This window comes from Pseudonocardia benzenivorans CB1190, from assembly GCF_000196675.2.
Lineage (GTDB): Bacteria > Actinomycetota > Actinomycetes > Mycobacteriales > Pseudonocardiaceae > Pseudonocardia > Pseudonocardia benzenivorans.
Genome location: NC_015312.1, coordinates 4169625 through 4227295, shown reverse-complemented (window position 1 = coordinate 4227295; position 57671 = coordinate 4169625). Strand labels below are relative to the sequence as shown.

The window sequence follows — 57671 nt, the reverse complement described above, 5'->3', positions numbered from 1 at the left end:
GCCGAACCCGTGATGTTTCGGCGCGACCTGACACAGGTTCGGTCGAACATGTGCGCTTTTGACGGGTGCAGGTTGCTGGAGATGGCCAGGGAGCGGCGTTCGTAGGCGGCATCGACGAGCCGGTAGAACCCTTCCGCGGCGTCCGGGCTGACCGGCAGGAGCCCGATGTCGTCGACGATGATCAGGTCCGTGCGGATCAGTCTCGCGAGTGCGCGGGTGATCGAGTCGTCGGCGCGGTGACGACGCACGAGGGCGCCGAGGTCTTCGATGGTGAACCAGGCCACGGTCATCCCCGTCTCGACCGCGGCCTGACCGAGGGCTTCGCAGAAGTGGGACTTCCCGGTCCCGGACGGCCCGCAGACGCAGAGGTTCTCCCGCCGGCTGACCCACTCCAGCGAGGTGAGGGCGTCTTGGGTGGGGCGCGGGATGCAGGACGCGCCCGCGTCCCAGTCGTGCAACGTCTTGCCGGCGGGGAACCCAGCTCGTTGGCGGCGGGTGCGCAGGTTCGTCGCGTCGCGGCCGGCGGCTTCCTCGGCCAGCAGCACCCGGACGAGCTCGGCATGGTCCCAGCGTTGTGCTCGCGCGGTGGGCACGAGTTCGACGAGGTGGCGGCGGATGTGGGGCAGCTTCAACCGCCGCGTCAGCGCGACGGCCTCGGCGAGCGGGTCCCCGCCCGATGCCGGCACTGATCCGGTGGCCGCGTTCATGACGGCCCTGCCGGGTCGAGCCCTGCCGGGTCGAGCCCTGACGGGTCGGTTTCGGGTGGTGGGGTGATGCCGAAGCCGGACCAGGCGGAAGTGCCGGGTTGCAAGCTGTGGTCCTCGCTGGCGCGGATGGTGGGCTTGTTGACGTTGCGGCCGGCTTGGTGGGCGAGGATGCGCAGGACGTCGTTCTCGGCGAACCGGCCCGCGACCGCGGCCGTGCCCAGCGCGCGGTCGACCTCGCCGGGTGGGTGCAGCTTCGCCAGCGCGACCGCTTCGGCCATCTTCCGGCGCACCCCGCGCGCACCCGCCCCGGCCGCCTCGACCAGCCAGGACGCTGCGCCCGGGCCGAGCGCCAGGAACTCGGCCTCCGCGGCACTGCCCGCGCGTGGGGTGCGTTCTCCGGCGGCGTTCGCGGCCGTGGTGGGTGGCGGGTAATGCTCGTCGCGGATCGAGGGCGTGCCCGGCGTCGAGCGGGCATGGCGGGCGACCTCTGTGGGGCCGCTGCCGGGTCCGTGCCCCTCCAACGGGGCATCGACGGCGGTGATGACCAGGTCGTCGCCGTGGAACCGGACCCAGACTCGAGTGTCGACCAGCTGATGCGGCACCGAGTAGCGCACCCCGTCGACCGAGACGGTGGCGTCCCAGTTCACCCGCCGGGTCGTGCCGAACGCGACGGTGAACGGCCGATCGGGCAACGGATGCAGCCGGGTGCGTTCCTCGGCCAACGCCTCGACCGGCGGGCGGCGGGTCTCCCGATGCGGCCGCGCGTTGACCTGCTCGCAGAAGCTTCGACACGCCGTCTCAAGCTGAGCGAAGGTGCGGTACTCCTCGAGCAGGTTCGCCGCGGTCGGGACGAGGTCGGCCTTGGAGATCCGCACCGTCGCTTCGGACCCGCCCTTGGACTGCGGGTCCGCCGGCACGCAGGTGCGGATCGTCATCCCGTAGTGCCGCCCGACCGCGACGATCTCCGGGTGGCGCACCGCGATCCCCGCGACATGATCGACCGACACGGTGCGTTCGTTGTCGGTCAGCGCGTAGGTCGGCACCCCGCCCAGCCGGCGCAGCGTGGTGTCGATGCAGGCCACGATCGTGGGCAGGGTGCGGTCGAAGACCGCGAGCACGACCCGGAACCGCGACCAGGCCAGCCACGCGCACCACAGATTCGTGCGGCGCCCGGCAACGCGGGGGCCCTCGCCCCAGTCCCACTGCAGCCACAGCCCCGGCTCGACCACCCACGGCCGAAACACCCGCCGCTGCCCGGCCCGCAGCCGGGCCTTCACCTGCGCGACGGTGCGGCGGGTGGTGCGCTCCCCGCCGGTGAAGCCCATCGCGAGCAGCCGCTCGTGCACCACGTCGGCGCGCACCCGCCCGTCGGAGCGCACCACCAGTTCTTCGATCTTGTCCAGGTACTCATCGATCGGTCGTGCCCGGTGCTCGCGAGCGACCGGGGGTTGACCGGCCTCCCGCAGCGCCACATAGCGGGCGACGGTGTGGTGATCACAACCGGCCAACTCCGCGGCGGCGCGGTAACTGCCCGTGAGGTCGAACGCCTCCAGGATCTCCATGATCTCCTCGTCTCGCTTCACCGGCAGACCCTCACCACCGGCATCGGATGCTTGATCACCGGGGAGATATCTGGCCGCCAGCGGGGAGATCGCTGGCCATCAGTGGGGCGGTAAATGGCCGCCTACGGGGAGTTTGGACTGGCCGCTGTCAATCGCCGTGACGGGGACATCGGCGCAACGGGCGGCGCTCAGGTCCCGCGGATCGTGATCATGTTGGGGATCCTCGTGGGTAGGGGATACGGGGAAGCCTTGCGCGCGTATGGCGTCCGCGGGGGAGCACACCTTGATCGTCGGTCCAGGGACGCCGAGGTCGTCTCGAGCACCCCACATCGGCGCAACCGACGGCGCTGCAGTGATCGGGGGCAGGCTGCGTGCGCGGCGGTCCGGCTCGGGGGTTTCATGGCCGAGGGACCCTGTTGATCGCCGTTGCCGGGACATGGGCGCAGTGGGTGGTGCTGAGGTCCCGAGGATGGTGATCTTCGCGGTGGTCGGGGACAGCTGTGGTCGGCGACTGTCCGCGGCGGGCGGGTTTGATGGCTGGGCCGCCCCGTTGATCGCCGTGGCGGGGACATGAGCGCAATACGCAGCGCTGAGGTCCCGGGCATGGCGATCTTCGCCGTGGCCGGGGACAGGCTGCGGTCTGTGGCCGTCCAGCTAGGGAGTTCCACGGTCCCGGACCTCGTTGATCGCCATCGCCGGGACATGGGCGCAATGGGCGGCGCTCAGGTCCCGCGGATCGTGATCATGATTGGGGATCCTCGTGGGTCGAGGACACGGGAGGACGCCTGTGTGCGCGTGTGGCGTCCGCGGCGGAGCGCACTTGATCGTCGATCCAGGGACGCTGAGGTCGAACAGAGCACCGCACGTCCCGCGATCAGTGATCACCAGGTCAGCGGCTCGACGAAGCGGCGGCCGTTGTCGGCGTCCGTCCCTTCGTCCTGGGCAGCGGCAACCTGAGCGGCGGCCCCACCCGGGGCGGCGGGTCACCTGCGCCGCGTCCATCTTCACCGCCCGGCGGCGGGCCGCGGGACGCGCCGGGCGCCCGGCGGCGGTCCTGTCGGGGGTGGCGAATACCGTTCGCGGCGATGCGCATCCTGCACACGGCCGACTGGCACGTCGGCAAGACGTTGAAGGGCCACAGCCGGCTCGACGAGCAGCGCGAGGTACTGCGCGAGATCGTCGCGATCGCCCGAGAGCAGGAGGTCGACCTGGTCGTCGTGGCCGGCGACCTGTACGACACCGCCGCGCCCAACGCCGCCGCGCAGCAGCTCGTCGTGCAGGCTCTCACCGCGCTGGCGGGTACGGGGGCGGAGGTCCTCGTCATCGGCGGCAACCACGACCACGGCGCGGCGCTCGACGCGTACCGGCCCTTCGCCGCGGCGGCCGGGATCACCCTGGTCGGGACGGTCCGGACGGCCGAGCAGGGCGGCGTCGTCGACATGGTCACCCGCGGCGGGGAGCGGGCGAGCATCGCGGTGCTGCCGTTCCTGTCGCAGCGCTACGCGGTGCGGGCGGCCGAGCTCGTCGCGCAGCTCCCGGCCCAGCACAACGCGGCCTACGACGAGCAGCTGCGCGGGATCGTGCGCTCGCTCACCGACGGTTTCCGCACCGACTCGGTGAACCTGGTGGCGGCGCACCTCACCGTCCTCAACGGCACGTTCGGGGGAGGGGAGCGGCTCGCCCAGTCGATCTTCGAGTACTCGGTGCCCGCGTCGATCTTCCCGGCCGACACCCACTACGTGGCGCTGGGCCACCTGCACCGCAGGCAGATGCTCGCCGCGCCCGCGCCGGTGCACTACTCGGGCTCGCCGCTCGCGGTCGACTTCGGCGAGCAGGCCAACACGAGCGTCGTCTGCCTGGTCGAGGCCACGGCGACGACGCCCGCCCGGGTCACCGACATCCCCGTCACCGCCGGCCGCGGATTGCGCACGCTGCACGGCACGGTCGACGAGCTGGCCGCGTTGCGCGACACCGTCGGCGACGACTACCTGCGCGTCTTCGTGCGCGAACCCGCGCGGGCGGGGTTGCGCGAGGACGTCACGGCCGTGCTGCCGAACGCGCTGGAGGTGCGGATCGACCCCGAGTTCGCGGCGCCGGTCCGCGGGTCGCGGCCGTCGGAGGGCCGGGGGGCCGAGCGCAGCCCGTCGGAGCTGTTCGGCGAGTACTGCCGCGACCGGGCGGTCGCCGACCCGCGGCTCGACGCGTTGTTCGCCCGGCTGCACGACGCGGTCACCAGTTCCGACACCGGGGGTGCGCGATGAGGCCGGTCCGGCTGGAGATGCAGGGGTTCGCGGCGTTCCGGGAGCCGGCGGTCGTCGACTTCACCGGTGCCGACTACTTCGCGCTCGTCGGGCCGACGGGTGCGGGGAAGTCGACGGTCGTCGACGCGATGTGCTTCGCGCTCTACGGGTCGGTGCCGCGCTGGGACGACCGGCGCGCCGTGCGGCTGGCGCTCGCGCCGAGCGTCGGTCGCGGCGTCGTGCGGCTCGTGTTCGACGTCGGCGGCGAACGCTACGTCGCGGCCCGTGAGCTGCGGCGCTCGGCGCAGGACAAGGTGTCGGTGCGCAGCGCCCGGCTGGAACGGCTCGTCGACGCCGGGGACGCCGAGGGCGACACCCAGGTGCTCGCGGCCGACTCGGGCGTCACGCCCGAGGTGGAGCGGCTGCTGGGGCTGCCCTTCGACCAGTTCTGCCAGTGCGTCGTCCTGCCGCAGGGTGCGTTCGCGGAGTTCCTGCACGCCAAGCCGGCCGACCGGCAGCGGATGCTCGTGCGGCTGCTGGGCCTCGACGTCTACGACGCGATCGCGAAGGAGGCCAACCGCGAGGCCGCGGCGTCCGGCGAGCGGGCCGACGTCCTGGCCGGCCAGCTGTCCTCCTACGACGACGCGAGCGACGACGCCGTGGCCGCCGCGACCGCGCGGGTCGAGGCGCTGGACGCACTCGTCGGCCGGGTCGGGGACGCCACCGAGGAGCTCGCCGCGGCCGCGCGCGCGGTCGCCTCGGCCGAGGCGGCGGTGGCGGCCACCGAGCGGGAGCGCGCGGTGCTCGCCGGGATCACGGTCCCGGCCGGTGCGGCCGATGTCGACGCCCGCCGTCGGAGCGCGGCCGACGCGGCTGCGGCGGCCGCACGGGTGGTCGCCGACGCCGTCGCCGCCGACACCGCGGCGCGCACCGCCCGCGACGCCGCGCCGGCGCGCGGGCCGTTGGAGCGGGCGCGCCGCGACCATGCCGATCTCGCGGCCGCCCGCGCCGAGCGGCCCGCCGCGGCCGGCCGGCTCGACGACGCCGCCGCCGAGGAGACGGCCGCGTCCGCGGCGGTGGTCGAGGCCGCCCGGGCGCTGGAGGCCGCCCGCGCGGACCGCGACGCCGCCGCGGCCGGGCTCGCCGCCGCCGAGCAGGAGCTCGCCCGGCTCGACGCGGAACGCGCGCGGCTCGGCTCGCTGCGCGTCCCCGACGGGCTCGACCGGCTCGACGGGCGACGACGGGCCGCCGACGACGATCTCGCCGCAGCGGTCAAGGCGCTGGACGAGGCGGAGGCGGCCGACGCGGCCGCCCGCGAGGCCAGGGCCGCGACGCCCGCCCGGACCGTCCTGGAGAAGGCACTGGCCGACCACGACGCGCTCGACGCCGCAGCCGGGCGCCGCACGGAGCTGGCGGCCCGGCTCGAGGCGGCCACCGCCGAGCGCTCCGCCGCCGCGACGGCTCTCGACGCGGCCCGCGAGGCCCTCGTCCGCGCCCGTGCGGCGCGCGACGCCGCCGCCCAGGCCGACCGGGCCGCCGCGCTGCGCCCCGCGCTGCACGTCGGGGATCCGTGCCCGGTGTGCGAGCAGACCGTCGCGACGTTGCCGCCGACCGTCGACGCCACCGCGCTCACCGCCGCGGAGGCCGGGGTCGCCGCGGCCGACGCGGAGCTCGACCGGGCGCGCGGCCGCGACGCGGCCGCGGCCTCGGCCGCCGACCGTGCCGCCGCCGACCTCGCCCGGCTCGATACCGAGATCGCCGCACTGCGCGGCGCGGTGGGCGGCGTCGCCGATCCGGCGACCCTGCGGGCCGACCTGCGCCGTCTCGACGACGTCGAGGCCGAACTGACCCGGGCCGACGACGCGCTGCGCCGTGCCAGGTCCGGCCGCGACGCGGCCGCCGGCGCCGTCGAGGCGGTGCGTGCCGAGGTGGGCCGGGCCGCGGCGGGTCTGCGGGCCGCCAGGGACCCGCTCGTGGCGCTCGGCGCGCCCACCGTCGACGACGAGGACCTGCCCGGCGCCTGGGCGGAACTGGCCGCGTGGGCCCGCGCCGCCGCGGCCGATCGGGATGCGGCGGCCGCGCCCGCGCGCGCCGAACGGGCCGCGGCGTCGGCCGCCGCCGAGCGCGCGAGCACCACGTTCGTCGCCGCCGAGGCGGCGCTCGCGGCGGCCCGCGTCCGGGAGACGGCCGCCGCCCGCGCCGAGCAGGCGGCCCGCTCGGCGCTGGCCGCGCTCGACGGCCGGATCGAGGGGCTCGTCGCGGCGCTGGCCGACGCCCCGCCGCCCGACGAGATCGCCCGCCTCCTCGACCGGCTCGACACCCTCGACGCCGACGCCCGTGCCGCCGCGGACGCCCTGCGCGCCGCCCACGCCGCGGCGGCCGAGGCGACCGCGGCGGCGACCGCGGCCGACCGTTCCGCCGCTGTGGCGTGGGACGAGCTGCGCGCCGCACGCGACCCGCTCGTCGTGCTCGGGGCGCCGGCGGTCGCGGGGGACGACCTCGTCGCCGCGTGGGAGACGCTGGCCGGCTGGGCCGCCACCGCCGCACGCGAGCGCGACGCCCGGCTCGTGGCCGAACGTGACGCGGTCACCGCCGCACGGGCCCGCCGCGACCAGCTGACCGCGGACCTGCTCGACGACCTCGGGCGCCACGAGCTCGCCCCGCCCCGGGGCACCGGCTCCGCCGCCGACGAGACCGACCGGTTGGTGCAGCGGGCGGTCTCCGTCGTCGCCACCGAGCACGCCAAGGCGCAGGCGGCACGCGACCGGCTCGCCGAACGCGTCGCGGAGGCGGCCAGGCTGCGTGCCGACCGTGCCGCGGCCGAGGAGAACCAGCAGGTCGCCCGCATGCTCGGGCAGCTGCTGCGCTCGGATCAGTTCCCGCGCTGGCTGGTCGCCTCCGCGCTCGACGTCCTCGTCGCCGACGCCTCCGAGAGCCTCGCGGAGCTGTCCGGGGGCCAGTTCGAGCTGACCCACGACCACGGCGAGTTCGTCGTCGTCGACCATGCCGACGCCGACGCGCACCGCCCGGTGAAGACCCTCTCCGGCGGCGAGACGTTCCAGGCCAGCCTTGCGCTTGCGCTGGCGTTGTCGGCGCAGATGTCCTCGCTCGCCGCCGACGGCGCCGCGCGGCTCGACTCGATCTTCCTCGACGAGGGCTTCGGCACGCTCGACGAGGCGAACCTCGAGATCGTCGCGAGCACGCTGGAGAACCTCGCGGGACGCGGCGACCGGATGGTCGGGGTGATCACGCACGTCGCGGCGCTGGCCGAACGGGTGCCGGTCCGGTTCCAGGTCAGCCGCGACCAGCGCAGCGCGACGGTCGTGCGCGAGGGCCCCTGACCCGGTGCCGGGCCGGGGCCCCCGCGGCGCTCACCCGGTGACCTCCCCGTGCAGGCAGAACGGGGCGCCGAACGGGTCGGCGACGATCCCCATGCGGCCGAACGGTGTGTTCTGCGGAGCCATCATCACCGAACCGCCGTTCGCCTGGACCTGCGCGACCGCCGCGTCGACGTCGGCGGCGCCGAAGTAGGCGATCCAGTGACTGGGCGTGCCGTCGGGCGCACCCATCAGCCCGCCCATGCCGCCCTTGATCTCACCGTCGAGCGCGAACGTCGTGTAGTCCTCCGGAGCGCCGTCGACGGCGTCGTAGGTGTAGCCGAACACCGCCGCGTAGAACGCGCGCGCCGTCTCCGGGTCGGTGAGCCGGGCGTCCTCCCACACCAGCCCGCCCGGTTCGTTGACGACCTCGGCACCGTTCATGCCCAGCGTCTGCCACACCCCGAACACCGCGCCGGCGGTGTCGGTGGCGATCACCATCCGGCCGCTGCCCGGGATGTCCATCGGGCCGGCGATGAGGCTCCCGCCGTTGTCGGTGACGAGCTTGGCGGTCGCGTCGGCATCGTCGCTGGCCAGGTACAGCGTCCAGAACGACGGCTGGCCCTCCTGCATGATCGGCCCGATGCCGGCCGCGGCCCTGCCGTCGACCTGCGCGATCTGGTAGTTGCCGAACTCGGCGCCCGTGTCGACGAACGACCATCCCAGCACCGCGGAGTAGAACGCGGTGGCAGTGGGGACGTCGGGAACGTTGAGGTCGACCCAGCACGGCGTGCCGGCTTTCCACTGCCCCTCGTGAGTGGCCATCTCACACCTCCGTGAGTGTCGGGCCCGGTCGGGCTGTTGCGGTGTGGCCGAGCCTGGCACCCCCCACCGACAGTTCGCGCCCGCGGATCGGTGAACGGCGGGTGGCGGGCCCGTGCGGCAGACGCGACGCGCCGAACCGGGGGTGGTGCACCGCCGCGGCACGCGGATCCGCGACGATCGCCGCAGCCCCCGACGGACGGAGACACGCGTGCCCGACACGGTGACCGCGACGCGGATGCGCTTCACCGTCGATCCCTGGGACCCGTCGTACGGCACCGGGCTCGACGCGGAGTCCGGCGACGAGGGCGCCGTCTCGGAGGCGACGGTCGACGCGACGGTGGAGCTCGCCCCCGACCGCTGGGCGCCCGTCCCGCCCGACCCCGCGGTGCGCCCGCCCGCCGCCACGCTGTTCGTCGACGGCGTGCGCCGCATCGACGCGCAGGCCTGGGTCGAGTCGGGTGACGGGACCGCGGCGGCGCTCTGCGCGTCGTACGCGGCCGGTGTCGTCTGCTGCGCGGGGGAGCGGGCGGAGCCGACGGCCGTCAGGGTGGCGCGCTCGCTGCTGACCACGGCGCCGGAGGCGGTCGACGTCGAGACCCCGGCCGGGCGCTACGACGCGGTCGTCGTGCCGCCGCGGGCCGACCTGGCGCCCGCGCAGACCCTCGGGCTGGCCCTGCAGCACCGCCTCGGCGAGATCGAGGTCGAGGCGGCCACCCGGGCCCGTGAGGCGGGTGGTCTCCCCGAGGACGACCTGCTCGTCGTCGACGGTCCGCTGCGCGGCCGCCAGCACCTGCCCCGGGCGCTGGGCTACATCAAGACCCACCGCACGCGGTACCTGCCGCCCGCGCTGGACCCGGTCGTCGCGGCGCTGGCGCCGGGCGAGCGGACCCCGGTGTTCCTGCTGGGCACGTCGTGGCGGCGCCACACCTGGTACCTGCGGCTGCCCACCGCGCCAGGGTCGCCGTGGGCCGGTGTGGTGCGGCTGGAGTGCAGTGCCGCCCTGGCCGCGGGAGAGGCCGCCGCGATGGCGGCGCTGAGCCAGGCGACGTTGGCGCGCTATGCCTCCCACGGCTACAAGGACTCCCGCGCGCCGCAGAACCTCTACCCGATCGGCGGGCTGGAGCGGCTGCTGCGCCGTCGGCTCGGCGACGCGGGCGTCGTGTACCGGGCGCTGCGCCGCGCGGCCTGGCGCCCCGTCTCCTGACCGGCGGCCGTCCTGACCGGCGGCCGTCCTGACCGGCGGCGCTGCGGGTCAGGGAGGCGGGCCGAACTCCGCGCGCACCCCGAGCAGCCGCACCGGACGCTGCCGGTTCCGCTCCTCGAACAGGTCGAGCACGGCGAGCGCGGCGGCGACGAGGTCGTCAGGGTCGGAGGTCGGGGCCGGCAACGTCGCGCTCCGGCCCCGCGTCGTGAACGGCGCGAACCGCACCTTGACCCCCACCCGCAGCGCAGGCCTGCCCTCGGCCCGGACGTCGTCGGCGACCCGCAGCGCGAGCGCCGCGACCTCCTCGCGCACGGCCGCCCAGCTCTCGAGGTTCTGCTGGAACGTCGTCTCCCGGCTGCGCGAGCGCGCGACGTGCGGCGCGTCGGACACCTCCTCGCGACCGATGCCACGGGCCAGCTGTACGTAGTACGGCCCCATCGCGGGACCGATACGCTCGGCGAGGTCGGAGGGGCGGGCCTCGGCCAGCTCGGTGACGGTCGTGTACCCGAGCTCGGTGAGCCGGCGCGCGGTGCGGGTGCCGATGCCCCACAGCGCGGTCGTCGGCCGGTCGCCCATCGTCGCGAACCAGTTGAAGCGGGTCAGCCGGAACGTCCCCGCCGGCTTGCCGAACTCCGTGGCGATCTTGGCGCGCAGGGTGTTGTCCCCGATCCCGACGGTGCAGGAGAGTCCGGTCCGCTCGGTGACGGCCCGCTGCACGTCGTGGGCGAGCGCCTCGGGGTCGTCGGTGACGGCGCCGAGGAACGCCTCGTCCCATCCCAGCACCTCGACGACGACGGGGAACGAGCGCAGCACGGCCATGACCCGCTCGGACGCCTCCTCGTAGGCGGGGCCGTCCGAGGGCAGGAAGACGGCGTCGGGACACCGCCGGGCCGCGACCCGCAGGGGCATCCCCGAACGCACCCCGAACTCGCGCGCCTCGTAGGACGCGGTGGCGACGACCGCCCGTTCCGAGGGGTCCCCGTTGCCCCCGACGACGACGGGCCGCCCGGCGAGCTCCGGACGGCGCCGCACCTCGACCGCGGCGATGAACTGGTCGAGGTCGACGTGCAGCACCCAGCGGGTCGGCGACACCCGACCAGTGTGGCCGGTCAGACCCCGCCGACCTGCGAACGGTGCCGTGGCCGCGGCGACGGCGCGACCGGCCGGACGACCGGGGTGGCCGCGAGCGCCGAGGCCACCCAGCGCAGGGTCGTCGCGTCGATGCAGGTCGCGAGCATCTCGGCCTGCTCGACCGGGGCGGGGTCGGGTGGCACGGTGACCGCCGCGCGGCGGTGCAGGGTCGCCGCGTCCGGCACCGGTCCGGGCTCACCGGGCAGCGCCTCGGCGGGCACGTCGAAACCCAGCTCGCCGGCGGCGAGTCGCAGCGCACACCACCCGACGACGCGCACGCCCGGCGCGAGGGCGTCCGGCCGGCTGTGCGGGTGCAGCCGGAGGACGCCCCCGTCGAGCACCCCCCAGGCGTCGACGGCGGGTGCGCCGACCTCGCGCGTCGCGACGGCCGGGAGGCCACGACGGACGGCCCAGTCGACGACGGCGCCGCGGTGTGCGGGCGCCACGGCGAACACGCCGGGGCCTTCCCCGGTCGCGTCGAAGGCGTCCGTCCAGTGCACGCGAGCCCCTCCCGCATCCGGGCGCGGAACGGGGGACGTCGATCCCCCCGTGCGCCCCGAGTCGTGACGACCTCCTCCGAACATAGGGCCCTCGGCGTCGGGTCGTCGTGTGCTGACCCGTCCGGACCGCACGATCGCGCAGGCACGCGTGACCCGTCGTCGACGTGCTGTTCACCTGCGGTGATCCGGGCGGTCGGCGCAGCAGCGTCCGATCCGGTGGTCATCGCGCACGGACGGCGGCCTGACATGACGTTCGGTGACCGATAGTCGCCGTGTCACACGAACGAGCGAAGCGGCGGCGCGAGCGCTAACGACACGCCGGGGAATCCGCGATGCTCGGTCAACGGCGATCGGAGGACGACATGGACCGGGACACCGACCGGAACATCGAGGGCGACGCGACCCGCGCGGCGGAGGCCCGCCGCCCGGAGCAGGACGCGGTGGTCGGCGCCCCTGGGTCCTCCGCCGACCGCGCGGGCGGCACCGTCGTCCCGTTCATCCCCGCGCAGGCCGACCGGAGCTCTGACCAGCAGCCCACGGGCGCACCGGCGACGCCGCTCATCCCGGCCCAGCGCAGGCCCGTCCGCGACCCGGCCCGCGCTGCGGTCGTGCTGCGGCACGCGCGGCTGCGTTCCGACGGCGGGCCGCAGTTCTGCCAGCCCAGCCGCGCAGAGCTGTCGGGGGCGGTCGCCAGGCGGCAGGGGACCCGTGGCGACGGGAAGGTCATCTACCCCGACCGCGAGTCGGCGGAGCAGGCCGCTCGCGAGTTCGAGTCGCTGGGCGCGCTGCCGATGCGGTCGTACCGCTGCAACCGCTCCCACCACGGGCACTACCACCTCACCCGCGACACGGCGACCCTGGCCCGCAGGGCCGACCTCGAGGCCCGCATCCCGCGCCCGCGCAGCGCCTGAGCCTGAGCCGCCTCGCCGCCCGGGGGACGTCGCCGACGGACGTCCACGAGCGGACATCGCCGGCGGTCGTCAGTGCCGGGCCGGTACCCGCGGCTCGGGGATCACCCGGTGCGGTCCCTCCGGCCCGCGGCGCTGCCGCCGGGAGGAGCGTTCCTCCAGCCGGCGGGTCACCTCGTGGCCGCCCTCGCCGACCCGGGCCAGTGCGGCGACGACCAGCTCGCGGTGGCGCGGCTCGTCGGTGCGGCGCAGGAACCGCGTCAGCTCGTGGGCGGCCGTGCGGGGGTCGCGCGCGGCGACCCACGCGGCCAGCTCGGCCGCCGCGATCTCCGGACGGCAGTCGGCGACCCGCACGCAGACGTACTCGACGTCCTCGTCGGCCAGCTCGCCGACCAGCGGCGCGTGCACACCCTGCTCCACCAGCAGCTGATGGCAGACCCAGATCCCGATCGGGGTCAGCGACACGACGGTCGGGTCGGGGTCGTCGCGGCAGGCGAGCGTCGCGAGGTGGTCGTGGTCGGTGCTCTCCTCGAGCTCGACGGCGCCGAGCAGCTCCAGCGCGTCGAGCAGCGCGGCGACGTCGCGCCGCCACAGCCGCTGCTCGGTGTCGCCCGCGAGGTCGTCGACGACGCAGCCGAACTGACCGTTCACCGCGGCACGCACGAGCCGGTAGAACTCCTCGACCGGTACCGGCCCGCCCGCGGCGCGGTAGAGCGTCAGCCACAGCACCGGGAAGGCCTCGCCGAGCGACATGCTGAACAGCGACGGGGCCCCGAACACGTCGGTCCCGCCGAAGTGGTCGCCCAGCCTGCCCAGGGCCTCGAAGGCGCGGCGCCACAGCTCGATCGGCCGGTGCAGCAGCGGCCCGGCGCCCTTGACCGGCACCAGCCGCCGGTTGACCACGCGCACCAGCCGCGCCTGCCGGGCCCACGACACCAGCAGTGAGATCTCGGGCAGGTCGTCGCTGGTGCGGGCGGTGTCGCGGTAGAAGCGGTCCAGCCCCAGGGTGTCGGCGAGCAGGAGGGCGTCCGACAGCCACAGCCTGCCGTCGCGGGTGAGGGGGCGGCCGGCGCGCACCCAGTAGGTGACGGCCCGCAGCCGGTCGAGCGCGACCGAGGCCTGGGCCGCCTCGACCAGCGTGGCGGCCGAGGGCAGCAGCACCGGGGGGAGGTCGGGCGTGGTGTCGACCGGTTCGTCGCGCCGGCGGGCTTCCTCGCGGGTGATCGCGGCGAGGGCGTCGCGGTCGATGTCGAGCTCGTCGCGCGCGGCGCGGTCGAGGAACCGCTGCACGGCCAGGACGTCGGCCTTGTCGACGTCGTGGCGCATCATCTGGACGCTCCAGAACTTGCCCAGGTCGTAGTTGCGCTCGTCGGCCATGGCGTCGTAGAGCGCGGGCGTGGAGTCGGCCACCTGCCGGTGCAGGTCCTGCGGGGTGTCCGAGCCGCCGTCGAGGTGGTCCTGCTCGGCGAGTGTCCCGATCAACGCGTCGAGGGCGTTGGGGATCTCCGCCCACTCGGCGTCCGGCACGGCGACGGTGCGGGGGAACCACACCGCGAGCGCGTCGGCGACGTGCCGACGGGTCCACCGCCCGAGCCGCCCGTCGACACCGAGCTTGTAGTCGAGGGCGGCCCCGACCAGGGCGGCGTCGACCTCCCGGCCGAGCCGCCGGGACCGGGCCAGCACCGCGGTCAGCAGCCGGTCGCGGGCGAGGCCGTACTCCTCGTGCTCGTGTGCCGCGAAAACCAGACGCATCGCCGGTCACCCTTCCAGGCCGCGGTCGCGGCGGCGCAGCCGGGGGCGGGTGATCACCGGCAGGTCCGCGACGCCCCAGGTGGTCACGCCGGGTCGCCGCCGGATCGGCAGGAGGGCGGCCGCCGGCGGTCGTCCGACGCGGTCGGGTGACACTGTTCTCACACATAGATGCAAGCTTGTATCTATGACATAGGGTCGCTGCGTGACCCGGCCGACCCGCCCGACCCGCCCGATCCGTCCCGAGCCCGCCGCCGACCGGGCCTACGCCGCGACCAAGGAGCTCGTCCTGTCCGGCGACCTGCCCGGCGGCCACCTGCTCAGCGAGGGCGACATCGCCGAGCGCCTCGGCATGAGCCGCACCCCGGTCCGCGAGGCGTTCCTGCGGCTGCAGGCCGAGGAGCTGCTGCAGCTGATCCCGAAGCGCGGGGCCGTCGTCGTGCCGGTGCCCGCGGGCGAGGCGGACGACGTGCTCGACGCGCGCGAGGCCGTCGAGACCGCGGCCGTGCGCCGGCTGCTGCGCCGCGGGGGCGACGTCCCCGCGACGGTCGACCGGCTGCGTGCCGCGATCGAGCGGCAGCGCGAGCAGGCCGAGGCCGGCGACCTCGCGGGCGTGGCCGACGCCGACGAGGCGTTCCACCGCACGATCGTCGACGCGGGCGGCAACCGGCTGACCGCCCGGTTCTACGCGGGACTGGCCGACCGGCAGCGCCGGATGAGCATGCACGCGCTCGCTCCGCGCCCGCAGCAGGTCGCCGTCGTGCTCGCCGAACACGCCGAGCTCGTCGACGCCATCGAGGCCCGCGACGCCGACCGGTTCGCCGTCCTGCTGCCCGCCCACCTCGACGGCACCCACCGGCCGGGGCGATGAGCGCCGACGCCCTGCCGCGGCGCTGGCCCGTCGTCGCCGCGGCGATGTTCTGCTGCGGCTGGGGCGGCAACCAGTTCACCCCGCTGCTGAGCATGTACCGCGACACGGGCGGCTACTCCGTGGCGGTCGTCGACGCGTTCCTCGGTGCGTACGTCGTCGGGCTGGTGCCGACGCTGCTGCTCGCCGGCCGCGCCGTCGCCCGGTGGGGACGGCGGCCGTCGATGGTCGCCGGGACCGTCGCCTCCCTGGTGGCGAGCGTGCTGCTCGCGGTCGGTGCCGAAGGCCCGGTATGGATCTTCGCCGGCCGCTTCGCCACCGGGACCGCCGTCGCGATCGCGATGGCCGTCGGCTCGACGTGGGTCAAGGAGCTCTCCGAGCCCCCGTACGACGACGCGCCCGCCGGCACCGGCGCCCGGCGCGCCGCGCTCGCCCTCACGCTGGGCTTCGGGCTCGGCGCGGGGGTGGCCGGCGTGCTCGCGCAGTGGGGGCCGTGGCCGATGGAGCTGCCCTACGTCGTGCACGTCGTGCTCACCGCGGCCGTGCTGCCGTTGCTCGTGCGGGTGCCCGAGACCGTGCCGGGCGGGACGCGCCGGCCGGCGCCGATCGCCCGTGCCGTCAGGCACCCGCGGTTCCTGCGGGTCGTCGTCCCGATGGCGCCGTGGATCTTCGGGTCCGCCGGGGTGGCGTACGCGATCATGCCGCAGCTCGTGGGCGACCGGCTCGGCTCGTGGGGGCTCGCCTACTCGACGCTGGTCACCGTCGCGACGCTGGGCACCGGCGCCGCCGTGCAGCCGATCGCCAAGCGCCTCGACCGCACGACCGACGCGCGGGCCGTCGTCGTGTCGATGATCGTGATGTCGGGCGGGCTGGCGCTGAGCGTCGTGGCCGCCGTCGTCCGGTCCCCGTGGGTGGCGCTCGGCGCGGCGGTGGTGCTGGGCGGCGCGTACGGGATCGCGGTCGTCGCGGGGCTCCTGGAGATCCAGCGGCTGGCCCGCCCCGAGGAGCTCGCCGGCCTGACGGGTGTCTACTACGCGCTGGCCTACGTCGGCTTCCTGCTGCCCGCGGTGCTCGCGGTCGTCGCCCACGTCGTGGGATACCCGTGGCTGCTGGGCGCCCTCGTCCTCGTCGCGGTCGCCGGGACCGTGACGATCGCCTCGTCGAGCCGGACCCGCCTGCCGGTGACGGCCGGGGCCGCCCCGGCGAGGATGGGCTGACACGCTCGAAGGGGAGGTGCCCGGGTGCGCTCGGTTCAGGTGGTCCGGCTCGAGGGGCCGTCGGCGGTCGAGGTCGTCGACGTCGCGGAGCCCGTCGCCGCGGACGGTCAGGTGCTCGTCGACGTCCGGGCGGCGGGGGTGAACTTCCCGGACGTGCTGCTCACCCGTGGGCTCTACCAGTACCGGCCCGACCCGCCCTTCGGGCTCGGTTCCGAGCTGGCCGGCGTGGTGCGGGCGGCGCCGGCGGGTTCGGGTCTCGCGGTCGGGGAGCGGGTCGCCGCGTTCTCGAGCTACGGCGCGTTCTCCGAGGTCGCCGCGGTGGCGGCGGACCACGTCGTCCCGCTGCCCGACGAGGTGTCCTTCGCCGCGGGCGCCTGCCTGCCGATGAACTACCTGACCGCCCACTTCACCCTCGCCGTCCGGGGCCGGCTGCGGGCCGGCGACACCGTGCTCGTCCACGGGGCGGCCGGCGGCATCGGCACCGCGGTGACCCAGCTCGCCCGTGCGATGGACGCGCGGGTCGTCGCCGTCGTGTCCAGCGACGCGAAGGCCGACGTCGCGCGGGCCGCGGGAGCGCACGAGACCGTCCTCGTCGACGGGTTCAAGGACGCCGCGCGCGAGCTGACCGGCGGCAAGGGCGTCGACATCGTCGTTGACCCGGTGGGCGGGGACCGGTTCACCGACTCGCTGCGTGCGCTCGCCCCGTTCGGCCGGGTGCTGGTGGTGGGGTTCACCGCGGGCGAGATCCCGACCGTCAAGGTGAACCGGCTCCTGCTCGGCAACACCGAGGTCGTCGGCGTCGCGTGGGGCGGGTACGCGCTCTCGCACGAGGGCTACGTGCACGGGCAGTGGGCGGACCTGCTGCCGCACCTGCGGTCCGGGGCGCTGTCCCCGGTGATCTCGCAGACGTTCCCGCTCGAGCGCGCCGCCGAGGCGCTGGCGACGATCGACGAGCGCCGCGTCACCGGCAAGGTCGTCCTGCAGCCCTGACCGGCCCGAGCGGTCGTGAGCGGGTCAGGACCGGGTCGACGTCGCGTCCGACGCTCGTGAGTGGCGATGGTCGCGCCGGCGACTATCGCCACTCACAGGTGCCGCCCGGGACGGGAGCCGCCGGGTCGTAGGGCGTGCGGGTGAAGACGAACGTGGCCAGGTTCAGCGCCACGGGGTCCAGGCGCAGCGTCTCGCCCGCGAAGTAGCCGTCCATCCCGATCCAGGTGCCGTCGGGGCCCGGGCGGAAGCGGCTCGCCCGGCCGGGACGGCCCAGCCCGCCCAGGTGCAGCAGCCCGCCGGGGATCGCCCGCAGCGCGTACGGCGACGGCCCCCAGTACCAGGGGCCCAGCAGCTCCAGCGGGACCGGCGACGGCGCGGGCGCCCACGCCCCGACGACGGTCGGCTCGGCGGCCTTCACGTCCGCGATCAGGGCGGCCGGCAGGCCCCCGTCGAGACCGGAGGTGGTGTTCGCCAGCGCGAGCGCACCCGTGGCCTCGTCGCGGTCGACCCACAGGCCGGCGAGGAACCCGGGCATCGAGCCGCCGTGCCCGACGAGCGTCGCCCCCTCGACGCGCCGCACCTGCACCCCGAGCCCGTAGGACGACCAGCCGACGGTGTCGCCGCTGTCGACGCCCGAGGGCAGCACCATCTCCTCCAGCGTGGCCGGCGCGAGTACCTCGCCGGTGTCGCCGATCAGGAAGGCGCCGAGCCGGGCGAGGTCGGCGGCCGAGGCCCACAGCTGCCCGGCCGGCGCCATGACGACGGCGTCGTGCTCGGGCTCTGGCTGGCGGACGTCGGCCCACGGGTGCACGGCCCAGCCCTGTGCCGCGGGCGGCACGGGCCGCGGCGTCGTGCGGGTCATGCCCAGCGGCAGCAGCACCTCGTCGCGGGCGACGTCGCTCCACGCCCGGCCACGGACCCGCGCGACGAGCTCGCCGAGCAGGCCGAACCCGAGGTTGGAGTAGTGGAAGCGGCGGGCCGCGGGCAGCACCGCGTCGGCGGGGGAGAGCCCGAGCCCGTCCAACGACGTGCCCGGCGCCCGCTCCCACCACGTCCCCGGGCTCTCCGACGTCGCGCCGGCCATGTGGGACAGCAGCTGGCCGAGCGTGCGGTCGCCCAGCGGGGTGCCGGGGACGTGGTGTTCCAGCGGGTCGCCGAGGTCGAGGAGGCCCTCGTCGCGCAGCCGCAGCACGGTGATCGCGGTGACGGTCTTGGTGATCGACCCCAGCCGGTACTGGACGTCGCGGTGCGGCTCGGCGACGTCGCCGCGGGCCGCCGACCACGCCAGCCCGCCGTCGCGGACGACACCCGCGACGAGCCCGGGGACGCGGCCGTCGCGCTGGGCGCGGGCGGTGCGGGCGTAGAGGGTGCGGGCGGTCGCGGGGAGCACGTCGGTCACGCCCCGCAAACTATCGGGGCACCCCCGACCCCTCCGCGGCGATCCGGCGCAGCAGCGGTTCGACCCGGTAGTCGACGAGCCGGCGCATCACCAGGCCGGTCGTCGTGCGCTCGACGCCGTCGATCGCGAGCAGCTCGCCCGCGACGCGGTAGAGGTCGTCGGCGTCGCGGGCGACGACCTGGACCTGCAGGTCGGACTGTCCCGAGATGCCCAGCACCTCCAGCACCTCCGGCACCTGCCCGAGGGCGGCCCCGACCTCGTCGAGGCGGCGCTGGGTGACCTGCACCGTCACGTAGGCGACGAGCGGGTAGCCCAGCGCGGTGGTGTCGATGCGGCGCTCGAAGCCGCCGAGGACGCCGTGCTGGTCGAGCCGCGCCAGCCGGGCCTGCACGGTGTTGCGTGACATGCCCACCCGCTCGGCGAGCGCGAGCACCGTGGCGCGCGGGCTCTCGGCGAGGGCGAGCAGCAGCCGCGCGTCCACGGCGTCGATCCGGTGCCCGCTCGGGTCGATCCGGGGGTCCTTCCGGAGGTCGGTCGTCGGCTCACTGGGCACGATGCCCCTTTCTCGTGCGGGTGGGAGCGCGGGGACCGGGCAGTCTGCACGGTCTCCGGCCGAGAGCTGGTGCAGACATCGTGTCGGTGGTCGGATGTGCGGGCAACTTGCCGTCCTACAGCCCGGAGAGTGATCGGAATGAGCACCGCCGCACCGGCCGTCCCTGCCGCCGCGACACCTGCGGACCGGTTGGCCGTGCTCACCGACGTCGAGAAGCGGGTGCTCTGGCTCTCGACGGCGATCATCGACCACGCCAACCGGGTGCGGCCCAACCCCACGGGCCTCAAGGTCGGCGGGCACCAGGCGTCGTCGGCCTCGATGGTGACGATCATGACCGCGCTGTGGTTCGAGCACCTGCGGGCCGAGGACCGGGTGTCGGTCAAGCCGCACGCCTCGCCGGTCCTGCACGCGGTGAACTACCTGCTGGGCGAGCTCGACGAGCGCTACCTGACCACGCTGCGCGAGTTCGGCGGCCTGCAGTCCTACCCGAGCCGGTCCAAGGACCCCGACCCGGTCGACTACTCGACGGGGTCGGTCGGCATCGGCGCGACGGCCCCGATCTGGGGTGCGCTGGCCCGTCGCTACGTGGAGTCCAAGGGCGGCGGCGCGGGCACCGGCCGGCAGTACTCGCTGGTCGGCGACGCCGAGCTCGACGAGGGCGCCTGCTGGGAGGCGATCCTCGACCCGATGGTCGCCGAGCTCGGGGAGGTCGTCTGGATCGTCGACCTCAACCGGCAGTCGCTCGACCGCGTCGTCCCGAACATCGGTGCGCTGCGCATCCAGGGCATGTTCGAGGCCGCGGGCTGGCAGGTGCTGACGGTCAAGTACGGCCGGCTGCTGCACGAGCTGTTCGCCCGCCCCGGCGGCGACGCGCTGCGCCGGCGCATCGACGAGATGCCCAACCCCGAGTACCAGCGGCTGCTGCGCTGCACGCCCGCCCAGCTGCGCGAGCGGCTGCCCGACTGCCCGGAGCTGGCGCAGCTCGTCGGCACACTCGACGACGAGACCCTGCACGCCGCGATCCGCAACCTGGGCGGGCACGACCTGCAGGCCGTCGGCGACGCACTGCGCGCCATCGACGACACCCGCCCGACGGTGATCCTCGCCTACACGGTCAAGGGCCGCGGGCTGGCGACGGAGGGCCATCCGCAGAACCACTCGTCGCTGCTGACCGCCGAGCAGCTCGCCGAGCTCGCCGACGCCGTCGGCGCGTCGACCGAGGCGCCGTGGGCACGGTTCCCGGCCGGGTCCGCGGCCGACGAGCTGTGCCGGCGGACCGCGGCGCGGCTGCGTCGCGAGCCCGTGCCCGCGCTTCCCGCCGTCGACCTGCCCACCGACATCGGGCGCACCCCGTCGGGCCGGGCGACGACCCAGGCGGCGCTGGGCCGGACGCTGCTCGACCTCACCCGGTCGGCCCCGGAGGCCGCGGCGCGCGTGGTGACGCTGTGCCCGGACGTGTCGTCGTCGACGAACCTGGGCGGCTGGGTCAACAAGGTCGGCGTGTGGTCGGCGGCCGAGCGTCGCGACTGGTTCGACGACGACCCCGAGACGATCCTGCACTGGCGCGAGCGGCCCACCGGCCAGCACCTGGAGCTGGGCATCGCCGAGGGCAACCTCGTCGGGCTGCTGGGGGAGCTGGGTGCGACCTGGAGCCGGTGGGGCCAGCCGCTGCTGCCGATCGGGGTGCTCTACGACCCGTTCGTCGAGCGCGCACTGGAGCCGTGGTCGTTCGGCATCTACGCGGGCGGGCAGTCGATCCTCGTCGGCACGCCGTCAGGGGTGTCGCTCGCACCGGAGGGCGGTGCGCACCAGTCGGTGACGACGCCGTCGGTCGGTCTGGAGCAGCCGGGCTGCATCACCTACGAGCCGGCGTTCGCGATCGACGTGGAGTGGACGCTGCTCGCGTCGCTCGCGCGCCTGGGCCGGCCCGACGGGACGTCGGCCTACCTGCGGCTCTCGACCCGCCCGGTCGACCAGACCCTCGCGGCGGTGCCCGCCGACCCGGCGGCGCGCGAGCGGCGGCGCAAGCAGGTCGTCGCGGGCGCGTACCCGCTGCGGAGGTCGGCGGGGACCCCGGACGTCACCATCGCCTCGATGGGCGCGATCGTGCCCGAGGCGCTGGCCGCGGCCGACCGGCTCGCCGAGCAGGGGATCGCGGCGGACGTCGTCTGCGTCACCAGCCCCGGCCTGCTGTTCGAGGCGGTGCAGGCCCGTGCCGGGCACGGTGACGCCGAGAGCTGGGTGCTCGACGCGGCCTTCCCCGCGCACCGCGCCGCGCCGCTGGTCACGGTGCTCGACGGGCACCCGCACACGCTCGCGTTCCTGGGCGGGATCCACCGGCAGCGGGCCACCCACCTCGGGGTGTCGCGGTTCGGGCAGTCCGGCGACCTCGAGTCGGTCTACCGGTACCACGGCATCGGCACCGACGGGATCGTCGCGGCGGCGCTCGACGTCACCGACGCCTGACGTCAGCGGTCGGGGTCGGACGGGTCGTCGGCCGGGTCGTCGCCCGGCAGCTCGTCGCCGGGGTCGCGGGCGGCGAGGAACCGCTCGACCTCGGCCGCGAGCTCGTCGGCGCTGGGCAGCTCGCCACCGAGCCCCCCGGCGCCGGCGCCCGCGCGGCCCTCGGCGACGGTGTCGTACTGCCGCTCCAGGGCGGTGACGACCTGCGCGACCTCCTCGGAGTTCTCCACCTGCTCGGCGATCTCGGCCTCGGTCCGCTCGGCGGCCTTGGTCAGCGACTCGGTGGGCATGAACAGCCCGGCCGCGACGCCGGTGTGGTCGAGCAGCGTGCGCGCGGCCTGCGGGTACTCGGCGCGGGCGAGGTAGTGGGGCACGTGCACGGCGAACCCCATGGCGTCGATCCCGGCCTCACCCAGGCGGTACTCGAGGAGGGCGACGGCGCTGCCGGGGACCTGCGCGCTGCCGAACCAGGCCGTGTGGCCCTCGACGAGCTCGGGGCGGGAGGCGTGTGCGGTGACCCCGATGGGGCGCGTGTGCGGCACGGCCATCGGGATGCCCGACAGCGTGATCACCAGCCGGATCCCGAAGCGCCGCACGATCTGCTCGACCGCGGCCACGAACCGCTCCCACTGCGTGTCGGGCTCCGGCCCGCTGAGCAGCAGGTACGGCGTGTCCCCGGTGTCGGTGAGGGCCACGATGTCGAGCGTGGGCGGGCTGTAGGAGGCCCAGTGGTCGGTCTCGAACTGCAGCGGCGGCCGCCGCGACCGGTAGTCGACGAGCTGGTCGACGTCGAAGTGCACGACCGGCGTCGTGTCCCGGCCCTCGACGAGCGCCTCCGCCGCGAGCCGTGCCGCGTTGCCGGCGTCGACGAACCCGTCGAGCACGACCACCAGCACCGGCTCGCTCAGCTGCGGGGCGTCCTCGGCCACCGTGTAGAGCTCCTGCGGGTCGAGCACCGTGATCCTCTTCCTCCGGCCGTCCGCCTCGCGTCCCTCGCGGGACACCTGTCCGCCGCCGGGCGTCTCCGGCCCGACACACCTCACAACGTGAGGCGGCCCGCACAGCATCCCGTTCGGCGCCGCCTGCGCGCACCATTGTCCTGTCATGGATGTGAGTGGTCGTCGCTGGGTCGTGTGGTCGGTCGGACTGTTCGCCTATCTCGTGGGCGTGATGAACAGGACGACGTTCGGGGTCGCCGGGCTCGACGCCGCCGACCGCTTCGGAGCGGCACCCGCCGTGCTCTCCGGGTTCCTCGTGCTGCAGCTGCTGGTCTATGCGGCGCTGCAGATCCCGACGGGGCTGCTGCTCGACCGGTTCGGCGCCCGGCGGCTCGTCGTCCTCGGGGCGCTGGTGATGGCCGTCGGGCAGCTGCTGCTGGCGCTGGCCTCGACGCTGCCGCTGGCGATCGCGGCGCGGGTGCTGGTCGGTGCCGGTGACGCGTTGACGTTCATCAGCGTGCTCTCGGTGGTCAACGCGTGGTTCCCGGCACGGCAGGTCCCGGTGCTGACGCAGCTCACCGGACTGCTCGGACAGGGCGGGCAGGTGCTGTCGGCCGTCCCGTTCGCGCTGCTGCTGCACCACGTCGGCTGGGCGCCGGCCTTCGTGTCGGCGGCGGCACTGGGCGTCGCGGCCGCGCTCGCGGTGCTGGCGGTGTTCCGCAACCGGCCGGCCGGCGTCACCGCGCCGGTCGCGGCCGCGTCCTGGCGTGACGTGCGGGCGCTGCTGCGGTCGTCGTGGACCGAGCCCGGCACCCGCCTCGGGCTGTGGACCCACACCGGCACCCAGTTCGCGGGCACGGTGTTCGCGCTGATGTGGGGCGTGCCGTACCTCGTCGCCGGCCAGGGGATGTCCCCGGCGGCGGCGGGGGCGTTGCTGACGGTCCTCGTCGTCGTGGGCGTGGTGGCCGGCCCGGCGTTCGGCGAGTTCGCCGCCCGGCGCCCGATGCGCCGCTCGTGGCTGGTCATCGGCGTGATCACGACGACGGCCGCGGCCTGGACCGCCGTGCTGCTCGTCCCACCGCCGGTCCCGGCGTGGCTGCTCGTGCTGCTCGTCGTGGTGCTCGCGGCCGGCGGACCGGCGTCGATGATCGGGTTCGACTACGCCCGCACGTCGAATCCCGGGTACCGGCAGGGCACGGCCGTCGGCATCGTCAACATCGGCGGGTTCACCGCGTCGCTCCTGGTCACCCTCGCCGTCGGCGCGGTACTCGGGATCGCGGGCGGGTACACGCCCGGCGCGTTCCGCGTCGCGTGGACGGTGCAGTACGTCGTGTGGGGGCTGGCTCTCGTCGGCATCGTCGTGGCGCGCCGCCGGACGCGGCGGCGTCTGGTCGAGCAGGGTGAGGTCGTGCCGCCGGCGTGGCGTCCGCTGCGGCGGCGCGAGGTGGCGGTGGAACGGGCCGCGGCCTGAGCCCCGAACGTGAACATTCAACTCCGGAGCCGTAGCGTCGGGGGATGACGCCCGTGGACTTCTTCTTCGACCCCGGTTGCCCCTACACCTGGCGCACGTCCCGCTGGATCGCCGACGTCGCCGACGCCGGTGCCGCAGCCGTGACGTGGCGGCTGATGAGCCTGTCGGTCCTCAACGAGGGCAAGGAGATCCCCGAGGAGTACCGGCCGGTGATGGCCCAGAACGTCCGCGTGCTGCGGGTGCTGGCCGCTGTCGAGGACAACGACGCGCGCGCCCGCCTGTTCACCGCGTTGGGCACCCGCCGTCACGAGCAGGGCGCCGACTACGACGACGACACCATCGCCGCCGCCGTCGCCGAGGCCGGCCTCCCGGACGAGACCGTCAAGGCCGCCGACGACGAGGCCTTCGACGCCCTCGTCCGGGCCTCCCACGACGATGCGCAGGCCGCCGTCGGCCAGGAGGCGGGCAGCCCGATCCTGCGCGTCGGGGGCAAGGCGTGGTTCGGCCCGGTCGTCGTGCCCGTCCCGGAGCGCGAGGAGGGCCTGCGGCTGTTCGAGGCGGTCCGGCTCCTCGCCGACGTCCCGTCGTTCAGCGAGCTCAAGGGCAGCCGCAACCCGTTCTGATCGCGCGTGGTCCGCGGGGCCGGGGTCAGCCCACGTGGACGCGGACGTGCCCGAGCACGCTGTGTCCGCTGAGCCGCACGGTCGGCGAGTCGGGCCGCGGCAGCACCCCGCGGGCGGAACGGCGCTCGACGACCGAGCGCTTGCCCAGCGCCGCCGTGCCGGCGTCGACGAGCCGGGTGCCGGGGGAGACGTGGACCTCGACCTTGCCCAGCAGCGAGTTCGCGACGACGTCGACGACGGCATGGGCCGCCAGGTCGCGCAGGTCGAGGACCACCGCGCCCAGCACGGCCTCGGCCTCGACCCGGCCGCCGGAGACGTCGGGACGGCGGCTGACCTTGCCGAGCGTGACGCGCACCGGCGCGCCCGGCGACACCACCGGTGACGCCGTGGCGGGGTGCGTGACCGTCCGGGCGGGCGCGGAGCCCTGGCCGCCGGGCAGGTCGGCCAGGGCCGGCCGCAGCTGCGAGGCGGTGCGCGCCGAGTAGACCGCGGCGAGCCGTTCGTCGTGTTCCACCCAGGTCAGGCGGCCCTCGCCGACGGCGGTGTGCAGGACGGCGGCGGCGCGGTCGCGGTCGTCGTCGGAGATGCGGAGCTCGACCTCGGACATGGCAGCAGTGTATGACGTCATCGTGACGCCATCAAGACGTCATCGGGTTCCCGGTTTGACGGCCGTCCGGAGCCGAACTAGCGTCGACGACGCGTCGACGACCGGCACGGGACCCGAAGGAGGGCACGCGTGATCGCGTCGTGAACGCGGCCGTGAACGTGGCGCAGGCTGCGGCCGAGGTGCTTCGCCGTGAAGGCGTCGAGCATCTGTTCGCCTACCCGCTCAACCCCCTGATCGACGCCGCGGCGGCCGTGGGCATCCGGCCCGTGGTCGTCCGCCAGGAACGCGTCGGCATCCACATGGCAGACGCCGTGAGCCGCCTCGGCGACACGGTCGGCGTGTTCTGCATGCAGGCCGGACCGGGCGTCGAGAACTCCTTCGGCGCGGTGGCGCAGGCCTTCGCCGAGGGGATCCCGCTCGTCGTGATCCCCGGCGGCGCCCCGCGGGCCCAGACGTGGGTGCAGCCGGCGTTCAACGCCGCGCTGAACTTCCAGCACGTCACGAAATGGGCGGAGCAGGTCACCACGGGCGCGGGGCTCGTCCCCGCCCTGCGACGCGCGTTCACCCAGGCGCGCAACGGCAGGCCCGGTCCGGTGCTTCTCGAGATCCCCGGCGACGTGTGGGCCGAGGACGCGCCGGGCGTCGAGGAGTACGTGCCGTCGCGCCGGGCCCGCAGCACCCCGGACGCCGACGCCGTCGACGCCGCGGCGGCCGCGCTGGTGGCGGCCGAGCGGCCGCTGATCTATGCGGGGCAGGGCGTCCACCACGCCCGTGCCTGGACCGGGCTGCGCGAGCTCGCCGAGCTGCTCGAGGCGCCGGTCACCACGAGCCTGGAGGGCAAGAGCGCCTTCCCCGAGACGCACCCGCTCGCGCTCGGCTCGGGTGGCGTCGCCATGCCGCGGGCGGTGTTCGAGCACGTCCGCGACGCCGACGTCGTGTTCGGTGTGGGCGCGAGCTTCACCGCGACCGGCTTCGGCATCCGCTTCCCGACGGCCGGGAGGACGTTCGTGCACAACACCGTCGACGCCGTCGACCTGGACAAGAACGTGCCCGCGGCACACGCGTTGGTCGGCGACGCGGGGCTCACGCTCGCGACGCTCACCGACGCCGTGCGCGACCGTCTTCGCGGGCGCGCGCGCGGGCGTGCCGACGAGGTCGCCGCCCGGATCCGGGCCCAGAACGACCCGTGGCTCGCGGGCTGGCGGCCCCACCTCGACAGCGACGCGGTCCCGCTGTCGCCCTACCGGGTGATCCGCGACCTGATGGCGACGGTCGACGTCGCGCGCACGATCATCACCCACGACGCCGGCAGCCCCCGCGACGAGCTGTCCCCGTTCTGGCGCACCGAGGCGCCGCACACCTACCTCGGCTGGGGCAAGTCGACCCAGCTCGGCTACGGTCTCGGGCTCGCCATGGGCGCGAAGCTGGCGCGGCCGGACATGTTGTGCGTCAACGTCTGGGGCGACGCCGCGATCGGCATGACCGGCATGGACCTGGAGACCTGCGCGCGTGTCGGCATCCCGATCCTGTCGGTGCTGTTCAACAACTTCGCGATGGCGATGGAGGACCGGATCATGGCGGTCTCCCGGGAGCGCTACGCCAGCACCGACATCTCCGGCGACTACGCCGCGATGGCGCGGGCGTTCGGGCTGCACGGCGAGCGCGTCACCGCGCCGTCCGACATCGTGCCCGCGCTGCGCCGCGCCCGCACGGCCGTCGACGGCGGGACGCCCGCGCTCGTCGAGTTCGTGACGACGCGGGACAAGTGCTACTCGACCTTCCAGTCCTGAGGGGGACGACGACCATGGGCGACACGACGATGTGTGCTGCGCAGCTCGTCGCACCGGGGCGGATCGAGGCCGTGGAGGCAACGGTCCCGCGTCCCCGCGAGGGCGAGGTGCTCGTCCGGTCGCGGCGCGGCTCGATCTGCGGCAGCGACCTGCACGTGCTGCACGACGGCTTCTACCGCGGCACGTACCCGGCCGCGCCGGGCTACCCCGGGCACGAGGGCGTCGGGGTCGTGGAGGACTCGCGGGACCCGGCGTTCGCGCCGGGCGACGTCGTCCTCGCGGTGCCGGTCCCGCGCGACGCCCGCTGCTTCGCGCAGTGGCAGGTGGTGAAGGCGGCGTCGCTGATCGGGCTGCCGCGCGGGGCCGACCCCGACCGGCTGCTCCTGGCCCAGCAGCTCGGGACGACGATCTTCGCGATGCGCCGGTTCTGGCCGCCCGCGGTCGCGGGGCCGGCGGAGGGGCGCACCGTCGCGATCTGCGGGGCGGGGTCGGCCGGGCTGTTCTTCACCGCGCTCGCCCGCCTCGCCGACTTCAGCAGGATCGTCGTCGCCGACCGCGCGCCGTCGCGACTGGACATCGCGGCGGAGTTCGGCGCGGACGTCGTGGTCGACGTGCGGCGCGACTCGTTCGTCGACGCGGTGATGGAGTCGACCGGCGGCGAGGGCGCGGACCTGGTGATCGAGGCCGTCGGGTACGACGAGACCCGGGTGCAGTGCCTGCAGGCCGTGAAGACCTGGGGGCGCGTCGGGTACTTCGGCTTCCCCGAGCGTCCCGACGGCCCGTCGACCTGGTCGTACAACGACGCGTGGGCTCGCCGCCCGACGATCGAGCACTCGCACAGCACCCAGGCCGAGCCGGGACTGACCGCGTTCCGGGAGGCCACCGACCTCATCCACTCCGGGGCGGTCGACGTGACGCCGTTCCTCGACCCGGTCTATCCGCTGGCCCGGGTGGCGGAGGCGTTCGAGGCGGCGCGCACCCAACAGGGCGGGAAGATCGCGATCGACCTGCGCTGAGCCGCGGTCCGCGGGCGCCGGTGGCAGGAGTCGCGGTGACGCGACGTCGTCATCACGACTCCTGCTCCCGAAGGATCATCGCCGCGCCCTTGACACTGCCGATGGCAGTCTTCAATATTGAAGACAACGAGGTGGAATACCGTTTCTCCTCCGCTCCGACGCCCTGGGAACTCATCTTCGACGCAGCAGCAGGGCGTGCTCGTGACCACTTCCGCCACACGACCGGTGGGCGAACTCGCCCACGGGAGGTCTCATGCTGAGCAGGGTCGACAACGAGACGATCTGCCGGGTCGGCAAGGGCACGCCGATGGGCGATCTGATGCGCCAGTACTGGGTGCCCTTCGCGTTGTCGCGAGAGCTGGAGCCGGACTGCGACCCCGTGCGGATCATGGTGCTCGGACAGCGCTTCCTCGCGATCCGCACCACGTCGGGAACCCCGATGCTGATGGACGAGGAATGCCCGCACCGGGGTGCCTCGATGTGGTACGGGCGCAACGAGAACGAAGGCATCCGCTGCGTCTACCACGGCTGGAAGTTCGATGGCGGCGGCCGGTGCGTCGACATGCCCAACGAGCCGCCGGGAAGCAGCTTCAAGGACAAGGTGCGGCTGCCGACCTACCCGGTGACCGAAGCAGGGGGCCTGCTCTGGACCTACCTCGGTCCGCGCCCGACGCCCCCGCCCATGCCGGGCTTCGAGTGGATGGACGACGCCGCCGACGACAGCAGTGCCTGGGCGTTCCAGCGCGAGTGCAACTGGCTGCAGGCGCTGGAGGGCGACATCGACACCAGCCACTTCGGGTTCCTGCACGTCGGGCACGCCGAGCCCGACGACGCCCCGGAGGACTCGTTCCTGCGCTACACGATCGAGGACCGCGCGCCGCGCTACAAGGTGCTCGACACCGAGTTCGGCGCGACCTACGGCGCCTACCGCCCCGCCGGGTCCGACGACCGGCTGTACTGGCGCTTCGCGCACTTCCTGTTCCCGTTCTACACGATGGTTCCCACCGGGGTACTCGGAACGAAGCTGCAGGTCAGGGCGTGGGTCCCGATGGACGACCAGCACACGATGGCCCTCCACTCCGCACCGAGCGCCCGTCGGTACACCGCTCCTGCGTCACAGAAGGTCGGGATCACCGAGCGCGAGGCCACGGCCACGGAGTTCCTGCCGAACACCACCGACTGGTTCGGCCGGTTCCGGATCACCGCCCGCCGCGAGAACGACCATCTGATCGACCGGGAGCTGCAGCGCAGCGGCGCGAGCTACACCGGACTCGGCGGGGTCAACATCGAGGACCAGGCCATCACCGAGAGCATGGGCGACATCTACGACCGCACCAAGGAGCACCTCGGCAGCTCCGACGTGATGGTGATCCGGGTGCGGCGCCGGCTGCTGGCCGCCGCCCGCGCGCTCACCGACTCCGGCACCGCACCGCCCGCCGTGGACGAGCCCGGGGCGTACCGGCAGCGTTCCGGCGGCATCGTGCTGCCGGCCGACGCCGACTGGATGGAGGCGACGGCCGAGCTGCGCAGCGCGGGCGTCGACCACCCCGAGCTCGACCCCAGCATGGCCGGCGGCGCATGAGCACCCCCGTCGGGACCAGCCTGGCGGAGCTGCTCGCCGTTCCCTACGTGATGGACGTCCAGGCCGTCCGCCGCGACGACGGCGAATGGGTCTGCCGCGTGAGCTACGACGAGCTGCCCGGATGCGTCGCCGAGGGCCGCACGCCGTACGAGGCGCTGACCCGGCTCGAGCGCCGCCGGGTGGAGATCCTCACCGAGCTGCACCGGGCCGGCGCCGTTCCGTCGGCCCCCCGTGCGCCCCTGCGGATCTGACGCCCCCCTCGTACGACGTCTCGACCGAACGCGTCACCCCACCACCAACCCGCACCGCCGGCCGCGCCGGCGGCGGGGCGGGACCGCACGCGACACGAGGAGGCCCGACGATGCTGTCGGCCGAGGACAACGAGATCCTGACCCGGGTCGGCCCGGGCACACCGATGGGCGAGCTGCTGCGCCGCTACTGGATGCCCGCAGCGCTGTCCGAGGAGCTGCCGAGCGCCGGGGGCGACCCGGTGCGTGTCCGGCTCCTCGGCGAGGACCTGGTCGCCTTCCGCGACCTCAACGGCCGCATCGGGCTGATCCAGGAGAACTGCCCGCACCGCGGCGCGTCGCTCTGGTTCGGCCGCAACGAGGGCAGCAGCGCCGCGCCGTCGGCGGCCGCCGACGGGGCGTGCGGTCTGCGCTGCCCGTACCACGGCTGGCAGTTCGACGTCGACGGCCGGTGCATCGACATGCCGTCGGAGCCGGCCAGCAGCTCGTTCAAGGAGCGGGTGCAGGCGCGTGCCTACCCGGTCCACGAGTCCGGTGGTGTCGTCTGGGCCTACCTCGGGCCCCGCGAGACCATGACGCCGTTCCGCGACTTCGGCACCGACTCGCTCGCTCCCGAGCACGTCATGGCAGGCAAGACGTTCAGCCCGTGCAACTGGGTGCAGGCGATGGAGGGCAACCTCGACACGTCGCACATCTCCTGGCTGCACCAGTACGACGCCATCTCCGAGCTGCCCGACGACGGCACCGACAAGCCCGGCTACAACTCGGTCGAGACGTCGTGGCGGATCTGGCGCCACGACCGGGCACCGCGGCTGGAGGTGCACGACGACTGGTACGGCTACCGCTACGCCGGCATCAGGACCTCGCCCAACGGGCACACCCACGTCCGGATCACCGGGTTCTGCGTGCCGAACGTGACGACCGTGGCGGCGATCCCGTACCGCGGCAGGCTGAGCATGTTCGTCCCCGTCGACGACGAGAACTGCCTGCGCTACAACCTCGTCGCGCAGAAGATCGGCGACATGCACGGGTACGGCAGCGGGGGCAACCTGTTCGACGTCCGGAACTTCCCGTACGCGCCGCAGACCCGGCAGGGGATCCGGCCGCGGCAGTGGACCGCCGAGAACGACTACCTCATCGACCGTGAGGCCCAGCGGACGCAGAACTTCACCGGGATCTCCGACTTCAACAGCCAGGACCTGATGGCCACGGAGTCGATGGGGCCGATCTACGACCGGTCCCAGGAGCACCTGGGCACCAGCGACCGGGCGGTGATCAGGATGCGCCGCATCCTGATCGGCGCGGCCAAGGCGCTGGCCGAGAACGGCACGCCGCCGCCGGCCCTGGCCGAGGACGGCCACGACTTCAGGACGTTCCGGTCCGCGGAGAAGATCCTCGAGCCGGGGGAGGACTGGCGGATCCTCGGCACCGACGACGACCCGCTCGTCCGGGAGGAGCTGCTGGCCCGCCGTTCGACGGCGAGCGGCCAGGCCTGACCCGGGGCGCCGCCGGCCCCGGCCGGCCGGCGGCACCCCGACCTACGCCGGTCTCCGCTCGGGGCGGCCGCGGACGGTCGCGGCCCCCCACCGACGGCCGGCCGCCGCAGTGCCGCCGGTCGCGACTCACTCACGACGGGAACTCGGGTGGAACGGGTTGGGGTCCGCCGACTCTGCGCGCTGTGCGGCGCACCGGCGCAAATCACCGTGCACGTCCGTGGCCCGCGGCATCCCGCGGCGACGGTGTGCGCACTGTGCCACCAGCGGCTCGCGATGAACCTCGCCTCGCTGGGCTGGTGTGAACCCGGGCTGCACTACGGCCCGCCGTCGGCGGTGTGCCGACGACATCATGTGCGTTTCGTGTGGCTCGGACCGGACTGACCGGCCGGCCGCACCCGTGACGCACTCCCCGCACTCCTCACCACGACGCGCGAGCCGACGACGTCTCGCGAGATTGTGAGGTACGACGATGCACGTCAGACCCGTGGTCCGGACCAGGGCGGTGCTGGCCCTCCTCGTGGCGGTCGTCCTCGTCACCGCGGCATGCGGTGCGAGCAACACCGTCCGGTCCGGCTCGAGCACCTCCGGGATGGACGCCTCACACCCCTTCGGCGGCGACCCCGCCACGGAGGGGACACCGCAACGCGGCGGGATCCTGCGCTACGGGATGGACCGTGAACCGGTGTCGATGGACCCGACGGTCCCCGGCTACCAGATCGCCGACTACGCGGTGTACGACCCGCTGTTCCGCATGAACGCCTCCGGCGACGTCCAGCCCTACCTCGCCGAGTCCATGACGACCGCCGACGGTGGCACCACGTGGGTCCTGACGTTGCGGCCCGGGGTCAAGTTCCAGGACGAGACCCCGCTCGACGCCGACGCCGTGATCTTCAACGTGCAGCGTCAGCAGCAGATCGCGCGGTCCCCCGGCAACGTCTACGCGAAGTGGGTGAAGTCGATGACGGCCGTCGACCCGCTGACCGTGCGGTTCGTTCTCACCCAGCCCGTCGGGGTCTTCGTCAACGCGTTCGCGCTGCGTTCCAACGACGGCACCCTGGGGCTGATGGCCTCGCCGACGGCCGTCAAGAAGTGGGGTGCCGACTACGGACGCCATCCTGTCGGAGCGGGACCGTTCTCGTTCGTCGACTGGGTGCCCGACTCGAAGATCGACGTGACCCGGTTCGACGACTACTGGCAGAAGGACAAGGGGATGCCCTACCTCGACGGCATCCAGTTCCGCCCGGTCCCCGACACGGAGGCGGCCTACGCCTCGATCTCCAACGGCGACCTCGACGTCCTCATCTGCTCGTACCAGACCGAGATCCTGCGGGGCTCGAACAACAAGGACCTGACGACGTACTACAACCCGGGCAACGGCGGGGAGTACTTCTACTTCAACTTCACGAGGGCTCCCTTCAACGACCCCCGGATGCGGGAGGCCCTGCTGGCCGCGCTCGACCCGAAGGCGATGAGCGCGACGCAGTACAGCGGCTTCATGGACCCGGCGCAGACGCCGTTCTCCGCGGACAGCCCGTTCTACGACGCCGCCACGGCCGAGCGGTACCCGACCTACGATCCCGCGAAGGCCAAGCAGCTGATCGCCGACTACGTGAAGGACGGCGGCGACCCGAACTTCACGCTCTCGACGGCCAACAACCCGACCCGCACGCAGTTCGCCCAGTTCGTGCAGGCCCAGCTCAAGGCCGTCGGGGTCGAGGTGAAGCTCGACCTGCAGGACCTCGGCACGTTCAGCTCGACGGTCGTGCAGGGCGGCAACTTCCAGCTGTCGACCTGGGTGTCGGGATGGCCCACGCCGTTCCCGTCGCTGGTCCAGCTGCTGCACACCGGCGGCAGCGGGAACTACGGGCGCTACTCGAACCCGCAGGTCGACGCCCTGCTCGACGACGCCGTCGCCACGACGGACAAGGCGAGGCAGACCGCCGACTACAAGCAGGTCGAGGCGATCGCCGGGAAGGACCTCGCGATCGGCTGGTACAGCCGGGCATACACGGGGATGCTCACCCGCAAGAACGTCAAGGGCATCGTGCTCGACATCCCGACGGGCCCGCAGATGTGGGCCGGCGCATGGATGTCGCACTGACGGGGTGGCGCTCGTGCCACTGACGGGTCACGGCTGCCGGACCGGGTCGGTCCATGGTCCGGCAGCCGCTAGGCTGACCCGGGGCCGCGAGGCGGTCACCCGGCCCGGAACGGCGTGAGCGGCTCCGGACACGTACCGGAGGCACCACCATGGCACGAGCGCCGCTGGCCAGAGCTGCGGGCAGGTCCACGGCGCTCGTCCTCGCCGAGCTGCGCCGGGCGATCTCCCAGGGAGATCTGGCTCCGGGCGAGCAGATCCGCCAGCAGCTGTGGGCGGACCGGATCGGTGTCAGCAGGCCCCCGCTGCGAGAGGCCCTGGAGATCCTCACCACCGAGGGCCTCGTCGTGCACGGGGTGAACCAGGGCTACTTCGTCACCCGTTTCAGCCGCGACGAGATGCAGCAGCTCTACACGATGCGCCTGCTGCTGGAGCAGGAGGCGTTGACCTCGCTGCGGTGGCCCGACGAGAACCGGCTCGCGGAGTTCGAGGAGCAGGTGCGGGGGATCGAGGAGCACGCGCTGGCCGGGCGGCCCGACATCGCGATGCAGGGCCTGAGCGACCTCTACATCGGCATCTACCAGCTGTGCGGGCGGCACCTGATCGTCGACGAGATCCAACGGTTGTGGATCAAGACGACGGCCTACCGGTCGCTGAGCTTCGACATCATGCGTGATCCCGCGGCCTCCGGCCGACGGCTGCGCGGCATCCTCGAGCTGTTGCGCGAGCACGACCTCGACGCGCTGCGCGAGACGCTGCTGCATCCCACGATCCGCGGCAAGCTGGGCACGGCGGTGCCCGACGTCGCCCACCACGAGCAGGGCGACGACGGGCGGGTCGTGGCGAGCTGACCGTCAGCCGATGACCACGTTCGTGCCGAACAGGCCGGTCGAGTCGACGCCCTCACGGATCGACCGCAGCCGCGCCCGGTCCGCGTCGTCCCACAGCGCGGCGACGCGGGCGGGGCCGGCCTGGCCGAGCAGGTTCACCAGCCCCCGCGCGCACGCCCAGGGGCGCATGGCCTCCAGCACGGCGGCGGTCGAGGCGGCGACGACCTCCACCGGCGGCCCGGCGAGCACCCCGAGGGTGTAGAGCGAGAACGCGGCCTCGCGGCCGGAGACGGCGTTCGGGATCTCCGCGGGCCGGCCGACGGCGCCGCCGAGGAGCCGCAGCTCGACCATCGCCAGCGGGACGTCGACGTCGGGGCCCGCGGTGGCGAGCAGCGCGTCGACGGCCTCGGCGGGCAGCTCGCGCAGGGCACCGCCGCGGTCCCAGACCGGCATCGGGTCCGTCGGGTCCATGTGGACGGCGTCGACCGCGGCGTAGGGCAGATCGGCGACCATGTCGAGCACGGGCTCGGCGACGGCGCGCATCGGCGCCAGCAGGGCGGCGCCCTCGTCGGCCGGGCCGAGGTGGGCGAAGCGCAGCGCGACGACGAACCGTCCGCGCAGCGGCTCCGGCAGCGCCGGGTCCGGCGGCACGCGCAGCAGCGCGACGGAGGTCGTGGTGTCCTCGGGCAGCGTCGGGGCCCACTCCCGCCAGGCGTGCAGGACGGCCGCGGCGTCGGCCGCCCCGAACGCCACGGCGCCGCCGTAGAACCGGGTGACGGGCATGAGGTCGAACTCGATCTCGGTGATGATCCCGAAGTTGCCCTTGCCGCCACGGACGGCCCAGAACAGGTCGGGCTCGGTCTCGGGGGTGACGTCGCGGATCCGCGCGTCGGCGGTGACGAGGGTGAAGCGGCGGACGTGGTCGGCCGCGAAGCCGAAGCGCCGGGCCATCGGGCCGAGGCCCCCGCCCGTCGTGTAGCCGACGACGCCGACGTGCGACGACGAGCCGTTGAGCGGGGCCAGCCCGTGCGGCGCGGCGGCGTCGATCACCTCGCGCCAGCGCACGCCCGCGCCCACGCGCGCGGTGCGCGCCACCGGGTCGACGGTCACACCGGTGAGCCGCTTCGTCGAGACCAGCACGGTCCCGAACAGCTCGTCGAGCAGCCCGTGGCCGGTGGCCTGGACGGCGACCTTGCAGCCGGTGGCGGCGGCGTGCGCGACGGCGGCGGCGACGTCCTCGGCGCAGGTCGCGCCGACGACGACGGCCGGTGCGGGCAGATGCGTCGCGTTGAACCCGGCGACCTCCTCGGCGTAGCCCTCGTCGCCGGGGCGGAGCACGGGTCCGGCGACGCGGGAGAGGCTGTCGTGGTGGTCGATCATCGCGGTCATCGGTGGTTCCCCCTGTGATGGCGGCCCGGTCGGGGCCGGTGCCTGTGGCGTCCTGGGGAAGACCCTGCCGTTCGCCGGGGGTCCGCCTCGACCGCGCCAACGCGTGTTCCGGTGGTGTGGGCAGTACCCCCTCCGGCGCCGGGGTGGCACCCGCGGCGGTCGTAGGCTCGGAGCATGGTCACGGACCGAGCGGGCGACGCGGGGATCGCGACGCGCGTCGCCGCACTCGAGGAGATCCTCGTCGAGAAGGGGTACGTCGACCCCGCCGCGCTCGACGAGATCATCGCCACCTACGAGCACGACGTCGGGCCGCGCAACGGCGCCCGGGTCGTCGCGCGGGCGTGGACCGATCCCGGCTACCGGGAACGGCTGCTGGCCGACGCCACGGCCGCGATCGCCGAGCTGGGCTACGGCGGGCGGCAGGGCGAGCACATGGTCGCCCTCGAGAACACGCCGCAGGTGCACCACCTCGTCGTGTGCACGCTCTGCTCGTGCTACCCGTGGCCGGTGCTGGGCCTGCCCCCGACCTGGTACAAGTCGGCGGCCTACCGGTCGCGCGCGGTGATCGACCCCCGCGGCGTGCTGGCCGACTTCGGCGTCACGCTCGCCGACGGCACCCGCATCGCCGTGCACGACTCGACGGCCGAGGTGCGCTACCTCGTCGTGCCGATGCGCCCGCCCGGCACCGACGGTCTCGACGAGGACGCGCTGGCCGGTCTCGTCACCCGCGACTCGATGATCGGCACCGGCCTCGCGCTCGCGCCGGGGGAGGTGCGCGGATGAACGGCGCCGCCGACCTCGGCGGGATGATGGGCTTCGGCCCGGTGGTCCCGGAGCCCGAGGACCATCGTTTCGACGCCGGGTGGCAGCGCCGGGCGCTCGCCCTCACCCTCGCGATGGGCGCGGCGGGCCGGTGGAGCATCGACGAGGGCCGGCACGCCCGGGAGTCGATCCCGCCGCCGGAGTACCTGACGTCGAGCTACTACGCGATCTGGGTCCGGGCACTGGAGGACCTGCTGGTCGCCCACGGCCTGGTCACCCGCGCGGAGCTGGCGGCCGGGCGCGCCGACGGCCCGGGCGAGCCGGTCCGCGTGCTGCGGGCGGGCGACGTCCGCGCGGCCCTCGCCGCGGGCACCCCCTACTCGCGGCAGGTCGCGTCGTCGGCGAGGTTCGCCGCGGGGCAGCGGGTCCGGGCCCGGGTCATGAACCCGGCGGGGCACACCCGGTTGCCGCGCTACGTGCGCGGCCGCACCGGCACGGTCGTGACGGTGCACGGCGCTCACGTGCTGCCCGACAGCAACGCCCGCGGCGCGGGGGAGTCGCCGCAGTGGCTCTACCAGGTCCGTTTCGACGCGCGCGAGCTGTGGGGCGAGGACGCCGACCCGGCGTCGACGGTCGACGTCGACGCGTGGGAGTCGTACCTGGAGCCGGCGTGAGTTGCCCTGTGTCAAGCCGCCGCTGGTTGATCTTGGTTGAGGACGCGTTGAAGGGCGTGGTGTCGGTCGGGGTCGTAGGGGGTGTGGCTGTGCCAGCAGGCCCAGATGACACCGATCCAGGCTCGGGCCAGGACGCGGACGGCGTGGGGGTGGTCGTGACCGCGGGTTCGGGCTCGTTGGTAGAGGTCGGCGGCCCATGGGTTGGTTTTGATGCTGTCGCCGGCGAAGTCGCAGATGGCGTCGCGGAGTTGTTTGTCGGCGCCCCAGCGGAACGACACGGCGCGGGCCTTGCCGGACTGGCGGGTCGAGGGTGCGACCCCGGCGAGGCAGGCCAGCGAGTCCGGGGTGGGGAAGCGGCCGCGGGCGTCGCCGATCTCGGCGAGCATGCGTGCGGCGCGGACTCGGCCGGCGCGGGGCAGGCTGGTGAAGATCTGTGCGTCGGGGTGGAGATCGAGCTGCTCGCTGATGCGGGCGGCGAGCTCGGCGATCTGTGTGGTGAGTGTGCGCAGCACTGTGACGTAGGCGGCGGTCACCGCAGCAGCGGTGTCGGCTTCGGGTCCGGTGTGGCCGCGGGGTGCGCTGGTCAGGCGGGTGTGCAGGACGGTGGGGTCCATGCGGCCGCAGTAGCCGACCGATGCCAGCCAGGATGCCAGTCGTCGTGGGGTGAGCCAGTCGATCTGGGTCTGGGTGGTGAAGCGCTCCAGGAAGCGCAGGCTGATCTGCGAGTCGATGTCGGAGAACAGCCCGATCACGGCGGGCAGGCAGATCTGCAGGTGAGCGCGCAGCTGGTTGGCCACCGCGACACGGTGGGCGACCAGGTCACGCCGGGCCCGCACGCTCTGGCGCAGCGCGGTGGTGGTGGGGGTGTCGACCAGCAGGGGGCGCAGGCGGCGGCGGTCGGTTCGGACGGTGTCGGCGAGGACGTAGGCGTCGAAGCGGTCGTCTTTGTTCCCGGCCGAGCCGTAGCGCGAACGCAGGTTTTTGAGCTGTCCGGGTGGGATCACGAACACGACCAGTCCGGCTTGTCGCAGGGCGTCGACCACGGGGCCGTCCGGGCGCTCGATGCCGACCTCGACCACCCCGGCCTTGGACAGGCGCCCGACCATCGTGCGCAGCCCGGTCCGGTCGTGGGTGACGGAGAAGCGCTGGAGCTGTTCGCCGTCCGGGGCGAGGACGCAGACGGCGTGGTCGTCCTTGGCCCAGTCCACCCCGCCGGTCGGGCGGTGCGGGTCGACCGACGGCGCGGTCTCGGTGACACTCATGGTCGTCTCCTCGCTGTTGGCGCAGTGGGAAGACACCCGGTGGTCCCGGGACGCGGCAGCCGGTCGCTCACTGATCGGCACTCGACGGTGCTCAGCCCTGTAGCCAGTCGGCGCGTCCTGGGCCACCGGACCTCGCTGAACTCACGCCGGACCTCGAAGGTCGAGCGAGCAGGGCGATGGCCCGGTGGGAACCTCAGGTGCGCCCGAATCCTGGATCAACGATCCGACTCGGACACAAGGAGGGTGCACCAGTGAGCACGCTCCGGGAACTCCTGGGCGCGCCCGTTCGTCGGACGGGTGTAGACCGACGAGAGGTTGGGACATGCTGCTGAAGATCCTGGGTGTCGCCCTCGCGATCTGGATCGTCATCTCGGTGCTCGGAGCGGTCTTCAAGTTCCTCGGCGTCGCGCTGGTGATCGGGGCGCTGCTGTTCGTCGGTGCCGCCGCGTACAGCGCGATCAAGAACCGCAACAACAAGGCGCTGCCGCGCTGATCCGGCGCACGGCGCGGGGTTCCGCGCCGGCGCGGTGACGGCCATACTCCCGCCGTGCTCCACGGTCGGGAGGCCGAGCTGCGCGAGCTGCTCGCGGCGGCCGCCGCGGCGTTCGCGGCGGGTCGCAGCACGTCCGCGCTGATCGTCGGCGACGCCGGCATCGGCAAGACCCGGCTCGTGGCGGAGGTCGCCGACCGGCTGCGGGCCGACGGCGTACGCGTCGCGTGGGCGGCCTGCGTCGCCGACGGCGGCGCGCCGCCGTACTGGCCCGTCGCGCAGCTGCTCGACGCCCTCGGCCGCGCGGACGTCATGGAGGTCCCGGCCTCGGCGGAACCGGAGTTCGCCCGGTTCCTGCTGTTCGAGGCGGTCGCCGACGCCCTGCGCGATGCCGCGCCGCTGCTCGTCGTCGTCGACGACCTGCAGTGGGCCGACGCGCCCACGCTGCGGGTGCTCGCCGCCCTGCGCGCGCACCTGGCGGTCGCGCCGGTCGTGCTGCTCGCGACCGTCCGCGACACCGATCCCGGCGCGGCACGCACCCTCGACGCGCTGGCCGCCGACCGCCGCCTCGGCCTGCGCGGGCTCGCGGCGGCCGATCTGATGCCCGTGCTGGCGGAGCTCACCGGCGTCTCGCTGGACGCGGCGGCGGCGGTCGACCTGCACGCCCGCACCGGCGGCAACCCGTTCTTCGCCGCCGAGGTCGTCCGGATGCGCCGCGCCGGCCGCGACGCGGAGGTTCCCGGCGGCGTGCGGGCCGTCCTCGACCGGCGGCTCGACCGGCTCCCCGACGGCAGCGAGACCGTGCTGCGCGCGGCGGCGGCGCTCGACGTCGGCGTGACGTCCGGGGTGGACGCGGTGCTGCTGGCCCGCGTCTCGGATCTCCCGCCCGCGGCGGTCGCGGAGACCGTCGCCCCCGCCGTCGACGCCGGGCTGCTGCGGGTCGGCCACGACCGCTACCGGTTCCCGCACGCGCTCGTGGCCGACACCGTGTCCGCCCGGACGCCGCCGCAGCAGCGGCTCGACCTGCACCGGCGGGCGGTGTCGGCGCTGGCGGCACGGCAGGCGGCCGGGACCGCGTCGGCCGCGGCCGTCGCGCACCAGATGCTGGCCGCGGCGCGGTTGTCGGGTGATCCCGCCGAGGCCCGCGCCGCCGCCGCGGCGGCCGAGTCGGCGGCCGGGCTCGCCGTCGCCGCCACCGCGTACGAGGACGCCGCGGGCTGGCTCGCGGCCGCGCTCGCGGCGCTGCCCGACGACGAACCCGACGCACGCCGCCCGGCGCTGCTGTGCGCCCGCGGGGAGGCCCTGCTCGCCGCGGGGGACCCGCCCGCGGCCCGCGCCGCGTTCACCGCCGCCGCCGAGCTGGCCCGCGGCACCGGCCCCCCCGAGCTGCTCGCGACCGCCGCGCTGGGCCGCACCGGTGGCGCCGCCGGTTTCGAGGTCGACCTGTCCGACCCCGACCGGGTCGTGCTGCTCGAGGAGGCCCTCGCCGCGCTCCCGGCGGGCGACTCGGTGCTGCGCTGCACGCTGACGGCCAGGTTGTTGGTCGCGCTGGCCTTCACCCGCGGGGCGCGTCGTCGCCAGGCCGTCGCGGAGGAGGCCGTGGCGGCGGCGGGCCGGCTCGGGAACGCCCGGGCGTCGGCCGGGGCGCTCGCCGCCTGGTGCGACGCCGCCGCGGGGCCGCAGTACGTCGCCGCACGCCGGGAGGCGGCGACGGAGATCGTCGAGACCGCGCGCACGGCGGGCGACCGGGCCGTCGAGCTGCTCGGCAGGCGGCTACGGCTGGTCGCGCTGGCCGAGGCGGGCGACTGGGCGGGGGTCGACGTCGAGATCGACCGCTATGCGCGGGTCGCCGACGCGGTGCGCCGCCCGGACCTCGCGTGGCTGGTCCCGCTCTGGCGCGGGACCAGGGCGACGATGCGCGGCGACGCCGCGGCCGAGGCCGCGCACGCCGCGGAGCTGCGCCGGCTCGCCGAGCTCTCCGGCAGCACCAACGCCGAGCTGCTCGGGCTGACCCAGGGGTTCGTGCGCGAGGGGCTCGCGGGGCGCGCCTCCGTCGTCGTCGAGCGCTTCCTCGAGCTGGCCCCAGACCTCGGTGACTCGGCGCACTGCACGATCGCGCTGCTGCACGCGCTGTCCGGCGCTCCCGCCGCGGCGCGCCAGGCGCTGCACCGGTGGCTCGACGGCCGGGGCGCCGGGATGTCCGAGGACGAGCGCGACAGCGAGTGGCTGCCCGAGGCCGTGCAGGCCGCCCGGGCCGCGGTCCTGCTCGGGGACCGGGACGCCGCCCGCGCGCTGCACGAGCTGCTCTCCCCCTTCGCCGGCCTCTTCGCGATCGAGGGGCTCCTCGCCGGCACGTGGGGCTGCGTGGCCGGACACCTCGGCAGGATCGCCGCGCTGCTCGGCGACGACACGGCCGCCCGCCGCCACCTGGCCGTCGCCGCCGAGCTCGACACGGCGGCCGGTGCGGCGCTGGGGGAGCGGTCCCGCCGATGGGCCGGCCCCGCGCAGGCCGGGACGGCCCGGGGCGGGCCGGCGCGGGCCGTCCCGGCGTCGGACGGCAGGGCGTCGGACGGCAGGGCGTCGGACGGCACCGCGGCCGTCGAGTCGGGGGAGGCCGTGTTCCGGCGGGCCGGGGAGATCTGGACGGTCGGGTGGGCGGGCCGCGAGGTGCGGCTGCGCGACTCCAAGGGCATGCGCGACCTCGCGGTCCTGCTGGCGCGACCCGGCCGGGAGGTCGCGGTGCACGAGCTCACCGGCGCGCTCGGCGCCGCTGTCGCGACGAGACCCGTCGAGCTCGCCGACCGGACGGCCGTCGAGGCCTACCGTGCCCGGCTGCGGCAGCTGGCCGCCGAGATCGACGACGCTGCCGACAACAACGACGACGGGCGCCGCGCCCGGGCGGTCGCCGAACGCGAGGCACTGCTCGCCGAGCTCGGCGCGGTCACCCGACTCGGCGGCCGGCCACGCACGGCCGGCTCGGACGTCGAGCGGATGCGCAAGGCCGTCGGCAACCGGATCCGGCAGGCACTGGCCCGCATCGACGCCGCGCACCCGGACCTCGGCCGGCACCTGACGGTGTCGGTCCGCACGGGCACCTTCTGCCGCTACGCGCCCGACCGCGAGGTGCGCTGGCGGCTGTAGCACGCCGAGTGGCACCGCCACGTCCGATCTGGCGCCTCTCCGGTGACCGCACGGAGAGCGAGCCGAGGAGGACGACATGACGACGACCGCGCCGCACACCCCCGACCAGGTCGCCGAACAGCTGGCGGGACGGATCCTCGAGGCGGGGCTGGGCGCGTTCGAGCTGCTCACGATCGGCCTGGGGGACCGCCTCGGGCTCTACCGCGGCCTCGCCGCCGGGCCCGCCACCGCGCCCGAGCTGGCCGCACGCACCGGCGTCGACGCCCGGTACGTCCGAGAGTGGTGCGAGCAGCAGGCCACGGCCGCGATCCTGGACGTCGACGACCCCGCCGCCGCGCCCGACCAGCGCCGCTACACCCTGCCCATGGGCGCCGAGGCGGTGCTGCTCGACCCGGACAGCCCGGCGAACGTCCTGCCGCTGGCCGGGTTCCTGGAGTCCGCCGGCCGCGTCATGCCGGCGGTGGAGCGCGCGTACCGGACCGGTGGGGGTGTGCCGTACGCCGACTACGGCGTCCACCACGCGCAGGGCGGGTTCAACCGGGCCGCCTACACCGGCCGCCTCGTGTCCGAGTGGCTGCCCGCCGTCCCCGATCTCGAGGCCGCGCTGCGCGCGGGCGGGTCCGTCGCCGAGCTGGGCTGCGGCGTCGGCTGGGCGGCCATCGCACTGGCCCGGGGGTTCCCGGCCGCGACGGTCGACGCCTTCGACGTGGACCCCGCCTCCGTCGAGGCCGCACGACGCAACGCGGCCGAGGCGGGCGTCGCCGACCGGGTCCGCTTCGTGGTCGCCGACGTCACCGATCCCGCACTGACCGGGGACCACGCCGGGGTGCTGGCCTTCGAGATGATCCACGACCTCGCCGACCCGGTGGCCGCCCTGCGCACCGCGCGCCGGCTCACCCACGGGCCCGTCGTCGTCATGGACGAGAACGCCGCCGACGAGTTCGCCGTGCCGGGCGGCCCGCTGGACCGGCTGTTCTACGCGGCCAGCGTGCTGCACTGCCTGCCGGTCGGCCGGTGCACCGAGCCGTCGGCCGCGACGGGCACCGTCATGCGCCCGGCGACGTTGCGCCGCTACGCCGCCGAGGCCGGCTTCACCGGTGTCGTCGACCTCCCGATCGCGGACCCCATGTTCCGCTTCTACCGGCTGGAGGGCTGATCACCGTGACCGCGACCGGCATCACCACCACCGCCACCAGCACCGACGCCTCGTCGCCCCTCGGGACCGGGACCGACGACGCGACACCGTCGACCGACACCCTGACGCTCGCCGCGCTGCGGGCCATGGGCGACCGGGCGGTCGCATGGGCCCGGGCGGCGGGCGGGACGGCGCTGCGCGAGCCCGGCCTCGTCCTCGCCGACGCGTCCTCGCCCTGTCTGTTCCTCAACGTCGCCGTGGCGACGGAACCGCCCGACGCCGGCGCGGCCGCGCGGATCGCGGCGTTCTTTCCGCCAGGGCGGTCGTTCCTCCTGGTCAGCCCCCTGCCGACGGCCGATCTCCGCCCCGCGGGCCTGGTGCTGATGGGCCATCCGCCGTTCATGGTCCGGCCCGCGGGCCGCCCCGGCGCCCCGGCGGTCGTGAGTGGCGATGGTCGCTCCGGCGACCGTCGCCACTCACGGGGGCCGGACGTCACCGTCGAGGAGGTGACCGACCCGGGCCTGCTGCAGGTGTGGGACCGGGTGCTCGCCGACGGGTACCCGACGCCCGCCTCACCTGCGCCCGCCGGCCTGCTCGGCGGGACGAGCAGGTTCTGGCTGGCCCGGGTCGACGGCGAGCCGGCCGGCTGCGCGCTGTCCCACGTCGGCCACGGCGTCGTCGACGTCGAGGCGGTCGCGACGCTGCCGCGGTTCCGGCGACGCGGCGTCGGCGCGGCGGTCACGTGGGCGGCGACGACCGCCGCGCCGGCGGACCCGGCGATCCTCATCGCCAGCGACGCCGGCGCCGGGGTCTACCGGGAGCTCGGCTACCTGCCCGTCACGCGTTGGACGTTGTGGTTCCGGCCGTGACCGGCCCGCCCTCCGGCCCCCAGGTGCCGGGGGCGTAGGGCTGCGGCGTCGTGCCGGGATCCAGGATCGGCGCGACGATGCGCCAGGCCTCCTCGAGCGTGTCGAACCGTGCGAAGTGGGCGGGGTCGCCCACCAGCGCGTCGCCGAAGATCCGCTCGTAGGGCTCGTGCGCGAGGCCGAGGACCTGCCGCAGGTCGACCGACACCGGCACCTCGACGGCCACGTCGCCCTGGCCGGGCTGCTTGGCGAGCACGAAGAACGTCACGCCGGAGTCGGGCTGCAGCCGGATCCGGATCCGGTTGGCGGGCGGGGTCCCGGTGTCGACGCCGGTGAACAGCGGCCGTGGCGGGGCCTGCAGGACGACGTCGATCTCCAGCAGCGTCTCCGGCAGCGCCTTGCCCGCCCGGATGTGCACGGGCACGCCGGTCCAGCGCCAGTCGTCGATGTGCAGGACGACCGACACGAACGTCTCCGTCGTCGAGCCCGGCGCGACACCGGGCACATCGAGGTAGCCCGTGTACTGGCCGCGGACGGTCTCGGCCGGGTCGATCGCCCGCACCGAGGCGAGCAGCGCGTGCTTGGCGTCGCGCTGGTCGTCGGCCGCGTCGCTGCGCGGCGCCTCCATCGTCAGGTACGCCAGCACCTGCAGCAGGTGGTTCTGCACGACGTCGCGCACCGTGCCGACGGCGTCGTAGAACGAGCCCCGGTCGGCGACGTCGAAGCTCTCCGCCATCGTGATCTCGATGCGGTCCACCCAGGTGCGGCTCCACAGCGGCTCGAGGACCGTGTTCGCGAACCGCAGCACCAGCAGGTCCTCGACGGACTCCTTGCCGAGGTAGTGGTCCACGCGGAAGACCTGGTCCTCGGTGTAGTGCCGGGCCAGCGCGGCGTTGAGCGCGCGGGCCGAGGCGAGATCGTGCCCGAACGGCTTCTCGACGACGAGCCGCGCCCGCCGGTGCAGGCCGACCGTCGCGAGCGCGTCGGCGACCGTCCCGAACAGGCTCGGGGGCACCGCGAGGTAGTGCACGACGAACGGGTCGTCGGGCTCGGCCCGCGCGCGGACCTCGTCGGCGAGCCGGGAGAACGTCGACCCGTCGGCGTAGTCACCGGCGACGAGCGTCAGCAGGCCCAGGAACCGTTGCAGCACATCGTCGTCGACCTTCTCGATCGCCTCCCGCACGGCGTCGGCGGCGTGGCTGCGCAGGACCTCGGTGTCCCAGTCGGTCAACGCGACGCCGACGACCGGCACGGTCAGCTCGCCGCGCTCGGTCAGCCGGTAGAGCGCGGGCAGGATCTTCTTGTGCGCCAGGTCGCCGCTGATCCCGAACAGGACGAGGACGTCACCGGGGACGGGCGCGCTCATGCCTTCTTCTCGATGTGCCCGCCGAAGCCCTTCCGCTGCGCCGACTGGATCTTGTCCGCGAAGACCTCGCTGCCGCGGGAGCCGAACCGGGCGTAGAGCGCCGTGGTCAGCAGGGGTGCGGAGACACCCTCCTCGATGGCGGCGATCGAGGTCCAGCGACCCTCGCCGGAGTCGGACACGCGGCCGGAGAACTGCTCGAGCTCCGGGTCGGCGTGCAGCGCCTCCGCCGTCAGGTCCAGCAGCCACGAGCTGACGACCGAGCCTCGCCGCCACACCTCGGCGACCTCGCCGAGGTCGATCTGGTCGAACGGGTAGTACTTCGGTGCGGCCAGCGGCGCGGTCTCCGCGTCGATCTCCTGGGGGTGCTTGCCGATCCCCGCGTTCTTGATGATGTTGAGGCCCTCGGCGTAGGCGGCCATCAGCGCGTACTCGATGCCGTTGTGCACCATCTTGACGAAGTGCCCGGCGCCCGACGGCCCGCAGTGCAGGTAGCCGTGCTCGGACGGCGACGGCTCGCCGGTGCGGCCGGGGGTGCGCGCGACGTCGCCGACCCCCGGGGCCAGCGACGCGAAGATCGGGTCGAGCCGGTCGACGGCCCGGTCGGGCCCGCCGATCATCAGGCAGTAGCCGCGGTCGAGGCCCCAGACCCCGCCGCTGGTGCCGCAGTCGACGTAGTCGACGCCGCGGGTCGCGGTGAGCTCGGCCCGGTCGATGTCGTCGCGGTAGGAGGAGTTGCCGCCGTCGACGATCGCGTCCCCTGGCTCGACGAGCTCCAGCACCTGGTCGACGATCTGGCCGGTGATCGCGGCGGGCAGCATGAGCCACACCGTGCGCGGTGCCTCGAGCTTGGCGACGAGCTCGGCCAGCGACCCCGCGCCGATGGCGCCCTCGGACTCCAGTTGCTTCACCGCGTCCGGTGAGACGTCGTGGACGACGCACTCGTGCCCGTCGCGCAGCAGCCGCCGCACCATGTTGGCGCCCATGCGGCCCAGCCCGACCATCCCGATCTTCATGCTCGACTCCCCGTGCGTCCTGTGTGGTCTTCCGCGGATGCGTGTCCGAACCATCTTGGCGCCCGGCGGGGGATCTCGCCCAGGGGTTCGCCGACGAACGACGGACGAAGCGCGCACGGCCAGGCCCCGCACGCCCCGCTCACGAGGATCGGTCGGGCGGCGTGGTCCGGCAGGCCTGGCCAGGGACCGGTCGCGACGGTCAGAATCGGACATGTGAGCGGGCACGCCGAGCTCCGGCATCTGCGCGCCTTCGTCGCCGTCGCGGAGGAGCTGCACTTCTCGCGCGCCGCGAAGCGGCTCAACGTCGTCCAGCAGGCGCTGTCGACCCAGATCCGCCAGCTCGAGGACGAGCTCGGCGTGCAGCTGCTGCGGCGCACCACGCGCAACGTCGAGCTCACCGAGGCCGGCCGCGAGCTGCTCGACCACGCCCGCGGCATCCTCGACGCGGTCTCGACGGCGTTCGAGCGGACCCGGCGGACCGCGGCCGGCGAGGCCGGGCTGCTCGCGATCTCCTTCACCCCGACCCTCGCCGACGAGACGCTGCCGCTGCTGGTGGCCGAGCTGCACCGCCGGCATCCGGACGTGACGTTGCAGATGTGCGAGATGTGGCAGGCCGAGGGGGTCGCGGCGGTCAAGGCCGGCCGGTTCGACGTCGGACTCGCCCGCTGCCCGACGCTCTCGGGCGACCTGGAGTGCGCGACGCTGCGCCACGAGAAGATCGGCGTCATCCTCGCCGCCGACCACGCGCTGGCCGACGAGTCGCCGGTGCCGTTGGCGGCGCTCGCGTCGATGACGCTGACGATCTGGCCGCGGACGCTGTCACCGGGCTTCTTCGACGAGGTCGTCGGCTTCTACCGGTTCAACGGGTTCGACGGCCCGATCCTGGAGTTCGAGTACCTGTCCTCAGGGGTGTTCCACACCGACCCGGCCGCGCGCACCGAGGTGGCCTGCGGCCGGGCCTTCTCGGTGGCGTTCGAGACCCAGTTCCACCCGGTGCCCGACGGGTTCGTGTGGCGGCCGGTCGAGCCGGCCCCCGCCGTGCCCGTGCACCTGTTCTGGCGCAGTGTCGCCGGCCCCGCGGTGCAGAACTTCCGGGCCCTCGCGCTCGACGTCGCCGAGCGCGAGGGCTGGGCCGCGTCGCGGCTCGTGGGTGGCGTCACCGGACACGACCGGTGACGCCACCCACGAGCCCTCAGGCGACGCAGTGCAGGGGCTGCCCGTCGTTGAACGCGACCATCTCGTCGACGATCCGGTCGTAGTCCAGCGGCCCGCCGAGCGGCTCGCCGCGCAGCTCGGAGTAGGCGCGGTGGAGGTTGCCCACCAGCCGTTCGGAGTCGGTGAGCCGCGCGAACGTGCCCAGGTCGACGCTGCGGGCGAGGTCCAGCGGCTCCGTGCCCGCGTCGAACCCCCGCTGCGCGACGTCCTGCAGCCACAGCAGGTAGTCGCGCTGGTGGCCGACCACCTCCGGCCCGCCGACGGCCCCGTGCCCGGGCACGACCGTGTGCGCGCCGAGCCCGTCGAGCTCGTCGAGCGCGCGCAGCAGCCCCGAGATCGACCCCATGACGACGAACGGGGTCCCGCCGTTGAACACCAGGTCGCCCGCGAACAGCAGCGAGTGCTCCGGCACCCACATGTAGACGTCGTTCGTCGTGTGCGCCGGCCCGACGAACCTCACCGTCGCGGGGACGTCGTCGCACCAGAGCGTGAGCTCGTCGCGGAAGGTCACCGCGGGCGGGACGATCCGGATGTCGCCCCAGTCCACGTCGGGGAACCACTTCTTCGTCTCGAACCCCGTCGCGATGGTCGCCGAGCGGCACAGCTCGTGGCCGATGATCGTCGCCTCGGGGAACAGGTAGTTCCCGTACGTGTGGTCGCCGTGGTGATGGGTGTTGAGGACAGTGCGGATCGGGTGCGGCGACAGCTCGGTCACCGCGGCCCGCAGCGCGCGGGCCCGCCCTTCGGTGAACGTGGTGTCGACGAGGATCACCCCGTCGCGGCCCGCGAAGATGCCGACGTTGTTGAGCCCCCAGCTGCCGTCGAGCTGGACGAACACGTGGAAGCCCTTGCCGAGGTCCTGCACGCTCGGGTCCGGCATCCCCGCCGCGCGGGAGCGCGGAGTACTCATCGCGCCCCCTCACCGGAGCCCGGTCGGCACTGCGCGCGGGCGCCGTGCCGTTGGTCCGCTCGGGGTCGCCCGGTCATGCGCCGCCCCCGGCGACCGTCGCCGGCGCCCCCGTGATCCCGAACTCCGGCATGATCTGCTCGCCGAACAGCTCGAGCATCCGCAGGCCCTCGTCGCGGGGGATCATCCCCCAGTGGAAGAGCCACACGAAGTAGTCGATCGGCAGGTCCGTGAGGAACTCCTCGATGCGCCGCTTGACCTGGTCGACGGTCCCGCCGATGAGCAGCCCGCTGTTGATCAGCCGGTCGGCGAGGTGCTCGCCCGGCTTCGGCACGGGGCCCTCCTCGTCGTCGAGGCGGCTGCCCTCCATGAACCCGAACTGCTCGTACCAGCCGCGCCACACCGGCTCCTCGTAGAGCTCGACGCTGCGCCGGATCTTCGCGTCGACCTCGTCCTGCGGCGTCCCGTTGGGGAAGACGTAGAACGTGCGGCACACGCCGATGCCCTCGCCGAAGCGGGGATGGCGGCCGCGTGAGGCGGCGCCCTCCTGGTAGATCTCCATCAGCGCGCGCAGCTTGGTCATCGAGCCCATGAGGATCGTCGGGGTGACGTCCTCCTCGCCGCACCAGCGCAGCGTCCCGGGGCTCGCGCCGAACGCCTGGAACAGCTGCGGGTGCGGGCTCGTGTACGGCTTCGGGACGATGCCGACGCCCTTGACCGTGCCGTTCTCGTCGACCTCGCCGGGGACGCCGTACTTGCCGGTGATCGTCGCGGCCGGCGGCCAGTTGGGGATGCCCTCGACCGGGTAGGGGATCTTGTAGGTCGGGCCGTCGTAGGTGAGCAGGTCCTCGGTCCAGGCCTTCTTCATGATCGCGAAGTTCTCGCTGAACAGCAGCCGGTTGCGCTGGTCGGCCTCGCTCTGGTCCGACGCGGTGCTGGTGACGTTGAAGCGCTGCCCGAGGATGTTCTGCCAGCGCGCCTGGTAGCCGCGCGCCATGCCGACGAACAGCCTGCCCTGCAGCATGTGGTCGGCGATCGCGATCTCCTCGGCGAGGCGGATCGGGTCGTGCGCGGGCAGCACGAGGCCGAGCTGGCCGTGCCGCAGCCGCTTCGTGTAGTGCCCGAGGTGCACGTTGAGCATGAGCGGGGCGGGGGAGATCTCCATGCCCTCGGTGTGCATGTGGTGCTCGACGTGGGTGATGCCCCAGTAGCCCAGGTCGTCGGCGGCCTGGCAGACCTCGATCAGCCCGGCCAGCATCTTCTGGTATGCGTCGTTGTTGCGGCCGATCGGCCGCTGGGCGGCCATCGCCGCCTCGTCGCCGAGCGACGGGTACACCTGCAGGATCACCTCGGTCACGGGACCTCCTCCTGTTCCTCGGTCGGCCTTCTCAGATCGACGGTGCGGGCGCCGGGCGCGTCCGGCTGCCCGACGGTGTTGCGCAGCACCCCGATGCCGTCGACCTCCAGCTCGACGACGTCCCCGGGGCGGATCCAACGGTCGAGCTCCAGGCCGCAGCCGCGCCCGGCGGTGCCACCGCCGAGCACGTCGCCGGGGTGCAGCGGCTGGTACTCCGACAGCGTCGCGATGACCTCGGGGAACGAGAAGCGCATCGCGCCGATCGAGCCCTCCGACCACGTCTCGCCGTTGACCCGCGCGCGCATCCGGGCGCCGGTGGCGTCGAACGCGTCGGCGGTGGTGAGGCAGGGTCCCAGCGTCGTCGCGAAGTCCTTGCCGAACGCCGGGCCGATGCCGACGGACATCTCGCGGAACTGGATGTCGCGCGCGCTCCAGTCGTTGAAGATCGTGTAGCCGGCGATGGCCGCCGCGGCCTCCTCCACGCTCGCCCGGAAGAGCGGGGCGCCGATGACCGCGGCCACCTCGAGCTCGTAGTCGAGCTTGTCGGTGTAGTAGGGCCACGGCGCCTCGACGTCGGGGCCGATCACGGTGTCGGGGTTGCACTTCCAGTGCACCGGGATGCGGAACCACTCCTCCGGGACGTCGCCGAAGCTGTTGCGCACGTGTTCCTCGACGAGCATGAAGTCGCGCATGGTGCGCGGCCGGGGGAGCGGCGCGAGCAGCGTGACCTCGGCGAGCGGGTGCGTGGTCGTGGCGGCCTGCGCGGCGGCGCGCGCCTCGTCGATGCCGGTGGGGCCGCGCTCGAGCAGTTCCTGCATGGAGGCGAACCCGGGCAGGTCGACGACCCGGTCCTCCGTCAGCACCCCGACGCGCGGGGCGGCCGCTGCCCGGCGATAGGTGACCAGTCGCAAACGGGACCTCCTCGTCCTCGGCGGACCCCGACGCTATGGCCCCGCGGGGTGTGAGGGGAAACACCGAGTTGTCGTCGATTCACAACGATCCGTGGTGAATCCTGCGCCGACCCCGGGGACCCCGGAATGATCACCCGTAAGTGAAAACCGATACCGTTACCGTGTTCAGTCGAAGGACCGGGAGGACACAGGTGCGGATCGCGTTCGTGGGCAAGGGCGGTAGCGGGAAGACGACGGCCGCGGCGATGTTCAGCCGGCTGCTGGCCCATCGGGGGCATCCCGTGCTCGCCGTCGACGCCGACATCAACCAGAACCTGGGCGAGGCCCTCGGCGCGCGGGGACCACAGCCGTGCCCGCTCGGCGCCGACCTGACCTGGCTCAAGGACCATCTGCGCGGCGACAACCCGCTGGTCGCGTCCGCCGACGCGATGATCAAGACGACGCCGCCCGGACCCGGCTCCCGGATGGTCGGCCTCGACGCCCACGACGAGGTGCTCGCCCGCTGTGCGGCGACGACGCCCGACGGCGTGCGCTACCTCGTCACCGGCGAGTTCGACGAGGCGGACATCGGCGTGTCCTGCTACCACTCCAAGACCGGTGCGGTGGAGCTGTGGCTCAACCACCTGCTCGACGGCCCGGGGGAGTACGTCGTCGTCGACATGACCGCGGGCGCCGACGCGTTCGCCTCCGGCCTGTTCACCCGCTTCGACCTGACCGTGCTCGTCAGCGAGCCGACGCGGCGCGGCGTCGGGGTCTACCACCAGTACGCCGCGCACGCCGCCGGTCGCGGTGTCGCCCTCGCGGTGCTGGGCAACAAGGTCGACGACGATGCCGACGTCGCCTACCTGCGCGAGCACGCGGGCGACGCGCTGCTGGGCTGGCTGACCCGCTCGCCCTGGGTGCGCGCCGCCGAGCGCGGGGAGCCGCACCCGGTGGCCGCACTCGAACCCGCCAACGCCGCGGTGCTCGCCGATGTCCTCGCCGCCCTCGACGCCCGCTCCCGGGACTGGGCGGCCTACCACCGCGACACCGTCGAGTTCCACCTGCGCAACGCCAGGGCCTGGGGCGACCGCGCCACAGGTGTCGACCTGGCCGCCCAGGTCGCGCCCGGTTTCGTGCCGGGTGCCCCGGTCCCCGCCTGACGTCCGACACGCAACGCCGATACGCAACGCCGACAACAACGAGGAGATCCCCATGTCGCTCGACGTCCCCACCGCCGTCCTCGAGAGCGCCGAACGCGGCGAGCTCGACGACGCCGCGTTCCTCGCGGTGGTCCGCGGCTCCCTGCCCTATGCCTGGGAGGTCGTGTCCGCGGCCGTCGCCGACGGGCAGGCGCGTCCCGAGGCCCCGTTCGGCGAGCACGAGGTGCCCCCGCCGTCGGAGGCCGAGCGCGGCCAGCTGCTGCGGGCCCTGGCCAGCAACGCCATCCGCGGCGCCATGGAACGGCACTTCGGCGTCACCCTGGCGTTCCAGAACTGCCATCGCGTCGCCGCGTTCGCCCCGGCCGCCGTCGACTCGACGGTGTACCGGGAGTTCGTCTCGCCGCGCGGCCAGGTGCTCAACCAGAGCCCGGAGCTGCGCGACTGCTGACGCACGCCGACGAGGGCCCCGACCGCGGTCGGGGCCCTCGTCGTCTCAGGGTGCGTCGTCTCAGGGGTGCGTCACTCGGCGAGCAGGCGGTAGATCGCCTTCCGCGCCTCGGTGATCGCCTCGGTCGCCGTGTGCATCTGCTCGGGCGTGCCGGTGGCCATCACCTGCTGTGCCGCCGCATGCAGCTGACCCAGCTGGGTCCAGAGCTCGGCGGTGTCGTCGTCGGGGTCGCGCACCGCGGACTCCCAGACCTTGTCGAGCTCCTCGCGGTGCTCGGCGACGTAGGTCGTGCCGGCGTCGGTGAGCTGGACGACGCGGCGGCCGTCGGTCTGCTCGACGCGGACCAGGCCCTCGTCCTCGAGCTGCGAGAGCGTCGGGTAGACCGAGCCGGGGCTGGGCTTCCAGGCCCCGTCGGTGCGCGCCGCGATCTCCTGGATGATCTCGTAGCCGTGCCGCGGCTGCTCCGCGACCAGCGCGAGGACGGCGGCGCGGACGTCGCCGCGGTTGGTCCGCCGGCCGCGGCGGCCGAATCCGCGCGGGCCGGGACCGAAGCCGGGGCCGCCCGGACCGAAACCGCCGGGGCCGAACGGGGCGCCGGGCGGGCCGAAGCGCGGGCCGCTGTGCCGGCGACCACGCCGGCCCGGGCCGCCGCGCCGGCCTCCGTCGTCCTCGTCCGGATGCTCGTGCGGGCCGCCGCGACCGGCTCCGTGCTCGGCGGCCATCGCCGCGCGGAACGCGGCGCGATGGCCGCCGCGGAATCCGCCGCCGAAGCCGGCACCGAAACGGGGGTCCCACGGGGGGTTCATGGCGTTCATCTGATGTCTCCTGACAGTCGTGAGGGTGGATGCGGTCCGTTAGTCGATCGAATCGCGTGCCATCACGATATATCGCGACGGCTCGCGATGCAAACATAAGCTTCACGGAGTGTGCGCTGAGCCACAGGAGACGAGGTTCGGGAACACCGAGGGGTGTCCGGTTCGTATCCCGATGTTGCGCTCCGTCCGGAGCGCCGCGAGGAGGCGATGACGGTGGCGAGGTCGAAGGCGCGGACGGCGGCGGGCACCGGAACGACGGCAGGGGCGGCCGCCCGGTTCGGGCCCCGGCGCATCGCGGCGTTCCGCGCGCTGTGGACGCTCGTGCGCCAGGCCCGGCGGCCCGGCGGGGCAGGCGTGGGGGAGATGCTGACCGCGGTCCCGCGGATGGCGGGTGCCGCGGTGACCGGCCGCTATCCCGGGTTGCCGGCGAGCAGGCTGCTGCTGTTCGTGCTCGCGGCGGGGTACCTGCTGTCGCCGGTCGACATCGTCCCGGAGCTGCTGCTCAGCGTGTTCGGACTCGTCGACGACGCCGTGGTCGCGCTGTGGCTGGGCGGCGCCGTACTGGCCGAGGCCGATCGCTTCCTGCGCTGGGAGCGGGAGTCCGGCCCGGACGCGCCCACCGTGCGCACGCGCACCGGCGTCGTCGACGGCGAGCTGGTCGACGTCCACCCCGGCTGAGCCCGGCCCCGGGTCGGGTGTGAGTGCCGCCCCGAAGCCCGGCCCCCGACCGATCCGGGGTCGGCCGCCGCTCGCGCACCCCGGGCGCAACCTCACGGTCGTGCGGCAGCTGATCGGGAGCGCTGGGGTTGCGCGCCGCCCGTTGAGCGCAACCTGACGGTCGTTCCGCGGCCGCGCGAGAGCAGTGAGGTTGCGCCGGGTCCGATCGCGCTCAACCTCACGGTCGTGTCCGGGCTGATCGGCAGCGCGGGGCGTGCGATCTCCCGAGCGCTACCCGACCGGCCCGTCGGATCGGGATCGGCGCAGGTGCGTCCGGCGTCCGGGGCGGCCGAGGAGCAGGAGGCGTCGTCGCAGGACGGCCCGGACCAAGGCGGCGGTCTCCTCGGATGTCTGCAGGATGTCGGCCGACACGAGGCGAACGGTCTGCCAGCCGAGCGCGCCGGTCCGGATGTCACGACGCCGGTCGAGGCGGTCGTCGTGCCCCGCGCCGTCGTACTCGATCGCCAGCCGGGCGTCCGGGTAGGCGAGATCGAACCGCGCGACGACCCGGCCGTCGACGACCAGCTCGTACTGGGGCACGGGCGGGGGCAGCCCGGCGTCGACGAGAAGGAGACGCATCCGGGTCTCCATCGGCGACTCCGCCCGTGCGTCGGCTCGGCTCGACGCGGCCCGCACCAACGCGGAGCCTCGGGTTCGCCGGAGGCGGGAAGCCATGTCCGCCAATGCCTCCAGTGGGAAGCCGCCGACCCGGGCGAGGGCATCGTGGGCGACGACGGCGTCGGTCCGGCGCTCCCGGCGGGCGATGTCCCACGCGGTCCGCAGCGGCGTCGTGACCCGGCAGCCGTCGACGAGCGTGATCTCCTCGGGGAGCAGGCGCCAGCGGCCCACCTGGACGCCGGGGGTCGGCTTGACATAGCGCGGTACGACGATCTGTGCGTCGGCGTCGCGGGGCGCGCAGCCGGCGCCGAGCAGTTCGGCCGCCGACCATCCGCCGACGACCCCGCCGATGTCCTCGACGCGGCGGTAGGCGGCGATCGACCGCGTCGTGAGATCCGCGTCGTGAGATCGAGGTCGGTGGGGGCGACGGCGTAGACGTCGGGTGCCAGCCGGACGAAGCCGCGCCCGCGCAGCCGTCCCGGGCTCACTCGCCCCGCCACCACGGCGGCGCTTCCTCGGAAGGGTTGGTTCTGCACCTCGCGATGGTCGCGATCGCGAGGTCGGCTGTCGGCGGATCGCCCGAGTCGTGCGCACGTGCGAAACCCCGCACCGACGACCTCGCTGCACACCCGGCGTCGTGTCGCGGCGCCCGCAGAGCAGTGGGGTTGCGCGCGGGGTGTCGGCCGCAACCTGACAGTCGGGAATCGTTCGTGCAGGAGCAGTGAGGTTGCGCTCGGTGGTGGGGGCCCGCCCGCGGGGGCATCGGCCGGCGTGGCCCGGCCCGCGCCACTGGGCGATCGGCCGGCGCGGCCCGGCCCGCGCGCCACCCCGGGCGCAACCTCACGGTCGGTCCGCAGCCGATCGGGCGCGCTGAGGTTGCGCTCGGGGGTGGGGCGGGCGGCTGGGCCACCTGCCCCGGCGGCCCCCGGCGGCCACCCCGACGGCCATCCCGGGGCGTCGGGCTGGGTCAGGGGGTGAGCTTGTCCCGGATCTCGGTCTTCACGATCTTGCCGACCTTGGAACGCGGCAGGTCCGGCCACACGAGGACCTGCTTGGGTGCCTTCACGCTGCCGACCCGGCCCTTCGCGAACGCGATGAGCTCGGCCTCCTGGGCGGCGGCGTCCGGGTGCAGCTCGACGACGGCCACGACGCGTTCGCCCCACTTGTCGTCGGGCAGGCCGACCACCGCGCAGTCGCGCACGGCCGGATGGGCCATGACGGCCTGCTCGACCTCGGCGCTGTAGACGTTGAACCCGCCGGTGATGATCATGTCCTTGGCCCGGTCGACGATGTAGAGCCAGTTGTCCTCGTCGAGGTAGCCGATGTCGCCGGTGTGGTGCCAACCGAACCGCGAGGCCTCCGCAGTGGCCTCCGGGTCGCGGTGGTAGCCGGCCATCACCAGCGAGCTGCGCACGACGATCTCGCCCCGATCACCCGCGGCCAGCAGCCGGCCGGCGTCGTCCATGATCGCGACGGTGACCAGCGGCGTCGGTCGCCCCGCCGAGGAGAACCGCTCGCGGGCGAGGCTCCCGTCCGGACGCAGATGGTCGGCGGGCGCCATCGTCGAGACCATCATGGGTGCCTCGGACTGGCCGAACAGCTGCCCGAGCACGGGCCCGAGCCGTCCGATCGCCTCCTCCAGCCGGGCGGCCGACATCGGCGCGGCGCCGTACCAGAGGCACTGCAGCGACGACGTGTCCGCGGTGTCGAGCGCGGGATGGTCGAGCAGCATGTAGATCAGCGTCGGCGGCAGGAACGTGTGCGTGACGTGCTCGCGCTCGACCAGGCCGATGAACTCGCCGAGATCCGGGCGCGGCATGACGACGATCCGGCCCCCCAGCGCCATCACGGGGAAGCACAGCACCCCGGCGGCGTGGGTGAGCGGCGCGAGCGCCAGGTAGACCGGGCGCCCGTCGAACGGGTAGCTCATCAGCGTGATCGCCGACATCGTCTCCAGCGAGCGGCCGGTGAGCACGACGCCCTTGGGTCGGCCGGTGGTCCCGCCGGTGCCGACGAGCATGACGACGTCGTCGGGTGGCGGTGTCTCGACCGGGCCCTCGACGGTGCCGGCCCGATCGAGCCAGTCCTGCAGCGCCGGGGCGCCGGGCACCTCGTCGTCGAGACAGACGAGCACGTCGAGCGCGGGCAGCGAGCCGGCGACGCTCTCCACCAGCGGCGCGAACGCCTTGGTGAACAGCAGCGCCCGGCACTCGAACAGGTCGAGCAGCTCGCGGTTCTCGGCTCCCTCGTTGCGCGGGTTGATCGGGCACCAGACCGCGCCGGCGCGGGCGATGCCGAAGACGCAGGCGAACGCCGTCGGGTCGTTGCCGGACAGGATGCCGACCTTGTCGCCCGGCCGGACGCCCGAGCGCCGCAGCGCCCGGGCGACGGAGTGGCTCAGGTCCTGCACGTCGCCGTAGGTCAGGACGCGGTCGCCCATGGTCAGGCAGGGCGCGTTCCGGCCGAGCGACGCCCCCTTGTCGAGGTAGGCGGTCAGCGACATCGGCGGTGGCTCACATCCCCATGCCGCCGTCGACCGGGAGGCCGGCGCCGTTGACGAACCGCGACTGGTCGGAGGCGAGGAACACGACGGCGTCGGCCATGTCGGCGACCTCGCCGAGCCGCCCCGACGGGGTCAGCTCGACCACGGCGGCGACGGCGGCGTTCGGGTCGGGGAACAGGCCGAGCTCGGAGGTCTCGACGGCGAGCTTCATGCCCATCTCCGTCGGGACGAGGCCGGGGTAGACGCAGTTGACCCGCACGCCGTAGCCGAGCTTGCCCGACTCCATCGCCGCGACGCGGGTGAGCCGGTCGACCGCGGACTTCGTCGCCGAGTAGCCGGCGATGCCGGGGAAGGCGATCGTCGCCGCGACCGAGGCGACGTTGACGATGGCCCCGCCGTTGCCGGCCGCGCCACCGGGGCGCATCGCGCGCAGGCCGTGCTTGAGGCCGAGCATGGTGCCCAGGATGTTGACGTCGAGCATGCGGCGGACGTCGGCGGGCTCGGTGTCGACGATCAGCTGCGTGACCTCCACGCCGGCGTTGTTGACCAGCACGTCGAGGCCGCCGAGCTCGGCGACGGTGTGCGCGATCGCGGACTCCCACCCGGCG

General features: G+C 74.3%; 50 protein-coding genes (3 of these 50 running past the window's edge). 28 read left to right on the top strand and 22 right to left on the bottom strand.

Annotation, left to right across the window (positions count from 1 at the left end; translation table 11 throughout):
- On the top strand, window positions 1-13 hold the final stretch of the coding sequence (locus PSED_RS19845; RefSeq protein WP_202946299.1) for a site-specific integrase. 1076 nt of this gene lie to the left of the window's left edge; the window shows 13 of its 1089 coding nt (coding positions 1077-1089); its start codon lies beyond the left edge, outside the window; it ends in the stop codon at window positions 11-13.
- Here PSED_RS19845 and PSED_RS19840 read toward each other — a convergent pair.
- Window positions 1-707 carry the 5' portion of an ATP-binding protein gene (locus tag PSED_RS19840; protein ID WP_325176120.1) on the bottom strand. The gene continues 91 nt to the left of window position 1, outside the view, so the window shows 707 of its 798 coding nt (coding positions 1-707); it begins with the start codon at window positions 705-707; its stop codon lies off the left edge, out of view. The genes PSED_RS19845 and PSED_RS19840 overlap by 104 nt on opposite strands.
- Window positions 704-2290 (bottom strand): IS21 family transposase, encoded by a 1587-nt coding sequence (istA, locus tag PSED_RS19835; protein WP_013672252.1) that lies wholly within the window; start codon window positions 2288-2290, stop codon window positions 704-706. The genes PSED_RS19840 and istA overlap by 4 nt, the downstream gene beginning before the upstream one ends.
- A gap of 1064 nt (window positions 2291-3354) precedes the next feature.
- Here istA and PSED_RS19830 point away from each other — a divergent pair.
- Both PSED_RS19830 and PSED_RS19825 read left to right on the top strand, forming a co-directional pair.
- A complete protein-coding gene (locus tag PSED_RS19830; RefSeq protein WP_013676027.1) occupies window positions 3355-4530 on the top strand; it encodes an exonuclease SbcCD subunit D in 1176 nt (391 codons plus the stop codon).
- Entirely contained in the window at window positions 4527-7850 is a 3324-nt protein-coding gene (locus PSED_RS19825) for an AAA family ATPase (RefSeq protein ID WP_013676026.1), read from the top strand. The genes PSED_RS19830 and PSED_RS19825 overlap by 4 nt, the downstream gene beginning before the upstream one ends.
- Window positions 7851-7880: 30 nt before the next feature.
- On the opposite strand, the gene PSED_RS19820 is transcribed toward PSED_RS19825, so the two are convergent.
- Complete coding sequence (locus tag PSED_RS19820; protein WP_013676025.1) at window positions 7881-8651, bottom strand: VOC family protein; 771 nt, start codon at window positions 8649-8651, stop codon at window positions 7881-7883.
- Window positions 8652-8859: 208 nt separating this feature from the next.
- Between PSED_RS19820 and PSED_RS19815 the strand changes: the two genes are divergently transcribed.
- Window positions 8860-9855 carry a hypothetical protein gene (locus PSED_RS19815; protein WP_013676024.1) on the top strand — a complete coding sequence of 332 codons (996 nt, stop codon included), beginning with the start codon at window positions 8860-8862 and terminating at the stop codon, window positions 9853-9855.
- A 48-nt stretch (window positions 9856-9903) separates the two neighbouring features.
- On the opposite strand, the gene PSED_RS19810 is transcribed toward PSED_RS19815, so the two are convergent.
- Both PSED_RS19810 and PSED_RS19805 read right to left on the bottom strand, forming a co-directional pair.
- Window positions 9904-10947, bottom strand: coding sequence for a DNA polymerase IV (locus PSED_RS19810; RefSeq protein WP_013676023.1), 1044 nt, complete (start codon window positions 10945-10947; stop codon window positions 9904-9906).
- A 17-nt stretch (window positions 10948-10964) separates the two neighbouring features.
- Window positions 10965-11486: a hypothetical protein gene (locus PSED_RS19805; protein ID WP_013676022.1), complete on the bottom strand. Its 522-nt coding sequence runs from the start codon at window positions 11484-11486 to the stop codon at window positions 10965-10967.
- A 362-nt stretch (window positions 11487-11848) separates the two neighbouring features.
- Between PSED_RS19805 and PSED_RS19800 the strand changes: the two genes are divergently transcribed.
- Window positions 11849-12397 (top strand): hypothetical protein, encoded by a 549-nt coding sequence (locus tag PSED_RS19800; protein ID WP_013676021.1) that lies wholly within the window; start codon window positions 11849-11851, stop codon window positions 12395-12397.
- Between the two features lie 69 nt (window positions 12398-12466).
- On the opposite strand, the gene PSED_RS19795 is transcribed toward PSED_RS19800, so the two are convergent.
- Window positions 12467-14146 (bottom strand): hypothetical protein, encoded by a 1680-nt coding sequence (locus tag PSED_RS19795; protein WP_013676020.1) that lies wholly within the window; start codon window positions 14144-14146, stop codon window positions 12467-12469.
- 6 nt (window positions 14147-14152) lie between these two features.
- Window positions 14153-14308, bottom strand: a complete 156-nt coding sequence (locus tag PSED_RS19790; protein WP_158511331.1) for a hypothetical protein — start codon at window positions 14306-14308, stop codon at window positions 14153-14155.
- A gap of 40 nt (window positions 14309-14348) precedes the next feature.
- Between PSED_RS19790 and PSED_RS19785 the strand changes: the two genes are divergently transcribed.
- The 3 genes from PSED_RS19785 to PSED_RS19775 are packed head-to-tail and all read left to right on the top strand — an operon-like array spanning window position 14349 to window position 17218.
- The gene (locus PSED_RS19785) at window positions 14349-15014 is read left to right on the top strand and encodes a GntR family transcriptional regulator (protein WP_013676019.1); all 666 of its coding nucleotides are present in this window, start codon (window positions 14349-14351) and stop codon (window positions 15012-15014) included.
- On the top strand, window positions 15011-16228 hold the full coding sequence (locus PSED_RS19780) for an MFS transporter (protein ID WP_013676018.1): 1218 nt from the start codon (window positions 15011-15013) through the stop codon (window positions 16226-16228). The genes PSED_RS19785 and PSED_RS19780 overlap by 4 nt, the downstream gene beginning before the upstream one ends.
- A gap of 24 nt (window positions 16229-16252) precedes the next feature.
- A complete protein-coding gene (locus PSED_RS19775; RefSeq protein ID WP_013676017.1) occupies window positions 16253-17218 on the top strand; it encodes an NADPH:quinone oxidoreductase family protein in 966 nt (321 codons plus the stop codon).
- An 82-nt stretch (window positions 17219-17300) separates the two neighbouring features.
- Here the strand turns inward: PSED_RS19775 and PSED_RS19770 are convergent, their stop codons facing one another.
- Window positions 17301-18617, bottom strand: a complete 1317-nt coding sequence (locus tag PSED_RS19770; protein WP_013676016.1) for a serine hydrolase domain-containing protein — start codon at window positions 18615-18617, stop codon at window positions 17301-17303.
- Window positions 18618-18627: 10 nt separating this feature from the next.
- Window positions 18628-19170: an Lrp/AsnC family transcriptional regulator gene (locus tag PSED_RS19765; RefSeq protein ID WP_013676015.1), complete on the bottom strand. Its 543-nt coding sequence runs from the start codon at window positions 19168-19170 to the stop codon at window positions 18628-18630.
- Between the two features lie 138 nt (window positions 19171-19308).
- On the opposite strand from PSED_RS19765, the gene PSED_RS19760 reads away from it, so the two are divergent.
- Window positions 19309-21636 carry a transketolase-like TK C-terminal-containing protein gene (locus tag PSED_RS19760; protein ID WP_013676014.1) on the top strand — a complete coding sequence of 776 codons (2328 nt, stop codon included), beginning with the start codon at window positions 19309-19311 and terminating at the stop codon, window positions 21634-21636.
- Window positions 21637-21638: 2 nt separating this feature from the next.
- Here PSED_RS19760 and PSED_RS19755 read toward each other — a convergent pair whose 3' ends face one another.
- Window positions 21639-22589, bottom strand: coding sequence for a proteasome assembly chaperone family protein (locus PSED_RS19755; RefSeq protein ID WP_049803714.1), 951 nt, complete (start codon window positions 22587-22589; stop codon window positions 21639-21641).
- Between the two features lie 148 nt (window positions 22590-22737).
- Between PSED_RS19755 and PSED_RS19750 the strand changes: the two genes are divergently transcribed.
- The gene (locus PSED_RS19750; protein WP_013676012.1) at window positions 22738-24042 is read left to right on the top strand and encodes an MFS transporter; all 1305 of its coding nucleotides are present in this window, start codon (window positions 22738-22740) and stop codon (window positions 24040-24042) included.
- A 44-nt stretch (window positions 24043-24086) separates the two neighbouring features.
- Complete coding sequence (locus tag PSED_RS19745) at window positions 24087-24665, top strand: mycothiol-dependent nitroreductase Rv2466c family protein (protein ID WP_013676011.1); 579 nt, start codon at window positions 24087-24089, stop codon at window positions 24663-24665.
- Between the two features lie 25 nt (window positions 24666-24690).
- Here the strand turns inward: PSED_RS19745 and PSED_RS19740 are convergent, their stop codons facing one another.
- A complete protein-coding gene (locus PSED_RS19740; protein ID WP_013676010.1) occupies window positions 24691-25272 on the bottom strand; it encodes a DUF1707 SHOCT-like domain-containing protein in 582 nt (193 codons plus the stop codon).
- A 140-nt stretch (window positions 25273-25412) separates the two neighbouring features.
- On the opposite strand from PSED_RS19740, the gene PSED_RS19735 reads away from it, so the two are divergent.
- The 7 genes from PSED_RS19735 (at window position 25413) to PSED_RS19705 (ending at window position 34353) form a co-directional block, all read left to right on the top strand.
- Window positions 25413-27062, top strand: coding sequence for a thiamine pyrophosphate-requiring protein (locus tag PSED_RS19735; RefSeq protein ID WP_013676009.1), 1650 nt, complete (start codon window positions 25413-25415; stop codon window positions 27060-27062).
- Window positions 27063-27076: 14 nt separating this feature from the next.
- Window positions 27077-28078, top strand: coding sequence for a zinc-binding dehydrogenase (locus PSED_RS19730; RefSeq protein WP_013676008.1), 1002 nt, complete (start codon window positions 27077-27079; stop codon window positions 28076-28078).
- Window positions 28079-28331: 253 nt separating this feature from the next.
- Complete coding sequence (locus PSED_RS19725; RefSeq protein WP_013676007.1) at window positions 28332-29660, top strand: Rieske 2Fe-2S domain-containing protein; 1329 nt, start codon at window positions 28332-28334, stop codon at window positions 29658-29660.
- On the top strand, window positions 29657-29911 hold the full coding sequence (locus tag PSED_RS19720; protein WP_013676006.1) for a type II toxin-antitoxin system HicB family antitoxin: 255 nt from the start codon (window positions 29657-29659) through the stop codon (window positions 29909-29911). Before PSED_RS19725 ends, PSED_RS19720 begins: the two co-directional genes overlap by 4 nt.
- A 110-nt stretch (window positions 29912-30021) precedes the next feature.
- On the top strand, window positions 30022-31404 hold the full coding sequence (locus PSED_RS19715) for a Rieske 2Fe-2S domain-containing protein (protein WP_013676005.1): 1383 nt from the start codon (window positions 30022-30024) through the stop codon (window positions 31402-31404).
- A 469-nt stretch (window positions 31405-31873) separates the two neighbouring features.
- The gene (locus tag PSED_RS19710) at window positions 31874-33505 is read left to right on the top strand and encodes an ABC transporter substrate-binding protein (RefSeq protein ID WP_013676004.1); all 1632 of its coding nucleotides are present in this window, start codon (window positions 31874-31876) and stop codon (window positions 33503-33505) included.
- 149 nt (window positions 33506-33654) lie between these two features.
- A complete protein-coding gene (locus PSED_RS19705) occupies window positions 33655-34353 on the top strand; it encodes a GntR family transcriptional regulator (RefSeq protein ID WP_013676003.1) in 699 nt (232 codons plus the stop codon).
- Between the two features lie 3 nt (window positions 34354-34356).
- Here PSED_RS19705 and PSED_RS19700 read toward each other — a convergent pair whose 3' ends face one another.
- Complete coding sequence (locus tag PSED_RS19700; protein WP_013676002.1) at window positions 34357-35721, bottom strand: FAD-binding oxidoreductase; 1365 nt, start codon at window positions 35719-35721, stop codon at window positions 34357-34359.
- A gap of 174 nt (window positions 35722-35895) precedes the next feature.
- Here PSED_RS19700 and nthA point away from each other — a divergent pair, with 174 nt between their 5' ends.
- Window positions 35896-36504 (top strand): nitrile hydratase subunit alpha, encoded by a 609-nt coding sequence (nthA, locus tag PSED_RS19695; protein ID WP_013676001.1) that lies wholly within the window; start codon window positions 35896-35898, stop codon window positions 36502-36504.
- Window positions 36501-37157 carry a nitrile hydratase subunit beta gene (nthB, locus tag PSED_RS19690; RefSeq protein ID WP_013676000.1) on the top strand — a complete coding sequence of 219 codons (657 nt, stop codon included), beginning with the start codon at window positions 36501-36503 and terminating at the stop codon, window positions 37155-37157. The genes nthA and nthB overlap by 4 nt, the downstream gene beginning before the upstream one ends.
- Before the next feature lie 11 nt (window positions 37158-37168).
- Here the strand turns inward: nthB and PSED_RS19685 are convergent, their stop codons facing one another.
- Window positions 37169-38419, bottom strand: coding sequence for an IS110 family RNA-guided transposase (locus tag PSED_RS19685; protein WP_013674581.1), 1251 nt, complete (start codon window positions 38417-38419; stop codon window positions 37169-37171).
- 322 nt (window positions 38420-38741) lie between these two features.
- Here PSED_RS19685 and PSED_RS19680 point away from each other — a divergent pair, with 322 nt between their 5' ends.
- The 4 genes from PSED_RS19680 (at window position 38742) to PSED_RS19665 (ending at window position 44054) form a co-directional block, all read left to right on the top strand.
- On the top strand, window positions 38742-38912 hold the full coding sequence (locus tag PSED_RS19680; RefSeq protein WP_013675999.1) for a hypothetical protein: 171 nt from the start codon (window positions 38742-38744) through the stop codon (window positions 38910-38912).
- Window positions 38913-38966: 54 nt separating this feature from the next.
- Window positions 38967-42050: an ATP-binding protein gene (locus tag PSED_RS19675; protein WP_013675998.1), complete on the top strand. Its 3084-nt coding sequence runs from the start codon at window positions 38967-38969 to the stop codon at window positions 42048-42050.
- 76 nt (window positions 42051-42126) lie between these two features.
- Complete coding sequence (locus PSED_RS19670; RefSeq protein ID WP_013675997.1) at window positions 42127-43206, top strand: class I SAM-dependent methyltransferase; 1080 nt, start codon at window positions 42127-42129, stop codon at window positions 43204-43206.
- A gap of 5 nt (window positions 43207-43211) precedes the next feature.
- Window positions 43212-44054, top strand: coding sequence for a GNAT family N-acetyltransferase (locus PSED_RS19665; RefSeq protein WP_013675996.1), 843 nt, complete (start codon window positions 43212-43214; stop codon window positions 44052-44054).
- Here PSED_RS19665 and zwf read toward each other — a convergent pair.
- A complete protein-coding gene (zwf, locus tag PSED_RS19660; protein WP_013675995.1) occupies window positions 44023-45417 on the bottom strand; it encodes a glucose-6-phosphate dehydrogenase in 1395 nt (464 codons plus the stop codon). The genes PSED_RS19665 and zwf overlap by 32 nt on opposite strands.
- Window positions 45414-46430, bottom strand: coding sequence for a phosphogluconate dehydrogenase (NAD(+)-dependent, decarboxylating) (gene gnd, locus PSED_RS19655; RefSeq protein WP_013675994.1), 1017 nt, complete (start codon window positions 46428-46430; stop codon window positions 45414-45416). Before gnd ends, zwf begins: the two co-directional genes overlap by 4 nt.
- A gap of 213 nt (window positions 46431-46643) precedes the next feature.
- Between gnd and PSED_RS19650 the strand changes: the two genes are divergently transcribed.
- Window positions 46644-47606: a LysR family transcriptional regulator gene (locus PSED_RS19650; protein WP_013675993.1), complete on the top strand. Its 963-nt coding sequence runs from the start codon at window positions 46644-46646 to the stop codon at window positions 47604-47606.
- Window positions 47607-47622: 16 nt separating this feature from the next.
- On the opposite strand, the gene PSED_RS19645 is transcribed toward PSED_RS19650, so the two are convergent.
- The 3 genes from PSED_RS19645 to PSED_RS19635 form a co-directional block, all read right to left on the bottom strand.
- Window positions 47623-48555 carry an MBL fold metallo-hydrolase gene (locus tag PSED_RS19645; protein ID WP_013675992.1) on the bottom strand — a complete coding sequence of 311 codons (933 nt, stop codon included), beginning with the start codon at window positions 48553-48555 and terminating at the stop codon, window positions 47623-47625.
- A gap of 73 nt (window positions 48556-48628) precedes the next feature.
- Entirely contained in the window at window positions 48629-49909 is a 1281-nt protein-coding gene (locus PSED_RS19640) for an LLM class flavin-dependent oxidoreductase (RefSeq protein WP_013675991.1), read from the bottom strand.
- Window positions 49906-50820 (bottom strand): fumarylacetoacetate hydrolase family protein, encoded by a 915-nt coding sequence (locus tag PSED_RS19635; protein WP_013675990.1) that lies wholly within the window; start codon window positions 50818-50820, stop codon window positions 49906-49908. Before PSED_RS19635 ends, PSED_RS19640 begins: the two co-directional genes overlap by 4 nt.
- Window positions 50821-51011: 191 nt before the next feature.
- Between PSED_RS19635 and PSED_RS19630 the strand changes: the two genes are divergently transcribed.
- On the top strand, window positions 51012-51962 hold the full coding sequence (locus PSED_RS19630; protein WP_013675989.1) for an ATP-binding protein: 951 nt from the start codon (window positions 51012-51014) through the stop codon (window positions 51960-51962).
- Window positions 51963-52014: 52 nt separating this feature from the next.
- Entirely contained in the window at window positions 52015-52410 is a 396-nt protein-coding gene (locus PSED_RS19625) for an SCO5389 family protein (RefSeq protein ID WP_013675988.1), read from the top strand.
- A 71-nt stretch (window positions 52411-52481) separates the two neighbouring features.
- Here PSED_RS19625 and PSED_RS19620 read toward each other — a convergent pair whose 3' ends face one another.
- Window positions 52482-53225: a PadR family transcriptional regulator gene (locus PSED_RS19620; protein WP_013675987.1), complete on the bottom strand. Its 744-nt coding sequence runs from the start codon at window positions 53223-53225 to the stop codon at window positions 52482-52484.
- Window positions 53226-53432: 207 nt separating this feature from the next.
- Between PSED_RS19620 and PSED_RS19615 the strand changes: the two genes are divergently transcribed.
- Window positions 53433-53903: a YkvA family protein gene (locus tag PSED_RS19615; RefSeq protein ID WP_083845229.1), complete on the top strand. Its 471-nt coding sequence runs from the start codon at window positions 53433-53435 to the stop codon at window positions 53901-53903.
- Between the two features lie 270 nt (window positions 53904-54173).
- Here the strand turns inward: PSED_RS19615 and PSED_RS19610 are convergent, their stop codons facing one another.
- The 3 genes from PSED_RS19610 to PSED_RS19600 all read right to left on the bottom strand — a co-directional run.
- Window positions 54174-54791, bottom strand: coding sequence for a hypothetical protein (locus tag PSED_RS19610; protein WP_049803452.1), 618 nt, complete (start codon window positions 54789-54791; stop codon window positions 54174-54176).
- A 736-nt stretch (window positions 54792-55527) separates the two neighbouring features.
- A complete protein-coding gene (locus tag PSED_RS19605) occupies window positions 55528-57063 on the bottom strand; it encodes an AMP-binding protein (RefSeq protein ID WP_013675985.1) in 1536 nt (511 codons plus the stop codon).
- A 10-nt stretch (window positions 57064-57073) separates the two neighbouring features.
- A protein-coding gene (locus PSED_RS19600) for an SDR family NAD(P)-dependent oxidoreductase (protein ID WP_013675984.1) crosses the window boundary here: on the bottom strand, window positions 57074-57671 show its 3' portion. It continues 194 nt past the right edge of the window; the window shows 598 of its 792 coding nt (coding positions 195-792); the start codon falls outside the window, past its right edge; the stop codon is at window positions 57074-57076.

What these genes read in the sequence shown, in the direction of transcription:
- PSED_RS19830 (WP_013676027.1), top strand. Translation starts at nt 3,355, where the DNA reads ATGCGCATCCTGCACACGGCCGACTGGCACGTCGGCAAGACGTTGAAG.
- PSED_RS19825 (WP_013676026.1), top strand. Translation starts at nt 4,527, where the DNA reads ATGAGGCCGGTCCGGCTGGAGATGCAGGGGTTCGCGGCGTTCCGGGAG.
- PSED_RS19820 (WP_013676025.1), bottom strand. Translation starts at nt 8,651, where the DNA reads ATGGCCACTCACGAGGGGCAGTGGAAAGCCGGCACGCCGTGCTGGGTC.
- PSED_RS19800 (WP_013676021.1), top strand. Translation starts at nt 11,849, where the DNA reads ATGGACCGGGACACCGACCGGAACATCGAGGGCGACGCGACCCGCGCG.
- PSED_RS19795 (WP_013676020.1), bottom strand. Translation starts at nt 14,146, where the DNA reads ATGCGTCTGGTTTTCGCGGCACACGAGCACGAGGAGTACGGCCTCGCC.
- PSED_RS19780 (WP_013676018.1), top strand. Translation starts at nt 15,011, where the DNA reads ATGAGCGCCGACGCCCTGCCGCGGCGCTGGCCCGTCGTCGCCGCGGCG.
- PSED_RS19760 (WP_013676014.1), top strand. Translation starts at nt 19,309, where the DNA reads ATGAGCACCGCCGCACCGGCCGTCCCTGCCGCCGCGACACCTGCGGAC.
- PSED_RS19750 (WP_013676012.1), top strand. Translation starts at nt 22,738, where the DNA reads ATGGATGTGAGTGGTCGTCGCTGGGTCGTGTGGTCGGTCGGACTGTTC.
- PSED_RS19745 (WP_013676011.1), top strand. Translation starts at nt 24,087, where the DNA reads ATGACGCCCGTGGACTTCTTCTTCGACCCCGGTTGCCCCTACACCTGG.
- PSED_RS19740 (WP_013676010.1), bottom strand. Translation starts at nt 25,272, where the DNA reads ATGTCCGAGGTCGAGCTCCGCATCTCCGACGACGACCGCGACCGCGCC.
- PSED_RS19730 (WP_013676008.1), top strand. Translation starts at nt 27,077, where the DNA reads ATGGGCGACACGACGATGTGTGCTGCGCAGCTCGTCGCACCGGGGCGG.
- PSED_RS19725 (WP_013676007.1), top strand. Translation starts at nt 28,332, where the DNA reads ATGCTGAGCAGGGTCGACAACGAGACGATCTGCCGGGTCGGCAAGGGC.
- PSED_RS19720 (WP_013676006.1), top strand. Translation starts at nt 29,657, where the DNA reads ATGAGCACCCCCGTCGGGACCAGCCTGGCGGAGCTGCTCGCCGTTCCC.
- PSED_RS19715 (WP_013676005.1), top strand. Translation starts at nt 30,022, where the DNA reads ATGCTGTCGGCCGAGGACAACGAGATCCTGACCCGGGTCGGCCCGGGC.
- PSED_RS19710 (WP_013676004.1), top strand. Translation starts at nt 31,874, where the DNA reads ATGCACGTCAGACCCGTGGTCCGGACCAGGGCGGTGCTGGCCCTCCTC.
- PSED_RS19705 (WP_013676003.1), top strand. Translation starts at nt 33,655, where the DNA reads ATGGCACGAGCGCCGCTGGCCAGAGCTGCGGGCAGGTCCACGGCGCTC.
- PSED_RS19700 (WP_013676002.1), bottom strand. Translation starts at nt 35,721, where the DNA reads ATGACCGCGATGATCGACCACCACGACAGCCTCTCCCGCGTCGCCGGA.
- nthA (WP_013676001.1), top strand. Translation starts at nt 35,896, where the DNA reads ATGGTCACGGACCGAGCGGGCGACGCGGGGATCGCGACGCGCGTCGCC.
- nthB (WP_013676000.1), top strand. Translation starts at nt 36,501, where the DNA reads ATGAACGGCGCCGCCGACCTCGGCGGGATGATGGGCTTCGGCCCGGTG.
- PSED_RS19685 (WP_013674581.1), bottom strand. Translation starts at nt 38,419, where the DNA reads ATGAGTGTCACCGAGACCGCGCCGTCGGTCGACCCGCACCGCCCGACC.
- PSED_RS19680 (WP_013675999.1), top strand. Translation starts at nt 38,742, where the DNA reads ATGCTGCTGAAGATCCTGGGTGTCGCCCTCGCGATCTGGATCGTCATC.
- PSED_RS19670 (WP_013675997.1), top strand. Translation starts at nt 42,127, where the DNA reads ATGACGACGACCGCGCCGCACACCCCCGACCAGGTCGCCGAACAGCTG.
- zwf (WP_013675995.1), bottom strand. Translation starts at nt 45,417, where the DNA reads ATGAGCGCGCCCGTCCCCGGTGACGTCCTCGTCCTGTTCGGGATCAGC.
- gnd (WP_013675994.1), bottom strand. Translation starts at nt 46,430, where the DNA reads ATGAAGATCGGGATGGTCGGGCTGGGCCGCATGGGCGCCAACATGGTG.
- PSED_RS19645 (WP_013675992.1), bottom strand. Translation starts at nt 48,555, where the DNA reads ATGAGTACTCCGCGCTCCCGCGCGGCGGGGATGCCGGACCCGAGCGTG.
- PSED_RS19625 (WP_013675988.1), top strand. Translation starts at nt 52,015, where the DNA reads ATGTCGCTCGACGTCCCCACCGCCGTCCTCGAGAGCGCCGAACGCGGC.
- PSED_RS19620 (WP_013675987.1), bottom strand. Translation starts at nt 53,225, where the DNA reads ATGAACGCCATGAACCCCCCGTGGGACCCCCGTTTCGGTGCCGGCTTC.
- PSED_RS19615 (WP_083845229.1), top strand. Translation starts at nt 53,433, where the DNA reads ATGACGGTGGCGAGGTCGAAGGCGCGGACGGCGGCGGGCACCGGAACG.
- PSED_RS19605 (WP_013675985.1), bottom strand. Translation starts at nt 57,063, where the DNA reads ATGTCGCTGACCGCCTACCTCGACAAGGGGGCGTCGCTCGGCCGGAAC.